This window comes from Paenibacillus sp. NRS-1760 (genome assembly GCF_050467785.1).
Taxonomy (GTDB): Bacteria; Bacillota; Bacilli; order Paenibacillales; family Paenibacillaceae; genus Pristimantibacillus.
Genome location: NZ_JBITPK010000014.1, coordinates 979,131 through 1,036,801, shown reverse-complemented (window position 1 = coordinate 1,036,801; position 57,671 = coordinate 979,131). Strand labels below are relative to the sequence as shown.

The following is a 57,671-nucleotide window of genomic DNA, read 5'->3' as shown; positions in this document are numbered from 1 at the left end:
AAAAGTTTGCAAGTTTGCCACTATCGTGTTCTAAAGAACATTTTCACAAAGGCAGTTGAATGGATAGTATTCACCACAATCCTATGATTGGCATCAGGTAACCTTAGACGATCTAATCTGAACGGTCCAGCGCCATCCAATGCAAATGTTTGTTTTATTTCATCACAAACATTACGTTCGTTTTCATACTTGATAGCTGAATAAGCTGCCGAATTATCGGCGGCAGCCTGTTATTATTGTACTGTCGTTATCTGTTAGATCAAGGGCATTGGTTGAATGAGAAAATTGTTCAGCGAATCATAAATCTCTTTCAGCTTGTGTTGCCAAGGTAGCCGATCTTTTTGTAAAAGATTGATCCTAAGAGAGTTGAATAGACACCTCATTACATACTACAAATCCATAAAAAAATCACAGTTCATACATAGGTTTAGCGAAATCGAGTGCGAAACATGTGTATTTTGAAAAAACTTATTATCTCTCAAGAACGAGAGAGATAATAAGCATATTCCAATGGTCTACTATAAATTAGATTTTTGTGTTTAAAACGCTTATGGTCTTTGTATATATTTTTTTGTGGTTTTCCGTTAAGTTCAATAATCCATAGCTTACTTTGTTCGTCTAATGCGAAATCCACACTCAATTCTCCCAATGAACCCATATGAGCTTCTGCTTCTTGCGCAGCCGTAATGCTTAACTCATGGAGAGATTGGAAAATCTCATCTATTTTGTCCTGACAAAATAAAAAGGGGAGAATTTCTCCAGCATTAAAGATGAATTCACACATACTCGTGTTGAAATAATGTTCATAGGCCACTCTGCATGCAATGTTGGAAACCGTCCACTCCCCCAATATATCTTTTTGAACAAGGACACGAATATCAAAATATCGGTGATTAAGCTGCTGAATACAAATCCCCTGCTGAACCATGTAGTTCTCTGAGCCGAGAAGCTCATCCAGTTTTTCCTGATAGCTTTCATTTTTTCTGCATATATACCTCGGAGCCAAACAATGCAAAGAAATATTGACATCCCCATGAGTCATTTGTTCAAGCCGGTATACAGACTTCCCCTTAAACCCATAAGTAGGCTTAATATATATGACATGATATTTCTCTAGTAGTTCTGATACATTTGCTTGTTCGTATAAAAATGTGTCTGGTACATAAGGTTTAAGCTCTGACTGTTTTAATAAGTTGTAAAGGCCCCATTTATTGAAAAAGTTGATATTATTGAAGCATTTGTTTTTGCCGATCACTTTTTCAAGACGTTGTATCGTTATTGTTTTTTTGTTAAAGCAGCGGTTATAGACGACATGAGGAAAAGCGAAAGAGCTTTGTTTCCATACGCCCTTATTCATGCTGAGTCCGTTAATGCGTTGTTTCTCCCAAATAATATCCGCCGGAGTAAAGACGAATAGCTTTAAGTTTAAATGATCATATCGCTGATAAAGCTTCAAAACACTCTTTCTATTGCTTCTTTTGGCTACTAAAATCCCTACTAATGGCCGTTTCTCCAATCTCTTCACTCCTTGGCCTTCGATCTCTTTTATTATCTAATGCCAGCACAGACTTAATGGTATGGGACAATAACACAGCAGAGCATTTATTCAGCGTATATACTGGCTCTATTAGCCTTTTTTTCAGTTTGATAGGTACCTGCTGTGATTCTCTTAATAGGCTTTTAATATGATGGATAAGTCTAATAAAAAGGAGATGAGATTATGGGTAGATGTAATTGTCCTCCTGGACCTCCCGGACCTGAAGGACCGCGCGGGCCCCAAGGACCTCCAGCAGAAGGACAACAATTACTTCAAGCACTTGCAGGAGCAATCGGGGCAGCTGGACCAGCGGGACTTGCAGGAACACTTGGACCAGCTGGATTAGCAGGACTTGCAGGAGCAATCGGAGCAGCGGGACCAGCGGGACTTGCGGGACTTGCAGGAGCACTTGGTGCAGCTGGACTTGCAGGACCAACTGGAGCGACAGGTGCGACAGGTGCAATAGGACCAGCTGGTTCATCAGGGTTGCCAGGACCTCAAGGTCAACCTGGTCAGATAGGGCCAACTGGATCAACTGGACCAGCCGGAGCTGGAGGATTAATTCCATTTTCAACTGGGATCATCCTTAGTGGTGCTACAGTAGTATCCGCTGCTCCAATTTTAATGGGTTTTGGTAATCACACGGTCGAAGTTATTGACGGTTCTGGGGAATCAACTATGCCACCCGAAGCAGGTGGTTTTGCTTTCCCAATTCCCTTTGCGGGTACCGTTCAAAATTTACAAATAAGTGTAGATCTATTGGTTGCTTCTGTCGTTTCTATAAATACTCTCGGTCTTCAATATGATTTCACAGTATTCCGCGCTTCGTCCGTTCCTAATAATGGGATTGATCATAGTACTTCAGCTTACTTGACAACTCCATTAACTAGTTCAGTTAGATTCGGATTTCCGAATAATATTATTACAGCTGGTACTTTCCGAACCGCAACGAATATTAATGTTGGGGGATCGTTAGTAGTTGCAGCAGGAGATCGAATTGGTATTCGTATAAGGACACTTATGTCGACGGATCCCTCAGCAGCAGATATCACCCAACTCTCATTTAGCGCTAGTCTATCTTATACTCCTTCTTAATAGCCACATAATTTACTGAATTAATCCGGTCGTTAGTTGAGTATAGGGCTGCCACACGGCAGCCCTTTGCATTGAACTATCGTTACCAATCCCTCGGTTTTAAGGGTTTATCTCACATATACTCACTCATTCGCAGGATTTCATCACCTTGAATTAGGTCAATTTTAAGAAACAGCTCAGGTGATACCCGTTGAGGTGGTGGGCTGGGCATGCGGAAATAGAGGAACTATTAGGAAATATTCCCCAGGTAGTTTCTACTGCACGCATACTCCACAATCCCTTGGAGGTTCACCCTCCCAAATCTCAACGGGTCACTGCCCTTACATTCCTTCGTTATACCTGTCCAAGGTGTGGAGACCGATAGCGTTTAGCGGATGGGTCTGAGCCCTTATGGGTAACGAACTCGGTCCTCCGTGCTTTCTTTTTGAAATCCTGCGAATGAGTCAATATACGTGATTTCTACTTAATTTAAGCTGCTTCTGCCCATGCAAGGACGGTTTTCTCTGGCGTGAACTTTTCTCCTCGTTGTATAATACCAACTAGAATTCGTGCCAGCTTTCCTATTAACTTAAATATGGATTGCTGCTTTTTCATCTTCTTTTCTTGCACATTATGCTCATGCAGATGGCGGAACACGGGGTTATTCCAAACGAGCTGAACCGTCGCGAGATAGAGATATTCTTCCCGAGACCTTTTATGGTGCGAAGCTGCTGTGCCATAGGAATCTCAGAAAGCAGAGCTTCGATGTCCTCTTCAATCTGTTCAAGCATGGTGGTAACTCGTTCATATTCTTCAATGAGCCGTATTAAATCTGCCTTCGATTCTTCTACAGCGGTTCGATCTCCGACACTGCGTTTAGCATGCGCGATGAGCTGTGCAGCCTTCTCAATCCCCGTAGAACCCCCCGCGCGCTGCATATGGGCTCTCCAAGCTTTGATTACATCCGGTACTGCATACGTCTCCAAATCCTGTGGGCAAGGGAATATCTTGAGGGTCGCCAATGACCGCTTACAGGTCCAGTCTTTGAATACCGATGGATATTCAGGAAAACGGATGTCGAGCCAACGCACAATGCGGTTCTGCAGTCGAACACTGTTCGCGACCCAGAATTCTCGGTCACTCATTATGGTCCGTAAGCGTTGAAACACAAGCGATTGTCGCGTGTACTCATAGTAGAAGCCCCGACTTACTGAATCTGCGATGACAAGTGCATCTTTGGGGTCGTTCTTTGATGGACTGTTATCTCGATTTTCTTTATTTCGCGTTATTTTGAACATTATTGCCGTTAGTTTAATGAAATTTGAAGGCCACCGCAGCGCCTGGTATTACGGATACAACATTACTCTAATAAGGATAACGGTTTGGAGAAATACTATAGGGATAACACAGGAGGTGAACTATAAAATGAGTACTAAATCCAAACCAGATAAAAACAACCCAAAGAATAGCCCGTCACGATCTAACGACCCGAACGATCAAGGAAAACCTAGAGTGCAAAATAATGCGAAGTAAAGCTGACATGCTCAGATAATTATTATGAAAGCATCAACAAACCTGGTCTACATGACCGGGTTCTTTATTCAGGGATTTTTTCCGCATATTGAAATGACCTCCTAAAGTAAGTATAGTTTTTCTTTAAGGAGTATATCTCCTAATGAACATTCCGTCCTGACACCGTATTTCTTCCATAGCCGGAGACTTCAGAGAATAAAATGTTCTCCGTGTCAAAAATCCAACAATACAATAAGGGCGGATACTGTCTAGGCAGATCACAAAGAAGTGCTCCTGATCGGCATCCTCAAGAAAGTGCCGTAGGATTTGGCTACATATACTGAGGTAAAGAGGATGGTGGACTCGCGGACCAACTTGAGGTTGAAAATACTAACCCGTTTCGCGGGAACTTTCTTTTCGTAGTGGTTTGCCGAGAAGAACACAAGTTGTTGATTAGCTTGTGTCATACGTTGTTCGCTCCTGGTTAGAATTAAAGATCCCCTACTCCATAAGCGGAATAGGGGATTTATTTTGGGATCAGCTCGGCCAGCCAAGAATCAATTTCAAGGTCTAACAACAGCCTCTTTATAATAGGGCAGTTGCGGAATCAATACAATTTTACAAAAATATAATATTAACTGACAAAATAGGCAGCTCCTGATGAGGGATATCTACCTTCGTTTATAATTATTATGAAAAGGTAGGAGCAGGGAATTCATCAATTCTCATACGAAGTAAACTATATGGTTTTTCCCGCAGGTCTCTTCCATAATGAAATCTCGCCTGCCGATGTAATTGATTCACAATGACATATAAGTATTGATCGGGGCCAATCGAAAAAGTATCAGGCCATAAAATTCTCGGGTCATGTGCGATGGTTTCCATTGTACCATTCGGCAATATCTTTCGGATACTGTTGTTTTCATAGTCTCCCGCATAAACGGTGCCGTTTGCGCCGGTGATCATTCCATCAGACGCACCTTTTTCCCCCCAATACTGAACATATTGGGATAAATTCATGTCCTGTATCCTTCTATCTCTTAGGGCTTCTGTTGAGATTGAGAACAGTTGACGGCTGGTTAGCGGAGCATAAAATAAAACCTTTCCATCAGGAGAAATCGCTAAACTATCGGAAGCCAATCTAAATGGGGAAGTCGAGCCGTCCGGGTTTCGATTCATCAAAATTTCACCTTCTACTTTCGGTAAAAAATAGGGATCAGGTGAAGTTGATATTGCCCCATTTAACCGTCTAAACGCGTTCCCATTTTCTAAATCTACGACGATAATAGCTCCTGGCCCTCTGGAAGAAGAATCCGTTATATATGCATAGCCTGCTCTTCCAACACGAAAATCCAAACGGACATCATTCAGATAAGTTGTTGGCAAGACAACATTTTCTGTAAAGGTATATACTCTTCTTATTGTATTCGTGCTTAAATCAACAGCAACTAATTTTGCTCCCCCTTGGATAGGTTCAGAAAAATTTGGTGCCCCTGTATCTAGTACCCAAAGTATTCCTCTCCCATCAGCAAAGATACTTTGGACACTAACGAAAGACATAATAATATTACCAGTATTAACCGAATTTACTTCTAAACTGGGATAAGGCTGCATTTCACCCTCAACAATTTCCGCCACAGTAAATTTAACGTCGTCTCCCCATTTCGGAAAGCAAACAAAAATACGGCCGGATTCGGAAACGCTGACACCTGTAGGCATAGCCCCATAAAAAGCATGCACCAGTTCAAACTGTCCAAAATATTTTTCCTTAGGTAACATAGGTTGCATGATATCCTCCTTATCAAATCCGAACGGATATCAACTATATATGATGAATTTTTTTTGTAATGCCTGGTTCTTGATAAATTTTTCTATCGTGATGAATGCTGTGGGTTTCAACTTCCCATTATTAATGCTAGGAAGATATTTTTCCTCGCCTTGCTTGTACCTTGCTGCTTTATTGTTAGGTCTACTACATAATATGGTGGAACAAATAACCAACCATGCCCAGCACGCATATTATCATGAACATCTACAGACCAAAAATGCTTTCGTTGAATTTTTGATTCTTCTGGAAATTCAATGCTCAATGAACCAAGTACCATATAATTACATATCCTTTCCTCCTCTAAAATGCGAGAAAGAGTCGATGAAATATCAATACAAGCCCCAAGACGACCGTCCCTAACTAACACTCTTTGTTCAATAGTTCTGCTATTATTGGTAATTTCACTCTGACATTCTGTAAATAGTTAGGGTCATCATAAAAACCAACCTTGTCGATTTTAATTCTATTTGCGAGGAAGTCCTTCTCAATTGTATTAAAAGCCTCGTTATTTTTAGTCATGTAAACCTCCGATTTTTTAGGAACATATTAAATCTCTTTTTCTCTGACCTTACTGAATAGCTCCGTTACTACCCTATGCTTATATCCTTCAGCCACCTCAAAATATTTACTAGTTCTAGTCACCTTATAAATTATGCTCATCCTTCTTCCAATTCTATAATGATTGAACGATCTGTTCCTCGTTAGGATTCCTTAGTTGATGAGAACTACATAGGCCACGCAGACCGGAAATAACCGCCCTCTTCATTCGCTTAGCATGTCGAGGGCGGTGAATGTATTATATGGTTTGTAGGGGCGGTCGGATAATTATTTCGTTTACACTGGCATCCTCTGGTTCGTTAATGGCGTATGAAATCCCTCTAACGACATTTTACGGGGATATCGACTCTGGTTAACATAGTTGTTGCACACCTTTGAACCACACAGATTTGATCGACAAGGTATCCGAGATGTTGGTTGTCGGATCACCGGTTACTAGTATAAGGTCAGCGCGCGCACCTTCGGCAATACGGCCGCGATCGATAAGGCCAAAGCAACGGGCCGGTTTCGCTGTTGCCGACTGAAGCGCTTCTATCGGTGTGAACCCTGCCTTCACCAGCAATTGCATTTCATGATGGACGCTGGCTCCATGAGCAAGGCCGCCAAGATTAGGAACGGGAACAGGCGCGACATCCGTCCCTACTAGAATATCAACTCCGGCATGGTGAAGGTCCATCACATTCTTAAAACTGTTCTCCATATTGCCTTGCGGAAACGTATTGAAGCTTGAGTTCAAAATATTGATCCAATCCGGACTTAATTTGGAATGAACACGCGGATCATTCGCCAATTCCGATGCCGGATTTCCAATAATAGATGAATTTAACACCAAGCACGGTGTAACAAAAGCGCCTGAATCCGCAATGGATTTGACTAACTCGGGCGTGTACTCGGGTCTGTCGATAAACAAGTGGCCCAAACCGTCGACTCCAAAATCGATGGCTTCTTGCGATGAATGAGCAGTCAAGACATGGGCGATGACCAGCTTATCGAACTTGTGGGCTTCTGTCACGGCTGTTTTTAGTATCTCTTCGCTCAATACAGGTAGGCCAGGTACACCCATGACCGTTCCTTCTTCAATCATGATCTTAATATAGTCGGCTCCATTCTCGACTTGGGTATTCACATGTTTAATCGCTTCTTCCACCGTCGTTACTTGCGGTATTTCTTCGTGATCGTGAGCGTATGCAGCTAACATCGCTTCCCGGTCTTCCTCCGATAACTTCTCTAGTTCCTTTAATACGAATTCCGGTATTTCATCTCCATCCGGCAGTAATTCATCTGGGTGTCCGCCCGGAGCGGTAATCGCTGTGCCAGCAGAACGGACATCTGCGATGTCATTCACATTTTTCAACTGAATCTCGCGCCCTCTTTTAGTAAAATCGCCGTTCATTTCGAGTTCTGTTGTCACGCCGAATTTTAAGGCATCTCGTAATCCGCCAATTGAGGTGTGGACATGTGAATCAATCAGACCAGGCATTAGAGTCGCATTTTCTCCATCGATAATCGTTGCATCGGCCGGAAGGTCTCCGCCCACTGAAATAATGGACTCCCCTTTAATGACAACATGTCTGGGCGCAATCATTTGATCTCCATCAAAAATTCGTATATTTGTAATCGCCGTAACTTGTTCTAATGCAGCATTTTGTGTTAGATTCTCCATTTGAATTCCTCCTAAGTGTTTTCTGTCTAACAATTCGGAGTATAACTGTTAGTTATCTAACTGTCAACAAACTAATGTTTGTTTGACAAGCCAATAGGATCGCTGTATAGTTTAGTTGCTTACAGTTAGGTTCCTAACAATCGCAGGGGGGACGATCATGCAATCCAAAAAGGATACGCCTTATCTGGATTTGTTTCAGATTATCGGTCTTAAGTTAAAGAAAAGAGCGGACGAGAGTATTAAAGAGCAGGGGTTAAACGCTCAACAAGGAAAATTAATCGATTACATTTACCAGAACCAAAATAATCATATTATTCAAAGGGACCTTGCCGATCGCTTTCATCTACGTGGTGCCAGCATTACAAGCATGCTTCAAGGTCTAGAGCAAAAAGGGTTCATCGAGCGCAAAATTCCGGCTAATAATGAACGACAAAAAAATATATATGTATTGCCAAAAGCGATTGAACTGATTGAAGACTTTCAAGACTCATTCCAAAAGGTGGAGGAAGAAATCGTTCAAGTCCTTACCGAGGAGGAAAAGCAAATCTTAAAGAAAATGTTGATTAAAATTAATGAACGCTTATAATAAAGGAAAAAACCTACTCGACGCCTACTTTCAAAGAAATACCGAAACGTCAGGGGATAAGTTATTACAGGAAATCAAAAGAATCATTGTTCCCAAGCGACACGATAGCTCAATTATGACAAAGAGGCAGCCGATCATAACGATCGGCTGCCTTTTCTATCAAAAGGAAAACGAACAATACAAAATGGTTTGGGTTAATTGAAAAAATGATTGTGGTTTTCCTCTTCATGAACAGCTAAGGTTCAATTTTTTTGACCAAAAGCTGTACTTCATGCTCTTGTACAGAAGAATAACTACTTCTGTTTTTTTCACACCTATCCCCTATTCAATAATTATGTCATTTAGCTTCCTTTTCCGCGCACGCTCGCCTTCCATTTGCTCGCTTAATTCTCGTATCTCGGTTCGAAAATAATTCAAGCCCTCAGCAGATAAAAAGGGAATTAAAGTCACGATTTTTTCATTGCAAAATTGGTTGTAATCGTTAAAATCTCTATGGGATTACTTAGAGATCGATGAGATGAAAATGATGCTGCGCAAAATAGTTAAAAAGATAATACTTAAAAAGAAGAATGTACAACCGGAAATTATCTGGAATCTTTAGTAAAGCTAGTTAATCAACTCGCGTTTTCTAAAGTAAAAGAAGGACTCCTAAGCAAGAAAGTCAAGAGAAGAGAATAGAATTTTAACCGAAGTTAGAAACTTCAAATATTGTGGCGATTATTGATGTATAGTTTTTTAACTTTTTCTAGATTGCAATTACTTCTAGGTTACAAAATAAATATGTCTCAATCCCCTAATATATCTATTTAAACATTATATTTACGAATCCTTTCAGACTAGTTAGGACATGTTATTCATTATGTTACGGTACATATGTAGCAGCTTTCATTAAAACGAAGGAGTGAAATTAGTTGACTAAAAGCTAAGAACTCAATCGAAATGATGATTTTGACCGAAATAATACCAATCAGGATGGTGCTGACATAGGAAAAGCTGTAGGAACCGCGGGTGGTGGTGCTTTAGGCGCTGTCGTAGGTTCTGCTTTTGGTCCTGTTGGAACTGTTGTTGGCGGTATCGTAGGCGCAGCGTTTGGCAATAAGACGGGGGAAGCTGCAGAAGATAACAAAGACGGATCACACCGAAAAGATTAACTCGTTAGTAGGTATTAGGTGCTATGCAATTTAGATTGTTTTTGATTTAATATTTCTTAGATAGTTACAATAAATAATACTTCACTCCCTAATGCTGCATTAAATTGTACCAGCGCTTCAGACAACTTACATGCAAAAGAATAAAATCCTGTATGCTCATATGCAGGGTTTTATTTTTATAATTGATAACTTTTCGTTATCTAATAGTTTTGAAAAACATTTTAACTATGTAAGCATTATATGGATTAACGAAAATGTCAAAATATCAATATCTCATCCTTGCCAAGATTATGGATTCTGACCAGGAAGGCGTCTACAAATATAATAATGATCGCATAATAGTGAGTGTAACAATAATGTAAACAGCCACACACTGGCAATACTGTGGTTGAAAGATCACGCTTCCACCGCGTATGGCGCCTTGCCATTTGAATGAATTGTAACTTGATTTCAATGACAATTAATATTGAGTATAAATTTAAGTTTTACTACAAAATATATAATTGTATTAAAATCAAAAACAGAGCGAGGTAATCAAATGAAAAGTCTTTTATTAATTGGCTTTATCAGCTGTTTAATGATGTTCAACTCAATTTCTGTATCAGCGGCAAATAACGTAAATACACCTGAACAGGAGCTTCATTACGATGTAAATCGCATAACTAATGACACTAAACATTTTATTGTTGATCATTGTCATATAACAGGGTTATGTGTACTCTTAAAACCGATTGAACTATTTTCAAAGCAAACTGCTCCTTATTTGTTGAACTATCGTACCCGTTAGTTCAAGAAAGGCAGCCTTTGTAATTAAATAGCACTAAGAAGATTACCGTCCTTATCATAATATTTATATTTAAATACAAGGGAACTATCCTTAGGTATATCAATCCATGTAACAGACTTTTGATTTACACTAAACTCTTGTTCAATTAACTGTTTATTTACTACCTCTAATTCCATTTTTGCAATATTATTATCCTGATTAGTCACAATCATAAATTTCAAATTGCTGGATTCATCTTTCGATTTGTGAATTAAGAATGTAGTAAATGATTGACCTGCTTGTTTTTCAATATTTCTCCATTCATAATTACCTTTTTGGTTTTTAGAAAATTGAATATATGCTGGATTATTATTTGATAAGAAGCCAACTATCCTTGCATCATTAATATCTTTAATCTCCAAAATCTCAACTGATTCATCTTCATAACCCTCAATAGACTTAATCACTTCTTGTATGGATTCTTTATCATTTCCATAAAGTACATTTGAACTGTTTGAAAAATAAATAACAATCATTGTAATCAAAATGACTGCGATTAAAACATATACTATTTTGTTTTTCTTTGATATATCCATATGCCGAATTCCCTCTTTCTAAGGAAACATTATAATATCTATTTTATTTCGCATAACTGCCCGTTAGTTGAATGAAGGCAGCCGTCATTTTGACCAGCTGCCTTTAGAAGTTGTTATTGAGCTAACGTGTCCCGTTAGCGTAACAACTGGGGTTTGATGAGATCTTTGCCAATAACATTTGCTGACACAGGCTTTTTGCCAACTTCTCTCGCCCAGACCGATAGTTGGCCAATATGGTGGATTTCATGTGCGATTATGTGACGCATTACTTCACCCCACGCATCGACGGCCATTTTCCCGTCCGGTTGGGAATCGTAAAATGGGCGAGTCTCCATACCTACGTCCCAGGAATGTACAAACGGTTGCACTTCACGCTGGAACGCTGCATCCAGGTTGCGGACTTTCTCCAAACTACTGTAACTTTCAAAACTTTCTTGAAAATCTGATTTTCCCTGCAGGGAACGAATCCAACTCCACTCCACATCGATAATGTGAAAAAGAGTATGCAAAATCCCTCCGACTCCACCTGTACGAATACGAAGCAGCTCCTCCTCCGGTACATCCTCACACCACCGGTACCATTCTTCCCTGACCAACCAATTGTAACGGAACATAATTTGCATGATATTCCTCCGCTTCTTTCACGATTTAATTTAAGCTTACTATTCTGTCGAACAAAGAACCTAATGTTGAATCGTCCTTCTCGTTATCTATATACTACCACTTATTGGAACTATTCTGACCGTTAACGTAATGAAGCAGCCGATCATTGTGGTCAACTGCTTCCGTGTTTTTATTGAACTATGTTTCCCGTTAGTTTTGTGAGATACGCTAATACTCTATGCAAAATTTGCACATTAGCGGTTCTGGTCGCCGGATAAATAAAGCTCCCTTGCGGTTTGCAGGAACAGCTTCACCCCGTGAGGAGCCTCCTTCAGAGACGGAACCGCCAATTGGATCTCTCTGAACGGCTGCGGTTTAATTGTCCGGACGCGGACATTAGGCGGTAGCACCGATAACGACAACGAAGTTGTCGATACGATCGCGACGCCCAGCCCTTCTTGAATCATGCTCAATGCCGTGGTTATGTTGTGGCCGTCATATTTGACGCGCAAAACGATTCCGAATTGCTGAAATAGCTCATAAATCGGCGTAACAAACCCGCCTTTGCATACAATCATAGGTTCATTGTCCAGATCGGTGATATGGATTTCTGGCCGACTTTGCAATGGATGATCGTCCCGAAGGAGCAGACACAACTCGTCTTTAAAGAACGGTATCCCTTCCAAATCACCGTTCGGTGGAATAATCCAGCCGACATCGATTATTCTAGAAGACAGCCATTCTTTAATCTCGTCAATAGTTCCTTCGTACAGTTCGAACGTCAGCCCGGGGTGCTTCTCCCCGATCACCTTTAATATTTTCGGCAAGAAGTGTGCGGACACAATCGGGAACGTCCCAATACGAACGGTGCCGACTTCAAACCCTTTCTCGGCCGTTACCTCCTGCTCCACCTTATTGTAGCCGTGCAAAATCTCTCTGAATATGACAATTAGGCGCTTCCCAATATCGGTGAGAATGATCCCTTTCTTTTTATCCCGAATCATGAGGATGACCCCCAATTCCGATTCAAGCGTGGAGATGGCTCGGCTTACCGCAGGCTGTGTCATATTCAATTGCTCCCCTGCTTTTGTGAAATTGCCGGTCTCTGCGATTTTCACGAATAACATCAGTTGAGAATGTGTCATAACAGTTTTGATATCACCTCTATAGAAAACACTCATTTCATTTATCTTAGGAGGAATTGTATCATGGTAAATACAAATCCACAACAGGAGCTGAAGAACATGATGCAACTTTCGCGAACACGTACTATTGTATATTTAACGTTTCTAGTTACAATGTGGGGGGTGAACTGGCCGCTTTCCAAATATGCGCTCGAATTCGCTCCGCCATTGCTTTTCGCCGGCTTGAGAATATTTATTGGGGGTCTCATATTACTTCCTTTCGCTTTACCCCGCTACAAGAAGCTTAATCTGAAGCATACTTGGCGCGTCTACCTAATCTCCGCATTGCTGAATATTATTCTCTTTTTCGTCTTTCAAACTTTCGGACTGAAAGCTATGCCAGCCGGACTGTTTTCGACGATCGTTTTCTTGCAGCCTGTTCTACTCGGCGTCGGCGCTTGGTTGTGGCTGGGCGAATCCATGACCAGTTTGAAAATGGTCGGTTTGATTCTCGGCTTTCTTGGAGTCGCTGTCGTCAGCGTAAGCGGAGGCTCCGGTAGTATTTCGACCGTCGGCATCCTGCTCGGTTTAGCCAGCACGATCACTTGGACGTTCGGTACCATCTATATAAAGAAAACCGCGACAAAGGTCGATGCCATTTGGTTGGTCACTGTTCAGATGATCTTTGGTGGAATCGTATTGTTGGTTGCGGGTTCTACCGTTGAAAGCTGGATGGATATCGTTTGGAATCTGTCATTCCTTTCGTCTTTGTCGATTATTTCGATTTTCTGTACAGCCTTGACCTGGCTCGTATTCTTTCTGCTTGTCGGATCGGGTGAAGCTGGCAAAGTCGGTTCATTTAATTTTCTAGTCCCTCTCATTGCGATCGTGACCAGTGTCCTTTTCTTGGGTGAAACGATCACTTCCAAACTGGTAGCGGGACTCGTTCTAATTATCGCAGGCATTGCACTGGTGAACCTCAAACTGAAATTTCTGCAAAAGGGGAACAAATGATACATGGGAAATTAGAAGGAGGGAAGAGAACGCGTATGACGGCCCGTTGTCGATAGAAAATAAAGTATTAGACTGGGTATCTTTATTCCACGCGGATTCACGATTGTAATAACGTCAGACATCATAAAGTAAGTTTTAGACTGGCCTCAGAAATTGAAACAGCGACAGCCAAGGATGAGAAAATAAAGTCCTAGACTGTCGCTGTTTCATTGAACTTACGTATCCCTTTAGCTTAACGATGTTTCAGCTAAGATTTTCTCAACTCCCTTACCGATCAGTAATTTTGCTACATCTTCATCTACTTGAATAGGGGATTCCCCAGTATAGATTTCACTAAGTATTATGGAACCGTCTGGTTTTCCTACCATTCCCGTTTAACAAGATCTGCTGTAGACTACGATCGATAATTTCCGACAAATGTTTTTGCTGTTCTCTACTTTATTAATCTTCTGCCATTGTGTCTGTAAGTCAACATGGGCGTTATATCGGTGAAAGTTCGGGAACAGGGGCTGATAAGCGTCTACCATAGCTAAGGGCAGCTGTATTCCTCTCAAATTCGTTCCTAACCTTAGAAAATGTAGACAATCTCATCATTCAAAATGAACCTTCACACAAACAGTTTCATAAGTTTAACGTATATTGGGTTCACCATATACCCAGTCGGGCTTACCGAATATCTTGACCCTGTTCCCAAACGATGAATTCTCTCCATTTCTTCATCGCTCAACTTGAAATCGAATATCTCACTATTATCCCTAATCCTTTTTGGATTAGAGGACTTAGGAATCACGATAACATCACGTTGTAGATGCCATCGCAGAATTATTTGGCCTACTGATTTTTTATGATTGTGAGCTATATCAATAAGCGTCGGATGCTTCAGGAGTTTCTTGTTTCCTTGTCCAAGGGGTCCCCAAGCCTCATGCAAGATTTGATGCTTAATCATATACTCGTGCAATTCGTTCTGCGGAAATTCAGGATGGGTCTCGATTTGATTGATCATCGGTGGAATTGTACTGTGCTTCATGAGGTTTTCTAGATGAAAAATTTCGAAATTCGCAACACCGATTACTTTAATCTTCTGATCTAAGTAAAGCTCCTCTATAGCCTTCCATGCTTCTGTATAATGAGGCCCGGCAAAATGAATTAAATACATGTCGAGATATGTAACGTTCAACTTCTTGCAAGTTTGTTCAAAAGCTTTTTTCGTTGCCCGATACCCAAGATCCGTTGTCCATACTTTAGAGGTTATGAAAAATTGTTCGCGAGGAATTCCGGATTTGAGTATTTCACGCCCCAAGGCTTCTTCGTTCCCATAGATTTTTGCGGTGTCAAAATGGCGATAACCGGCTTCGATCGCTTCGCCAATCGCGCTATCAAAGGGTTCTCCCTTAGCAATTTTATATACACCAAAACCTAATTGAGGAATTGGGACTCCATTAACTGCCTTAATAATCTTATTCAATTATTCCCCCCCTAATTAAGGATATTCTTTGCATTGTATAAGAGCGTTCTCGATTTCCTGTACCAATTTTTTTAATATTTTAAGCTTGCTTTGCATGTCTAGCCTATAGTAATTAATAGTACCTTCTTTAAGAACACTTATGATTTCAGCTTCCTTCAAAATCTTTAGATGATGAGATACAGCGGGGCGAGAAAGGTGTGTTTTTTCTCTAATCTCCCCTACACGCATTCCTGGGTGCTGCTGTCCTTGTATCAAGGTAATGAGAATGGCTTGCCGGGTTTCATCACCGATCGCAATCAAGACTTTTTGATTTTTTTTGAATTCACCGGCTAGATTTGACACAGTTCCTAACTGCATATTGTCACCCCTCACTTCCGTTCAAATGTTTAATTCTTTGGACAGTCAAAGCTTATCATTCTTTTATTGCAGCTGCCATATTGGGAAAGTTATTCGAGATCCTGATTTTTCCATATTCAAAATCTTACTGGTTAATGATGCACAACTTTTATAATTTCGCTATTTTACCTGTATCCGTTTTTAAGACTCATTCGCTTGCCATAGTTCACTTAAAATCATAATAAACATCTCACGTGAGCAGTCGAATGTATAGTTTGCTCTTATGGGAGGCTTTGAACCATCGTTCCCCATCCCCCGGTTTTAAGGGCTTATCACACACACACTCACCTATGCGCAGATTTACTTTGTAGCTCATTCATGCCCCCTTTCCAAGGGAGGGAGTCAATGTTCCATCTACGAAACTATTCCGTTAACCTGCCCGTTAGTTCAACAAAAATTTGCCTTAACAAAGATAAAAAATACAAAAACCCGACCTCACGAGGTCGGTTTTTCCTTGGTGGGTATGGAAGCGAGGGGCGCCACCCTTTATATAAAGACTTTTCTCACTATATGAGTGCTTCTCTGAAAATCTATCCCCCCCTTCCCTCAAGCGATATTTATCATTAGAAAGACATTGACATTATCCACGGTAATTGATTCTTGTAGGAGTGTACACTAAATTAACAATCAAAATAATAAAAGTAAAATTACATTAGTTAAAAAAGATTTACTATATGAAGTGAAAAATATATCGGAATAAAATATTCGCGTGGATGTTTGAAATAGAGGATAATACTATCGTGATGCTGGGCTATTCGATAAAATAGCGACTTTACACACTTCGCGTGGATAAATTTTAAATTAATCGAATAAAAAATTTAAGACAGATCGTTAAAACGACCTGTCTTTTTTTATATTGAAATAATTTCACATGATTATTAACGTCCTGGTGTTCGTTACTTTATTCGTTAAGTTATTCTCAATTACGTTATACCCCTAGTTAATAGGATGATACGCCCAACTCATGTTCACTCCGAATTACATCTCCATTTGATGTAAGAAAGATAAATAAAAAAAAAAGACTCAAGCATCAATCCCTCTTATAAAAAGCCACGTTCTTAAGCTCAGCATAATCCTATTATCATTGTTAATGTTCGATTCTTGTTCAGATGACCATGATCAAATTCTCGTTAGGGGTGAATACCATCACTTATTAATGATTATATTTTTTCATATTTATTGTTATTTGATAAAACGTTCAACAAAATGAAGCTCCAATACGACTTCGGCTTAAGCAAAATCTACGAGCTCGTCATTAACTCCAACCCCTGCTATGCGTTTCTTCTAGAGGGCAATTCTCTAATTCAAAACAAACTCATCGTCGCCCATGTGCTTGCTCACTGTGATTTTTTCAAAAACAACGCTCGCTTTGGTGTAACCAATCGCAATATGGTTGAGAGCATGTCTGCTACAGCAGATCGCATTCATCAATATGAAATGGATCATGGCACGGAGGCGGTCGAGAAGTTTATCGATGCAATACTTGCCATTCAAGAGCATGTCGATCCGACGCTAATAAAGCCCTATCAATTAGATAAGAAACGTTATATCGAAATGGTGCAAAAGGACAGCGAGCGCTCGGAGTGGAATATCCCTTCCTCCTCTTATGATGACTTGTGGAATCTAGATCCGGATCGAACCGCTGCCGCCGCATCAGCCGCTCAATCACAGGCCGCTGACGCCAAACGGTTTCCGCCACGGCCAGAAAAAGATCTCGTCTGGTTCATTGAGGAGTACTCCCCTACTCTTGAGGATTGGCAGCGCGACATTCTATCTATGCTTCGCGATGAGATGCTCTATTTCTGGCCGCAAATTGAGACCAAGATTATGAACGAAGGCTGGGCTTCCTACTGGCATCAGCGAATTATTCGCGAGCTTGATCTGACTAGCGATGAAACGATTGAGTTCGCTAAGCTAAACTCCTCTGTCGTGCAGCCATCCCGGCACACCTTGAATCCCTATTATTTAGGCTTAAAAATATTCGAGGATATCGAACGCCGTTTCGATAATCCAACGAAGGAAGAACAAGCACGCTTCGGACGCGTCCCCGGCAAGAGCAGAGAAAAAATGTTCGAGGTACGCGAGCTCGATTCAGATATTTCGTTCATCCGCAACTATCTAACGAAGGATCTGGTTAATGATCTAGATCTATACATTTTCGAGAAAAAAGGACCTGAATGGAAAATTACCGATAAGTCGTGGGAGAAAATTCGCGATCAGCTTGTTTATTCGAAAGTAAACGGCGGGTTTCCTAGTTTGATGGTTAAGGATGGAGATTTCAATCGTGTGGGTGAGCTTTATTTAATCCACGAGTATGAGGGTATGGAGTTGGATCTCAAATATGTAGAACGCACACTGCCTCATGTCGTTCAGCTTTGGGGCAAGAACGTTCATCTGGAGACGTTTGTTGAGGATAAGAAGATTGTGTTCAGCTGTGATGGGAAGAAGACGAGTCGGAAGTTTGTTTGAGTTACGAGGATAGTGCTTCTTAATTCTGTTTTGAATAGTTACATGTTTAAAAATGTTACTGAAAACCCGATCTCATTGGATCGGGTTTTCTCTTATTCGGCCAGAGGGGTCTCCCTTAATACAGAATATAAAAAAAAAATCTCAACGACCATTATGCTCTCGATACAGCGATGATTGGTATGTAGCAGTATTTTCCTAGTTAGAACGAGATATGATAATTGAACGGACTACTTCAGGAAGAAGAGTTCGTACTAAATCTGGTTTATGGCCTGGTGAGAGGATACCTTTTGGATACTCATGGGATAAACCAACGCAGCAACTAATAATAATTCCTGAAGAAGTTACTCTCATTCGTGAAATTTATAATAGTTATCTCGATGGTCATTCAAGGCTTGCTATTTCCGAATGGGCATCTCAAAGATCTAATGCTAGAGTTTTTGATCATACAATTGTACGGGATATACTTCATCGTGCTATTTATAACGGGTTCTCTCTTATTTCGGTACCAAAAGAATGGTCAACATTTCAATCCTCGGCTCATCAGCGAAAAGCCGAGAGCAATTACAGGGATTTTGAAAAATATAAATAGCCAACCCGCGGATGCTATTCGTTTGATTAACAACCGCCCCCGAAAATATCTCGGATGGATGTCGGCTCATGAAGCTTTCATGGAAGAGGTGTCGCACTTAGCTTGACAATCTGTCGTATAAAAACATTGACGTTAAATGATATAAAGGCAGCCGATCGATGATGGCTGCCTTCATGCCGTTATTGCACATATACTTTAAATTGTGCTATTTATTTATAAATTGCTCCATCCAATTCTTCATGGCATCAACAACCTTCTCCAACTGGTCATCTTCTCCGATTTGAGGATCACTATCTCCCTTTTGCAGGCCATAAGATCCGAATTGTCCGTGATTCCCCCCATTGATCGAAACATATTCCGTTAACTCGGGAAGATTGGCTTTTGAGCTTTCCCATACTTCAAGATTAAGAACCCCGTCAGACGTACCTGTAATTTGCAGCGCGGCAAGGTCGGTATCGGCAAGGTTTCCGCTCTCATCGGCATACGATGCTAAGAAGTAGATACCTGCCAGTTGATCGCTGTGCTCTGAAGCATATCTAGCCGCAAACGCGCCCCCTAGCGAGTGTCCTCCGATGACAAAGGATTCGCCCAAATGCTCCTTCACGAAGGAATCGGCTTTGTTTTGCCCAAAAATAGCCAGATTAAGCGGCATCTTTGCAATGTATACACGATGACCTAGCTTAGCAAGCTCGCTTGCAAACGGCGAATAGCTGCCCGGCTCAACTAATCCGCCAGGATAAAAAATAATGTTGGGCTGCATGATGCTTCCATCTGCAGGCTCGAATGTATACCCGTCTTTCCCCTCTGTTACATTTACCTCGCTGTTGCTTTGCAATGCCGACTCCGCTTTATTGCTTGGTGCGTATGTTTGAGATTTTAGATACAGAATTGATCCGGCAGCAACAAGCGCGATGATGACGAAGCCCGCGAGCAGGATGCGCAGCCATATGCGTTTTCGTTTTGTCTTTGTCACTGAGCAACTCTCCTTTGAATAACTTTCATTATTTTTCAATTGTTGCGGGCTTGGAAAGCCTCCATGTCAGATAGCTCATGTAGGCAAGCATGCCAAATAATACAGCAATAGTGGTCATATGGGCTAGAACAACGAACATGTACACTTCCGGGCGGCTAAGCGTATACAGCATGCCTACGCCAGTAAGAACTTGGAACAAAATGAGACCAAAAGCAAACTGGGCTTGCATCGTCAATTCCCAATTGCTCTTGTAATTTTTGCAAATCCAAAACCACAACATGACAACCAGCAAAACCAGCAGAATACCGGCGATCCGGTGAGTCAACTCGATTGTTATCCCTCCAGCCACTTCCGGCAGCCGACTGCCTTTGCAAAACAATCCGGTACAGGAACCTGCCGAATCGGTATGACTTACAAATGCGCCGGTATAGACCACCAAATAAGAATATACGGTCAAGCACCATACAAAATTGCGAAATGCCTTGCTTGTCCTTGGCATCTGCTCGAATTTTACAAGTCCGCGCGCCTTCTGTTCTTGCCTCGAGCCAAGACTTGTCATTAAAGAACTCGCTAAAGCGATAAAAGCGAATCCTAAATGGAGCGCCATCACGGGGGGCGATTGTGAAAATACGACTGCTAATGCACCCATTGCGCCTTGAATGATCACAAAAACCAGTGTTAACGCTGCAAAAAATTGCAAATCTTTTCGCTGCTTCAAATACACTAAAAAAGTTAGCAGTGTAGCCACTGCCAAAATGCCTGCAGTCGTACTCACCAGCCTATGTGTGTATTCGATGACGGAAGCAAGTGTATGAGCCGGAACAAATTCCCCGTGACACAGTGGCCATTCCGTGCCGCATCCCAGACCGGACTCTGTTCTGGTGACGATACCACCTCCAAACGTCGCGAAAAACATAAACAGCGTTGTTGCGTAACTAAGCCATTTCAACCGAGTAATCGTTGCCAGTATTTTTCACCTGCCTGTTCTTGATGCAACCATGACAATTTCCATGGAGGAGATACTTTGATCTCATTAAATTATATTTACCGGTAGGTAAATTATCAAGACGCTTTTGATTAAAATGATGAATTGTCATAAAATATTCATGGAGGTAGTTATGATAAAAAAACAATCGCAACGCGCGCCAGGTAGACCTAAGCATGCAAAAGATGATCCTTCCATACAAGAAATGATTATTAAGACTGCATCCAAACGTTTTATGGAGTACGGATACGAGTCTGTATCGCTGCTGCAAATCGCCGAAGAATGCCAAGTGTCCAAACCTGCTATTTATTATCATTTCATTAGCAAACCAGAATTATTTAAAGTGGCAGTTACGACCGTCTTAAATCAAGTACATAGGCATATATCTCGTATTCTACAGGAGGCCGATCACCTCGAAGAGGGATTGGTTACAGTAGCCGAAGCGCGGTTAACCAATCCCCATGCCGAAATCGAAACGATGCTGAGAGAGGCTGAGCCCTTTTTAAATGAGGAACAACTACAGGAAATAAGACAATCCGAGCATAGTATCTACCAGTTATTAGCAGATCATTTTCAAGCGGCAATGGACAACCATGTGCTTAGAGTCAACGATCCCATGCTTCTGGCACAAACCTTCTCCGCGATGATGCTGCTGGGAAACCGAAAAGACACCCTTCTAAAATACGCATCCAATAGGGAATTGGCAAAAGAATTGGTTGGAATCTTTCTGCGAGGCACATCCAATGCGGGTAAGAAAAAGTAAAAAAGTGAGCAAAATGACATTAATCGCATTTCTTTATGATAAATTTCTTCTAACAATCAAAGAAGGGTCACCTTTGTTTAAACTATGTTTATCTGCAGTTTGATTTGCTCAATAAATATATAGGTATTACCCCTTATGTCTCAATACACAATACTTTTAGCTTAAACTAAAATACGAAAACCCATAAAATCATGGGTTCGAGAAAATCAAAACTGGTGATCGCATCCAATTATGGAAGCTGTATTTGCAATCGGAGCCAAGATTAATGAAAATAAGCATTACTTCGCCCCTTTCCACATGAAGGGGCAACGTTTGCTGTTTTCTGCTGCAGCTTCCATCTCAAATGCTTCCCACTGTTGATAAGTCAGAAACAAAGAAAAAATAATAAATTCTTAAATAAAAGAATTGTGATCTATTAAGATTTTTCAGCTTTTTTTCAAGGAATCCACTACTTCATAAAGAGCTATATTTTCTCTAAATAATCTCATTCTCTCTTTACTCATGCTCTCATTGTAACTCCACATATCTGAAAACAACTTTATAATTAATGTTCCGTTTTCCATAATTTCTATCTCATGAGCATCTTTGAAATTATCGAAGATATCTTTTTGGAAAAGCTGCATATATGCTTTCCCAAACCACATCAGCCACGCTGCGCCAAACCAGATCCCATTTATATAATCAGAATGGCCTGGCAAATTATTTTCAATTCATTTGAATCAAATAGATTTTTTTGAATTTCTACATGAAGTGAACAAATTTTATTTTCATTACTAAATGAAAAAAAAATTATCCTCATCATCCATTAATGTAAAAGTATTCGAATCTCTATCAAGTAAATTCTCTTTTAAGATATACTCGATCAACGAAGAGTTCTTTGTAATTTTTTCATGTTTATAATTTGTAGTTTTTGACCCAGTGTAAGAAGTTGGATTAAAAAGTAATATATCATTCATCCAAATTCCAATGTTTTCTTTTGTATTTTCACCTTGAGGATAATAGACTTTGAACATTACTTTTTTGTCATTATTAATTTCCACTAGAATACCTCCACATTAAATTGAATTCCTTTAGCTCTGGACTCTAATGCATCTATTAAATTAATAAAAACTTCATCAGTCATGGAACCTTTAGCTATTCTAATGTCAAGAAACCTATTTTCATTTTTCATTAAAATATCCCTTAACTCATCTAAATATCCTCCTAAAGTTGATTTTAAGCTACTGAAAGAATATCCACTAGGATCAATAGTTTTCAAACTTACTACTCGGTTGTCTTTTTGAAAGTCAATTAGAGGGAATTAACCTCCGTTTTCTTCACATGTCGATCCGAGGCTAATAAAGCCCTATCAATTAGAAAAAAACGTTATATCGAAATGGTACAAAAGGACAGCGAGCGCTCAGAGTGGAACATCCCTTCCTCCTCTTATGATGACTTGTGGAATCTGGACCCGGATCGCACCGCTGCCGCCGCATCAGCCGCTCAATCGCAGGCCGCTGACACCAAACGTTTTCCGCCACGGCCAGAAAAAGATCTCATCTGGTTCATTGAGGAGTACTGCCCTAAGATAAATCGTGGGAGAAAATTCGCGATCAATCTTTTGTGTAAACTCATATAGTGCTTCCCCGGCAATTTTTGACTACTGTTATAGACTTCAGTAATCCAGTTATCATTAGAACCTTTTAACGAAAATAGCCCCTAGAACGATGTATAAGTTCTAAGAGCTATTCATTGTACACAAAATGGCTTACCTGATAGGCTGATTTAACCTACCAAAATCATTTACCCAATCAATCCGCTGCGCTCTACGCTTTCTACGAAATAGCGCTGTGCAAACATATACAAAAGTACGATCGGTGCAATAAACAGCAGCTCGCCCGCGTTTTTAACCATATAGGCATAGAGTGGGTCCGTCATAGAGAAGGAAGCCCACATGACAGGCAACTTGGTCGATAATACATCTGTTGATGTCAGGAATAGAGAGACGAAATAATTGTCATTCCACTGCCACACGAACGAGAATAGGACAACTGTAACGATCGATGGAATGGCATTAGGCAGCATGATGCGGTAAAACGATTGAAAAACGGTACATCCATCAATGTAAGAAACCTCCTCCAGCTCCATAGGAATGCCTCGGAAAAACTGGAGAAAAATGAAGATAAACAAACCGCTCTTTATTCCCATACCGGTAGCAGATTGAAGAATAAATGGCCAATAGCTGTCTAGAAGATTAATCCCCTTCTGTCCGGTGAACAACTGGATAAGACCGAATACATCGAAGTAACGATAATTGAGATAAGTTGTAATCATAATCGTTTGCACAGGCACGATAATAGTAAAGATAACGCCCCCGAATAAAATCTTACTCCCTTTAAAGCGCAATCGTGCAAATCCAAATGCCGCCAGAGAACAGGAAATCACTTGCAGGAGAGTCGAAACTCCCGCAATCGTAAATGAGCTCATGAATGTCTTCGGATAGCGGAGCGCCTCAAAGGCAATTTTTAGCGTATCCAATGTGAAGTTTTTCGGGATCCAAAGTACGGTCGTATCATACAAATCCACACGATCCTTAAACGACACCGATAGTTTGAAAAACAGCGGATATAAAATCACAAAGCAAAAACCGATCACGAGTATCGTTCGAACAGTCACCCAGCTCCAATGCTTACTCCAATTAAGCAGGCTGAATCGCCTTGCACGTTCTCTCCAAGCTGTTGCGCTTGAACGGATGGCCAGCTTCACTGTATTCCCCCCTTTGCCTGTTAATCGTAATAAAATACTTTGCGTGAAACGAGTGTCATGGTCACAAGTAGAATGACGGATACGATAAGAAAGTACACCCACGCCATCGCTGCGCTGAGGCTGAAATTAAGTGTTTGAAACGCCGTATCGGTTATCATCTGGCTTAATGCGTTTGTACTATAGGAGTCAATAACGGTATACACGATATTCGTCAGTAAAATAGGGCTAAGCATCGGGAAAGTAATTTTCCAGAACGCTTCGTAGCCGGTCGTCCCCTCAATTTTCGCTGCTTCATACAAAGATGGTGAGATCGATTGGAGCGCTGCAAGGAATATCAGTATCTGCACACCAGATGAGCTGATAATTTCATAAATCCGATCCACTGATCCTGTAATGTAGCTAATAATCCCATTACCTACACCCGCCTCAACCAGCATTCGCTGAAGCTCAAAGCTAGTAAAAGCAAAGCCTCCATCCTCACTTGAAGAACCCGTAATCGTTGAGGCAATGGATGCCATCTCTGAGCTGTTCTCCAGTGATAGCACGGGTGCTGCAAGAAGTACCGGAAGAAAGAATACGGCTCGCGCAAATATCCTTCCTCTAAATTTCTGATTAATCAAAGTTGCGACAAATAAACTAAATATCGTAATAGACGGCACATTAATCAAAATATCAGAAATTGCCTCAATCAGCGTTCGATTAAACGTTGGATGCGACATAAATAGCTGCTTATAAAATAAAAATCCTTCATATTTGGTATCGAAGCCGCCCTTACCAAGAGTTAGCGTATTTAAGCTATACAGAAAAGACTTATACAATGGAATGCTAAACAAGAAAACAAAGCCTAGAAACCAAGGAGTTACGAAAAGAATGCCTAGTCTAGACTTTTTCTGCTGCAGCGTCGGACTTTTACGCTTCATCATCATCCACCGCCGATCACGCGGTAGCCCTGAGCTTCAATAGAAATATCGTCTACTGTTACCGCTGATTTATTGTAGTTCACTATTATTTTTTTGCCTTGTTCAAACGTTGTTTCGAATACTTCATCAGCTAACTTGCGGTGGCCCTTAATCGTCTGATCCTGCACATCTCTTAAGATGGCATTGGATTCGTTATATAGTTGAACGGCCTCCTCAAACCAATCTCCATAATGCGGAGAATATAAGCTGTTCAGCTTCGTATCACGAATCATAGTAGGCTGTGCGTAAAACCATTGATAAAATACATTGGATCCTGTCTCCAGCGTTTTTAGCAAGGCGGTTCTCTGATCTTGATCACGGCCGAGGTTTATAGGCGTTCCGGCATAGTCCACATATCCGTGCAAAACCATAGAGTAGAATGGCACATCTTCGTCAGCAATATTAAATTCACTGCTCGTGAGCGGAGCATTTACGATCGTCTTCGCATACGGCAATGTGTAAGCATTCCCTCCGCTAAGCATGATTTTCCCGGTTTCTCCTTTAATCTTCTGCAGATTTTCACCTATAATCCCTATGGCTTCCTGTCGGTTAACGGTTTCATGAGAGGTAACATCACTGTTTAAATCCTCTCCCAAATCACGTAAGGAAACGCCATCGGAGTCAAATGATTCATAGTTCTTCAGAAACTTATCTACCACGCCCGTCAATTTACGAGGTGAGAGCAAATAGTAAAGCATATCTGAAGGATTGGTTGTTACAATATCATCATCAAAGCTTTTAGCAGATTTACGATTAAGGAAGCGCGTGGCATCTTTTGATGCTTGAAAGCCCTTGCCATTATCATAAACTCTCTGAAAAGCAACGTCCGGATATACCTCGATATTGTTTTCCTCTGCATAATTTAATAATTTTTCAAACATCTTTTTTCCACCAAGAATAGAATCCGGCTTGATCGATGATGGCAGCCTGTGCTGAACGCCCTTGTTAAACCAGCCTGAATATTTGAGCTGGATTTGGGATATGTCACGTTGCTGCAAAGACTCCAGTATTTCTATCGCCTGTGAATAGGTGGTTACCGCTTCGGTAGATGGATAAGGAATACCTAGAAAGTTTTTACGAACAGGAATCGAGCCGATTAACTCCAGAACGAATGGCGTGTCGCCCCCGCTTTTTTGCCGAGTCAAGCCATCGTGCTTAATCAGATAGTCCCTGTAGTAATTAGCCATTCCCGTATAATCAGCAGAAGAGTCTTCTAAAAAAGCATAGCGAATTTGAAGGCCACTATCATACATCTCCGAATATTTAGGGACCTGCTTGGTAACCGAGCCCGTTCTAAACACAACTGGTTCCATGTCTTTCATTTTGAAAGTGGCACCTACCCGGTTATAGCTATTCAGCTTGCCGCTCGTATCCGCCGTTATTGTTGCCTGGGCATCACCCTGTTCAATAATGGCAAACATCGCGTGATTCTCCTGTTTCATTCCAAAAACAGGAAATCTAGAAACCTGTGTATATTGAACCTCAGTTCTCGAATTTTGCAGCGGTGTCTGATCGATGCCATACAGCGGAACCTCATAGGCACGTGCTGCATGGTTGTTATTGTTCAAATAAATGAGTGCTCCTGATCCATCCGGCACAAACATATAACCTTCAGCCTCATGATCAGTAGCTCCGAAAAATGGAAGTAATTGCATCGTATGAAGGGGGAATGCGTCCGAATCCATTACCTCGTCCGTTGCAATTCGTGCAATGAGATTCTCACCCTCAAGCTGGTAGATAAGCGGGATAGTAAATCGAGGTGCTACATTTTCTGCCTGATCCCCACTCTCCACCATCTGGTTATCCTCTTGTGCATCTTCAGCCGTATAGCCGATGGACTCAAGAACCGCCACGACGTCCTTTACGACATAATCCTGCATTTTTTTGCGCTCATACTGCTGCTTCTCCTCGTTGTAGAAAAAACGAGTACGAAGCTTATTTCTAACTGCTTCATCCGCAATTTTATTCAAGATTCGTTCTTCAAACCGTTCTTTGCCAACAGCTTTCGGGATAGAACTTAGACCCTTCTCTGAGCTTCCGATTTCGTAAGTGATTTTGACGCCGTTATCAACGAGAGCAATCTCAAACTGATTTTTCTTAATGCTCTCTTCTTCATTATTCATAAAGGACTCATGCCCTTTGTCATTGAAATACGAAATAATCAGCTGTGAGGCTAGATTGGTTTTATTAATTGCCGTTGCAATCGTATCTTTGGCATGATCAATGGGATTGGTCGACCATACTTGCCCGTTGCGTTTCTCCCTCACACTGACCTCAGTCGTCTTCTTATCGATAAATAGCTGCAAATACTCATTCTCAGCAATCATACCCATTCCATCGGGAAGCGCGCTCATTTCGGAAGCGATAGTCACTTCGTGGTTATCTTTCTTCACTTTCTGACTCTCGTTCGCAGCCTCCATCTCGCTCCTGAATATGGTTTCGTATAGGCATGATGCTGCAATAAGACAGCATAGCATCATCAATATCGTCCGTTTCTTTCCCTTATTCATTTACGCACCTCCTCACGCTCTTGCCCTGATTTCTGAATAGATTGAAAGTATGAAAGTGGTCATCTGCTGCAGTAAGCTAAAACACAGGATGCATAGAAAAACAATAAAAACCATGACTACAACGGTGAGGAATAAAGTCAGTAGTGTTTTGAAAATAGAGTATTGGTGAATGGTCATCATACCCACGAACAACAACCACAAAAACCAGCAAATAGCTGCAGACTCAATCAAATAATAAAAAGGGGCTTCTTCATGCGTAATCATATTACTGAATACGACTTGCGGCAGGTACAAAATAATGAACGGCAGCAGCGAATAACCAACAGCCGTAATAATCTCAAGAAACTTTCCTTCACCGTCCATTAATGTTGTCAGTGACCAGTTAGCCACACAAAACAAAATAAATGGCAGCACAATATAGATGAGCTCATCCACGCTGTTAAGTGTACTTAGCTTATTGAAATTAACAACAAAGCCCGAGTATTGCCGCTTCAAAATCATCGTCACGACAAGTAACAACAGAATAATCAGCGCAATTTTCACTCGACCCTTCTGTTCATACTTCATCTCCCAGAATCCGTTAAAAGGTCTCATCATTGTATAGAAAGGCGCTTTTACAATATTGGTTTCAACAAAGTAGAGCTTCGGCTTTCTTTTGACCCAATAGATACGGATCGCAACGAAGAGCGCGGCAGCGGAGAGTAGAACCGTCATAATGGTACCGAAATGATCCCAAACATATTGCTTGCGGTATTGTTTGAAAGCTTCTGAATAATACTTCCTGTTATTTCCGTTTTTGAAATAATTCATGGCCATCTTGTTCTCGTTTTTCTTGAGAAACGCTTTGCCCATACTAATATAAGCGATATCGAAATTAGCGTTTAACTGAAGCACCTTATTCCATGAATCAGCAGCTTCATCCACCTTGCCCGCATAATGGGCTTTTACAGCTTGCCGGATTAGTTTGCCATAGCGAGTCGGCGCAAAAATCGTCATCCGGTTCATCTCATTATCCAGAACTGCTATTCGCTCTCCGAGCATTGAAAGGGCAACCGGTTTTTGAAAGTTATTAGCCTGTGTGCCTATTCCCCCAAATTGATAGAGCAGGTTGCCATCGCGGTCATAGGTAAAGATGCGGTTGCGAGTGGAGTCTAAGCCGCTATACATGCCGCTTTCATCGGATACTACATCAATGAATCTAGAGCTTCCTCTATTTTTTTGGTCACTCACTACACTCTTTGTGGTGTCAAGACGAATAACCGAAATGTCTCCCATCGGAGGGAAATAGCCTTCACGGCGCAATATGTCCTCCCCACTTGGATTAAACCTCTTAATTGGTGTATTGGAATTAGCCTCCGAAGATACGGCATAGATTAGGCCACGATCATCGACATCCAAATTACTGAATTCAATTGGCAGGAATAACTCCATTTTCCCTACTTGCTCCTTGGTCGATAAACGTTTCCATAGCAAGTCGGTTGGATTAAATCTCACCTTGTTCGTGCCGATATAACCTTTAAAACCACCTGAAGCGTCAAGCTCCATAATTCCCTCAAAGGCACCTTGCGCAATCACGTAAATCCGATCAAACTTATCAACGAACAGCTTGAAGGGGAAATATTGAAACCCTTCCGGAATTATGCTGGACTCAGGAGCTCCGAACAATTGAATGAGAGTTCCATCATTGCTGAGCTTAACGATCCGATTGTTGTACGTATCCGCAACGTAAATATTTTGTGAAGCATCGACAAATACGCCATAAGGCTTGTTGAAGGTTTCCTTCTTGCCGTTATTGTCAAAACCGTCTATCGTACGAATAAGTTTGCCATTCTCATCTAAGCTGACGATACGATTATTACCTGTGTCTGCGATATAAATCCGATGATCCTTGGCAACAAATAAATCCTGCGGAACATTAAAATGGCCGATACCAAGCTCCGATCCATCCACATGCTTCTCGGCCAGATAAGGATACGGCGCAGGCTCCGCCTCTTCCCAGTAGGAATAGTTGTATCCGTGATCAGGCAGAGCATAAGCCGGAACAGCGAAGCCGGTAATGAAGCACATAAGGATAAGAAATGATGCAATGCCCCTTATGGACGCCAATTGCGTTCCCCCTTTCTCTTTTATTCTTTCAGGCCTGATGTCGACATTGTCTGAATCACACTGCTTTGCGTCACGATAAAGATCGTGACCGGTACAAGCATCATAATAAGCGCAGCGGCAGCCATCGGTCCTGAACGAGCAAATCCTCCGGACAAAATTTGGCTAAAGGCATAATCCATCGTTTTTAACTGTTCACTAAACACATAGGAAGCGCCCTGGCCTCCGCTGCCTGTTCCCCATAAGCCTTTAAAGGAGAAAATAATAAGCGTTAGCCACGCTGGCTTAACCATTGGCATGACTATGGTCCAAAAGATCCGGTACTCGCTCGCACCATCAATTTTCGCGGCTTCGATTATAGCATCAGGGATTTGCTCCATAAATTGCTTCATCAGAAACAAACCCAGCGAAGTTGCTAGTGCCGGGAAAATCAGTGCCCAATAAGAGTCAAGCAAACCCAGCCACGTAATCGTTAAATAGTTGGGAATGGAAGTTACCTGTGAAGCAAACATCAGCGATAGAATAACAATCCCGAATAGGATATTGCCGCCTGGAAGCTTCAGCTTCGCTAACGGATACGCTGCCATGGAAGCTAAAATGACGTGCCCGACCGTACCGGTTAATGCAACAAAGACCGTATTAAACACATAACGAGAAAGCGGTACCCATGAATCAGAAAAAATAAGTAACAAATCATAAAAGTTATCTACTGTTGGAGAGCGTACAATAAATGTGGGAGGAAACAGGAACATCTCATCCAAAGGCTTTAACGCAGTGCTAATCATGAAAACGAAAGGCACTGCCATGAATGCTCCTGCTCCTAGCAATATTAGAAATAGAGCTATATCAACAGGAAGGGAACGATTGAGTTTCTTCTCTCGACGCAGACGAAAGCTTATATTCATGCTCTCTAGTCACCCACCTTCCGAAGCAATTTCTGCACGACCAAGTTTGAGCCTAGCATAATCGCGAATAATACGGTTGCAATCGCACTAGCATAGCCCATCTCGAAACGTATCGTCCCGAAATCATTCAGATGCGTTACTATTGTATGTCCCGCATACTGCGGGCTTGGGAAGCCGACTAGGCTTGTTGCCACATCTGCGACCGCGAACGAAGATGTAATCTGCATAACCGCGCCAAACATCAGCATCGGACGCAGTGAAGGCAATGTAATAAACCACAGCTCCTGCCAGCGATTTCTTATGCCATCGATCGCACCAGCTTCAATTAGCGTCATATCCATTCCTTGTAATCCAGCGATAAAAGCCAGAAAGGCTGTACCGAGGCTTAACCAGAGCTGAACCAGCATAATAATCGCCAGCATGTATTTGGGATCCTGCAGCCATTGAATCGGTTCAAGAATAAATCCCCATTTCATCAGGAATGCGTTGATATAGCCGAAAGAATCGCCAGAGAAGGCAACTTGCCATATCAAATATACATTTCCTGAAATCGAAGGCGCATAAAATAGAAGCGTAATAACAGACCTTATCTTAGGTGAAAGCTCGTTGATGAGCCATGCAAGAAAGAAGCAAACGATATAGCTGAGCGGACCGGTTATCGCCGCGAACAGCAGCGTATTTTTCAACGCAATTAAAAACACTTCATCCTTGACGAACAAGTTGGCATAATTTTCCCAACCCACCCACCCTGGCGCTTCAAGTACATTAAAATCCGTGAAGCTAAGTCCGAACGCCATAAGGACTGGGAAGGCGGTGAAAATAAAGAAGAGTATGAAATATGGAGCAAGGAGTACATAGCCATGCCGTTTCACACTAATCTCGCCCCGTAGATGAGCAAGCCTCTTCTGCCTCTCGCTAGGCTGCCTCTTCAATCTGCTTGGATCCTGCAATTCAACGCTTGCTTGATTTGGGCCTGACAATACAACCGCCCCCTCTCTCTAGTTTGGCAAGCCGAACTCTTTTCGTTTTTTCACAATTTCCTCATTAATAAATTTCGTATAATGGTCTATCGCTTCACGTGGATCCTCGTTAGAGATAACGACGCTGCGGAACGCATTGTCAAGATGACGGCCAGTGAAGTATCCCCCAGCAACCTCTGGCAATCCCTTTGCCCATTTCCACTGCTCCATTAATACGTTGTAATCCTTCACCTGCCAAGGAATCCGAGCCACTGCTTCCAGATTAGCTGTGGAAGTTCTTCCAGCCGGCCCGAAAATGGCTTCAATTTCAAGACTGTACTTCGCCTGCACATCCGTGCTGGTCCACCAGTCTAGGAAGGACCATGCTTCCTCCTTATGCTTACTATCCTTCAGCATAATAGCAGCGGTTCCAGTTGCAGGCACTTCCCGGCGAATAGTGCCGTCAGCCTGCTCAAGTCCTGGAACAAGAGTGAAATTCCATAGTCCTTTCAGCTCCGGTGCAACGACGTTGATGAGATTGAATCTCGTATAGTCAGCAATCGCGATTGGCATCTCTCCACTGCGGAAACGGTTGACGAAGTCGGTCGTTAACGGCAGCTTATAGGTCGTATATAATTCCGTCCAATCGATAAATGATTTTACGGACACCTCAGTATCTAGTGCGCTGGCTTTATCTCCATTGCGATAAATTTCCCCGCCGTTTTGGAACAGCATCGTACCAAAGGTAAAGTTAACCGGCAATGTAGCGTTATCTTGTACGTTCGCCCCCGTTTTCACCAAAACCTGAATAGGAAAACCGAATAGCAGGTTTTGCTTCTGCAGCTCAGGAATAATCTCAAAGACATCCTCCCATGTTTGCGGAATCTCCAGATTCATTTCCTCGAGAATATCCTTCCGATAAAATAAAACCGGAAATTGCTGCTCAATAGGCAGTGCGAATGTTCCCTTATTGAATTCATAAGGAACTAATGCGCTCTCATGGAAGCGCTGCTTCACCTTGTCGAACCCAGGATATTTAGATAAATCCTCCACTGCATTCCGCAAGGCATAATTGACTGGCTTATCTTCCGGCAGAGCGAAGGAAACATCAGGACCGCGTCCTGCCAGCATGGCTTGCATGAGCACGCCTTCACTGACCACTTTTATGTCGACGGCAACTCCGGTTTCAGGAGTAAATGACTCATCAATAAGCCGCTTTGCAATTTTTGCCTGATCAATACCCTGCGTCATCCACACCGTAATTTTTTTACTGCCTTTCTCCGTCGAACCGAGCACATTGTAGTCGGTGAAGAAAGAGAGCATGAACGTGCCCACTTGATGCTTCATTCTTTTGAAAAACTTCGCTTTGACAGCAGGCATTTTCTTATCAGGAGAGGCGATGACAAGATAATCAATCGATAAAGGCATATAATTGATGGAATAAATCCAATCTCCTAATGAACTCGTATTGGATTTGAATGTCTCTAACCGGCGTGCTATTGTCTCTGGAGCATCTACCATGTCTTGCAGCTGAAAAATGAGCCGATTCAATGTAGCTGTGCGATCACTGCTGCCGCCAGATATTTTCTCTACACGCTCAACTATAGATTTCAACACTTCAATTTGTTTGGTGAAAACTTCAATCATCTCTGGAATTTTTTTATCAAGCTGATAATCCCGATATTCATCCGGTACCGTGCCCGTCACCATAATAATGCGCCGGAAAATATAATTCAGATCCAGTACGCTGGACTCCACTGTTCGCAGAAGCAATGCCATTTCTCCGAGTGTCACTTCAAGCTTAATCTCATGCTTGCCTTTCGTTAAATAAAATTGATACGGGCTCTTCCCGTCTCCAAGCTCATTCATTTCCCAGTTCGTTGAGAAACCAAAGGCAATGCCATCAGCCTCCTGAAACGGAAGCTTGCCGTCAATATACATCTTGCGATAAGAAATCATACCTCGTTGAAAGCTTTGTTTATATTTAATGCCGATATGATAAAGTCCATCTTCCGGCACTTCTATATCCCAAGTCATCCACTGACCGGATTCCGCCCAGTTGAAGCCGCCAATCGTGTTGAGTCGGATTTGAGACATATGATAAGGCTCGGTAGACGGGCTACTGCGATCCATCATCGGATAAAGTACTTGACTTGACTTCAGATCCGCTAATTCCGCTTGAACCTTGATCATGACATCAGAAGCATCTTTATAACCATTCGACTCATATTCAGCGGCAACCGCTTCGTAATCCTTCGCTTGTTCAACTTGGTTCAGCTTGATAGAACGAATAAGCATCTTTTCCTTTGCGGAAACTAAAGTGATGCTGTGCTTCCCTTGTGTAAAGTAATATAAATAGGGTTCATTGTGGCGACCATCCGCACTTCGTGCGTACGTCTCCTGCCACATCGGCAGCTCTACCTGCTGGACATGGGTGTCATTCCCGCGCATATCACGTGCAATTTCCGCTTTGCTCGTCCACACTCTTCCGAACACTAAGTTTCTGCTCTCAGCAAACGGCGCTTCTCCATCAAGCAGCAGCTCGCGGTCAATATCCGCACCCTTACCCTCCATTGGGTAAAAAAGTATTGCAATATTATATAAGCCTTCATTCGTTACATCGAACTCCCATGAGATACTTCCCGTTTCATCCGATTCAACCGCATTGCCCGCCAATCCAGCCATGTCGTTAACGACGTTAGCCTTCATGTCTACCACTTTAGAGAAGGTATCTCCTGGGATGATAATCTCTTGCCCTGGCCTAGGCGCATTCTGATGCTTCACCAAATATTGGTCGTATCTGTTCTCACTCTTACTACCGAGCATCTGCTCCGAGATGGCTTCAGAAGTATCAGCAGCATTTGAGGCTGCCTTTACCGTGGACATCCCCTTTGATTGAAAGCTCTGGGGCAGGATACACACAGCAGATAGCGTCACTAAAAGTACTACCTTGACTATTCCATATTTATTGGCGTTGGCCATATGGAATCCCCCTTCCCGCTTATGAGCAGCACCCCAACCATAGAAAAGAATTGGGGTGCGCGCAGCGTTTTATGCAACCAAACCTTATTTCTTCACAGTCACATCAATTGCAGCCTGAGCAAGCGGTTTAATTCTCGCAAGCTCACTTGCAGGTGTCGCTTTTCCAGTCATGATATTATTAATCGCTTCATTGAAATAGCCCTGAAAGCCATCATAGGCAAAGAACTGCATCACCGTTCCGTTACCAAGCATTTTACGCAGCGTATTGAGGCCCTCTTCACTTCTAAAGTTAGCTTCTTCTCCACGAATTACGCCATCATAGCCTTTTTCAGGGTTTCTCTCATAAAGCTCCTGCCAAACTGTCATAACTGCTTTTGGGTTTTCTACATCCGCCATCAGATGCCACATGTTTACAGTTATTGGAACAACATATTCGGTTGCTTTAGGACCCTTAGGAAAGAATACATAACCCCAGTCATCAGCCAAGCTGCCATTGAAATCTGCTGAAACCCAACGAGCTCCAGGATAGAATAGCGCTTTACCTTCCACAAAAGATCCGCCTACAACTTTATGAACATTGTATAAATCGGAGACAAACTGAATAGCTTCTAATGCTTCCGGTTCCTCGAATGTAATTTGGTCATCTTTCGTTACAGATCCGTTATTGGAGTAAATGAAAGGAAGCGTTAGGCTCGAAGCTGTATCATAAGGAGTTACGCCGAATACGCCATCCTTCGTAGCGGCTTTGGTCATCGCTAGAAACTTATCCCAAGTCCATTCGCCCTTTTCCTGCAATTCATAAGGATCTTCTAAACCGAATTTCTGAATTAACGTTTTGTTATAGTAGAATCCATTGCCGTTATTGTCCTTGTCGGTGAAGCTGTACTGCTTCCCGCCGTAGCTACCATTCTTTAACATAACTTGATTCCAGTTAGGGTCTTTCATATCCACTAGGTCGTCAATATTGCGAAGATACCCCTCTTTAACCATCTTCGGAATAGCCCATTCCGTCGGAATCATAATAATGTCGGCAAAAGGCTGCCCTGCTACGGAAGTTGTTACTATTCTTGATTGAATCTCAGCGAAAGGTACGGTTACATACTCAATTTTCACATTGTATTTTTCCTCTGCTTTGCGTTGCATTTCCTTCTCTTCCTCATTCAAATAGTTTTCCATTCCCCACCATTGCCCGATGCGGATCGTTCCGCCTTTGAAGTCAATCTTCTCATCGACTGGCGCAGTTGAAGGTGGAGCTTCAGTTGCCGTTTCATCGACGGCCTCAGTTGTAGGAGCCAGTGTTGGTTCATCCTTAGGCGCATTAGATCCGGAATTTTGCGAGCACCCAGTAAATACCGCAAACATTGCAAAAACCAGCATCATCGTTAATAATTTTAGCTTCATTCTTCTTTCCCCCTTAATATCATTTTTTGGATACATTCCTTACTAAACCCAAATGAATGATCGCCTAATGTATAAGGATTGGAGTATATTTGAAAGCGGTTACATTTGGTTGTAATCCTAATTATAAGAGATTGGTTTAAAGCGAGGTATCTGTACAAATTCATACTTTTTCTACATAAAAAACCTAAACGATAAGGTCCATCAAATCTCATAATAAATAACGATAGATTATCTAAAAATTTTACATACTACTACACCGTGAACAGGTATACCCTCTAATAAAAGAAGCACCTACGCGAGCTTCATCTCCGCACGGAACCTTGATGGCGTGGTACCAACAACTTTTTTGAAAATTTTTGTGAAGTAGAAATAATCCTGATATCCCGCCTTTTCTGCAATTTCACCCACCATTAAATTAGTATTGCCAAGGAGTTTGCAGGCATAGGTAATGCGTAATTTGGCGATATATGCTGTAAACGTCTCGCCTACTTCCTTTTTGAATAATTGACTGATATAACTAGGGTTTGTATAAAACTTGATCGATAAGCTCTGTATCGATATATCTTGAATGTAATTTTGATTCACATAGTTCAGAATAGCTCTAAAGGTTTCATTGCTAATTTCTTGTGAGACGTTTTCGGTCGCTTCAAGAATATATCTGCTTACATATTGACGTAAACAATGAATCATTTCAGATAGGGAGCCAAAAGAAGCAAGCAGCAGTTCATTGCTATATAACATCTTATCGGACAACTCAATTCCAAATTGGTACATGAATGAAAGTACGATATTATAAAGCTGGAGTGCATGGCTCATAGTCAGACTGCCTTCTCTGAACAGGACGAGTACTTGGTCAAAAGCAACATTCGCAGCAGCTATATCACCTATTCGAATAGCATCATCAATTCTCTTCAGCATTTCGTTAAAAGGTTTGCGTAGCGGGTTTTTTTTGCGAAATATCGCTGCTTTACCAGCAATAAAATAATGATCAGCTAATGAATTCGCGATTTCAACCGATTCCTTTAGTTTCTCTATTTCTGTTATTTTTTCACTTACGCCAATTCCACGGATCCGATCAGGCATCCCTTTGCTTATTTCATTAATTGTCTTCTCCAATTGAGCCCATGCCACGAGATACAGAGACTTTGATCTTCCGATCTTAACCTGCAAATAGTTCTCTGAAGCCTGTACTGACTCATTACCGATAGTGGAACAGACGATTAGGCCAACTCCATCATTAAAGCCATCGATTAGGCCATATTGTTCGAGCTTGTGTGTAAGCCTATTGCGATTCGTTTCGTTTGGTTCTTCCAAAAATAATTGAAGTGGATTTTCAGCTGTCTCATGTTGTGCTTCATTATTTTTCTTAAATTTGCTTAGGATCGATATAATATCCTGTTCATCGAACGGCTTAAGGCAATACGCAAGCGCACCATAAGTGAGCGCCTTCTGCGCATAAGCAAATTCTGCATAGCCGCTTACGACAATAAATTGCGCTTTATGCGGAAGCTCACGTGCTTTTTTGATTAGCTCCAGACCATTCATACCTGGCATACGGATATCGGTGAATACGATATCGGGAAGTATAGCTTCAAACATGGTCAGTGCCTCTGTCCCGTTATGAGCCATTCCTACAACCTCAAACCCATTAGCATGCCAATTAACACTCGCCTTAAGACTCTCAGCAACCCATGCTTCATCATCAACTAGCAGAACCTTATAATACATTCGAAAATTCCCCCTTCGTCGACAGCTTCACCGTTACCCGAGTTCCTTCACCTTCCTTGCTAGCAATATCAAGTCCATACTCTGAACCACAAATCAGCTTGATCCTTACATTCACATTGGCAAAACCGATGCTGTTATCTCTCTCGCCTATCAGCAATCCACTCGGCTCCGAGTCCGACAATGTAGATTGGACCCGCTCCAGTTGAGCTTGATTCATCCCTACCCCATCGTCCTCAATGACGATAATCAAGTCTCTATACACATCCAGATAAGCACTTATCCTTAATAAACCTTGCTTTTCATTTAACTCTAGTCCGTGATAAACCGCATTTTCGACAATTGGCTGCAAGATCATCTTCGGCACATGGCAGTTGCGGGCAAGACCATCAATATCAAATTTCACATTAAAGCGGGTACCAAAACGCAGCTTTTGAATTTGTAAATATGACTCGATGATAGAAAGCTCCGTGTCCAGGGGAACATTTCCTCCCCCCTTAACGCTGTAATGAAATATACTTCCAAGCAAAGCGGCAGCCTCTCTAATTTCAAGAACCCCTTTTACTGCAGCCATTCCTTTGATCATTTCCAGCGTATTATAGAGAAAATGAGGATTAATTTGGCAGCGCAGGTATGCAAGCTCAGCTTTCTTCTTCTCTAGCTGCATGAAGGAAAGCACCGCATTTGTATCCAGAAGCTTTTTCGCTAAGGAATCGTTCTTGTTAAGCAAAATGTTGCTTGAAATAATAGTGAACATAACTGCTGCGAAAACAGCTCCAAATACAAATATCCAAATAAAAGAAAAACGAATCGCTTTCATGTCGCGCATCAGTGCGTCTTTAGGGATCATATCTACAATCTCGCTCGAATATTTTTCACTGTTTGAGCTAATGATCTTAGCCATTTGCAAATAACTGGTGCATAAGATGAAAAGTAAGACAAAGGTGATGGATAACGCGATTATGGATAACTGTGAACGAATCGAAAGCTTACGCAGCAAGGACACGTCTATCGCTCCATTCTCATGCGTAGGTTGATGAAAATGATGTGGGGACTCCCCACTAAGAAACTGATAAATAAAAATATCAAGCGCTTAGCAGGAAGTTATGGTGTTAGTAAGGTATGAATCAGATGGATGCGGCTTCTAGCAATCGTCGATGTACTTGCTGAAATGCTGCTGCATCGGTATTTGCTTCTGTAAAGCTTGTCATGCAGGAGTTTACTAGCTCATCCGCTATTTTACGGTCAGCTTGAGCTATCTGTTGAAGCAATTCATAATCCTCAATGCCCATCCTCATCGACTCCAGCCTCATGCTTAGCCAAGGTCCATCCGTACCCGGATAGACGATATGAGTATCGCCGGCAGGCACCCTTTTGGCGTGAACGCTTGGAGCAAGCATGGGATTTGTCAATTCAAATGGATCTTGGCCTTCCAGGTAATAATTCAATCCCCAGTGGAGATATCCATTCATTTTGTATAAGTAATTGCCCCAGTGCAGAAATCTTGTTTTGAGAAGCGGAATATCTAGAAAGCGATTCATATAATGACCGCCTGGGTTCCAACATGTATAAAACCATAGCGTATCGCCGCCAGCCTGGATTCTTTCGTAAGCTGATTTGTTACGATCATAGTCCCTATTCGTGGGCACCCAAATATCTAATGCCCCTTCCAGTTCCGTATGAATGATTGCGTCAATAAGTGGTACCCCCGGCATGAACTTTCTAACTATGCCTGCCAAGACCCGATAATCTTGAGCCGACTCTTCAAGCGGTTCATCAGCAATATGCTGTACGGTTAAGCTCAACCAGCCGTTAGTGGCAAGGAACTTGTTCCAGGAAGATAGGTATTGCGATATAAATGTATAGCCTTCCGGGCTTGTTGCTTTCATGTTGGTATCATAGTTTAAAACGAAAAAAGAATCGTCCCAGCCTCTTCGACCAGCTATATGCCCGCCTTCTATACGGGTGAAGCCCAGACCTAGAAACATTTTGATTAACGTTTCGACACGCGAGAAGTCAAATTCATAGCTTCCGCTTCCCGTTTCCTTGATATCAACCAATTCCATGCCAACTAAGAAATGAGTTTGACGAGTCCGGCGCATCGCTTCTCCGTATTGGTAAACCATGTTCCAGAAGGGCTCCGACCATTTTTCGAGGTTATGCCACTTTGCAATATTTCCAAATGAGAACCAATTCGTAATCGACAGCGTTTCCTCTTTGGCAACTTTAGCTTTAAAGACCTCTATTTCAACAGGAATGACATAGCTATTGCCATCAATATGAAAACGGAGCTCTCCGACATGCTGATGTGGATTTGCGGATTCGTCCACTTTCCAGCAAACATATAGGGCATCTTTTTCAGCACGCGCTTGGAATTCCTCACCGACCGGCTTTAGAGCATCGTACACACGGAACGGCGCAAGTCGTGTTACATAATCGGCTGGAGTACCTACAGGTACGGTGGAATAATCAGGCCCTGTATTCTCATTCACTTGAACATCAATTAGCTGATACATGGACGTATTCTTCACAAATTCAGACTCGGCCGAGACATATTCCCATGTTATTTTCACATTAGAAGGGAGCCCCTCCATCAATATTTGACAGCCAATATAGGTGCCTCGCGCCGTCTCTAGATTAATGCTTCTCGCCCCTGCATTTGATAATTCAGTATCCGGATAAACCCACTCATTCACATCGAATATTTGCCAATTCATCAACAAGCCTCCTCGCACAAGCTTTTATAATTAGTCGGACTGGTTCGGATAATGCTCAGGCAAAACCGCAATCGTTCCGTCATTTTGGCGAATCCATGTATCGAAATTCCGCTCGCCTGCCTTTAATCGGATAACTCTTGCTCCCGTTTGAAAATGATCCTTGCGGACATTATCAACATAACTCACATATCGCGTAGATCGGCCATAACAAAGGCGGATACCATGCAGCGTTCCGCTAAAGTCATTCGCATGATCATGACCAACAAATGTCCCCATTACATCTCCCATCTCCACCATCGCCGAGAAGAAACCGGAATTTATAACCGGTGCGCTTACTCCATCAAAGCAGTGTCCCAGACAAGTCTGATTATTCCATACCTCTTGATACTCCGGCAGAGGAATATGAAAGAACGCCAGTGCTGGTAAGGGCGAATCATTGTTAATGGACGACAATTTCTGCGATTCGGAGACATACCATTCAATTTGATCTCTTTGAATCCAGTCATAGCCGCCAACCGACGGGTTAGAAGAATAATCACCGCTGTCCAGGAAATACAAAGCAGCGGCCGTTTCATCATTTTGGTCAAGAAGAGTAATGATATAATTACCAGACCCGCTTACATTCGGTGGATCGGCTTCAGCGACACAGTAGCTGTGGGCTAGCTGTTCTTCATGCATTTGATCACGAGAAACGGCTCCTTCTGAATCATGATTGCCGAATACAGCTGCCCATGGTATGCCGCTCTCCTCCGCTACCGCGACAGCATCGCGTAAGGATTGAATCGGATCATTTCCTCTGGCGCTAGCTGTAACATCACCGGCAAATACGATTAGATCCGGCTTCTCTTGTTTGATAACGCTTTCCATTGTCGCCCTTGTCATGCGATTAAATTCCGGTGTATCCGGGTCATAATCTCCCGCGTCTATAAACTCCACATCGGAGAATTGGACAATGACGAAGGTACCATCCTCACGAAATTTCATTTTATTGCTCATCCGGCTGCTCTCCTTTCACTGTAAAGAATGCTGTACTTGAATTGTATGAACACAGCCCATTTCACTCTACCAGAATAATGACTATCTACTAACAGACTGGTGACTTCATTGCTTTCTATAAACTGCGGCAAAAAAAAAGCCGCCCAATTAATCGGGCGGTGATGAAAAACAACGAACAATTCAGCTATTCGAGCTGCTTGAAAGCTTCCTAAACTGCTGGGGGTTCGCTTGATAGACACGCTTGAACATTTTAGAGAAGTAGGAAAAGTTACTATATCCAATCGATTGAGCGATCTCTGAAATCGGCATTGTCGAGCTGGCAATCAACGCTTTGGCAATCCGCATCCTCTCGTTAAGCAAATAATCTGTAATACTCATCCCTACCTCCTTTTTAAACAAACGGGAGAGATAAGCAGGATTGAGATGAACGTATTCTGCGAGCATTTCCCGGGTGATATTCTCCCTGAGATGATCAGCAATAAATGCTTTAAGACGCGGAATGACTGACTCTTCCTGAAAGAGATAGCAATATACCTTTTGAATCAGATTTATCCCCCACTCTTCCATCTGCTCTAGCGTACGCGGAGGCGCTTTAATTTGAGGGACTTTAGTGTCTTGAAGCAGTTGATGGGCAGAGAGACCTTTCTTCTGCAGCAGGTAGTGAATCATCTGCAGAAATCCCTGATAATAGGCTTGCAGCGCGTTTGCACCAAATCGTCGATCCGAAGCCAGCTCCTGAAGACTATTCCTCAGCTGCTGAACCAGTTCTTTTTCTTTGCCGTTTTCGAGCAGCAGCGCCCAAGCCGTAAAGTCAGGCAAGCAAGGATCTGGAAAAGGATCTGGACTCTGCTTGCTAAGCCAGTTCAGCTGATTGGACTCACTGAGATTATTGTATTCCATGGACAACAACGTCTTATACATCACCGTTAGCTCATGCAGTTTCACAGGCTCACCGATGTAGCAGGATACCGTACAGTTTAAGTATTGACTGCAAGCATCAATATACATGTTGCATCTATCACCAATACGATCACGAAGCGTGAACTCCTCTTCCGGTGAGAAGTAGAGGATAGCCAACGTGACACCGTTCTTGGTCTGAACGACCTCTCCTCGTGAGTCGGCAATCAACAGCTCGGAGGAGGATTGACGAATGGCGTACTCCATCACTTCCTCATCCCGCGTGCTGAGTTCCCGCTTCCAATTTTCTACGCTGACTATGACTGGAAGCAGTCGATCATCCAGCTTCAATGTTATGCCGTACTCAGCTGGCAGGCTGCAGTTGTCATTCTCTCTAGCCACAATACGTTCTGAAAGCAGATCGTACCAGAAGCGTTCGCTAAGCAGCGTCTTTTTTTTGTTCCACAACTCATAATATGGTTTGTATTGTTCGCTCTGTACCAGTTCTGCACTCTTCTTATTCACACTAAGGATAGCTTTCCGGATCGCTTCTTCCAAGACTTCATATTCCACAGGCTTCATCATATAGTCAAAGCTGCTGAGCTGGACGGCCCGCTGCATAAACCTAAAATCGTCGTGAGCCGTCAAGAAGATCGTCTCCGTATTCGGGGAATTCTCGTTTACCCACTCTAGCAATTCGATTCCTGTGTTTTTCGGCATTTCGATATCACTAATCATGATTTGAATTTCTTGCTCCTCAAAGATCTTAACAGCCTCTCTCATGTTATAGGCATCGAATACCGCAGAGACACCTAGTGCATCCCAGTTGATTGCATCCTTTATCCCCATGACGGAGTACATCTCATCATCAACAATCAGAACCTGCAAGCTCTTCGCCTCCTGCTATCATGATAAATCTATTGGAATCAAAAACCTATCTATTATAATCCGAGTCAACGCTATACCCTAATCTACTGGAGCCTCGACAGGAATCTCCAACTCTATTAGAGCGCCAGAGCCAGCGCAATTATCGAATTCCAAGCGAAAGGTGTTACCGTAAAGAAGCTGCAAGCGATGATAGCTATTCCAGATGCCCAAATGCTGGTCATTTGTTTGATGGAAATAGTGACCACTCCGTAAGGAGTCCAGCAGCTCTTGCGAGAATCCACTGCCGTTGTCAACAATCCGAATGCGGCAACGTTTTTGATCGGTATCTATTATGGAATGAATCTCAATATGAAAAGGATCATCCATGAAGTCGAAACCGTATTTGATTGCATTCTCGATAAAAGGCTGCACGATCAGGGGAGGAATCTGTACCTTCTTCGAGTCCTCATCCATCACAAACCGATAGGTTATCCTTTCGGGAAAGCGGAGCTGCTGAATACGCAAATAACTGTCCATATGTTCCATCTCTTCGGAGAGAGTAACAAACTGCTTGCTCGTTTTGGTCGTAAAGCGAAAGTATTTCACTAGATTAAGGCACATCGCTTGAATTACGGAATAATTTTTGAGCTGAGCAAGGTTATAGACCACATTAATGCTGTTGAGCAGGAAATGCGGATTAATTTGCAGCTGTAAATGCTTAAGCTCCGCCTTATGAGCTCGAATATGTTCTTCATAAACGTTAATTTTCAGTTTTTGAATTTGATGCGCCATGTCATTGAAGGTTTCATTGACCATATAAAACTCCCTAGAAGGCGAATTGTTCAGCCTATATGCCCAGTCCCCTCTTTTGAGAGTGCGCATGCCTTTTATTAATTCATTCATCGGCCTGAGAATAATACCGTTAAGATAAATCAAATAGAGAGAGAGCATCACAACGGCAAATACCGGAATCCAAGCAATAATCATACGAAAACGAGCAAGATTATGAAGCATTCGCTTTTCCGGAATGAATGCAGCCAGCGTAACATCTGTTGAGATAATTGGATTACTGACGACAATGTAGGTATCTTTCTCTCCCATAATCCTCTGGTATTTCTCGTAGAAGTCAATAAGAGGAGGATCGGCGAAACCGCCAACATCGAAGCTTCCGGTGATCAGTTTCCCCTCACTATCCGCAAGAGCAGCAAAGCCTTCTCTTCCCAGCTGAATTAGATCCAGAGGAATCATCAGCTTTTCAAGGCGAACCCATGCTCCCAAGTATACACCAGCGCCCGAATCCACAATGCGTACCAAGCCATGTATGTTACCAGAGCTAACTACCCTCCACCCTGAAAATAATGGGCTGCCAGGCTTTACTGTGTCAAGCAAGTCCTGAAGGCCTTGCTTGATGGCCAGATTTTCATCGTAAGAGGCTGTTTTGATATTGGTATGAATCAGATCAAGATATGCGTTAGAATAGGCGAACTGAATATCTACAGTGCTGTCAAACCGATTATATCGGCTTAAGCTGTTCAGGATCCGCATCTTGGTCAATGTATATTCGTTAGAGTTGTAGACCATCTTGTTCAATGACAGAATATCCACATCCGCGGTTGCTAAATCGTATAGAAAATTAGTTTCTATGCCAAGCGCAGTCTGGATCTGGTTAGAATATAGTGTGATCATACTTTTGCTCGACTCCGCCGCTTGTTCTCGTACGGAATTGGAGGCCGTGTAATTACTGTAAAGCAGCAGACAGACTAGAGGCAACGTAATGGTAATAAAGCCGACCGTTAACTTGAAACGCAAAGAGCCTTTAGGATTCATCACAGTTCTTCCCCTATTCCTTCATGTCGGTATACCTTTTGCATTTTATTATGGCATATCTCATCAGGTTGGAAAAGAAGGAGGAGTTGGAGGTTTACTCTCCAACTCCTGCATATAACTTATTTCGTATTCGCTTTGGCCCACTCGTCTAGCTGGCGCTGCTGTTCTTCCAAAATTTTCTGGTATCCCGCAGCATTACGCTTAGCTTTATACTTGGCAATTGTTCCTTCCACATCATCGACAGCACCTGAGTTCAGAACCATCTGGAACTCTTTATCTACGTTACCGACTGCAGCCTTCTCAGCCTTAACTGGTGCCTCATCGAAGGTAAAGCCAAGAGCGATAGAGCGTTCGGAACTTTCGTTGAACTTCTCGAATTGTTCCCACTTGTCAGCGTCTTCGTTTGCCCACAGGTATGAGATGAACTGATTTCCGAACATCCAACCGCCTGGGCTCGGGTAGCCTTGTGTCTCAGCTGTTACGCCTTCTGGATAATCAATGACGTTGTCTGCTTTTTTAACATAGTGCGTACCTTCAATTCCCCAATCCAGCATATTAAGAAGCTTAGCATCCGTATACAACATATTAAGAAACATCATTGCTCTCTCAGGATCCTTGGAAGTACGGGAAATCGATAGCAATGCTCCATTTGCTTCACCTGTTGTTGTATAAGGTAGAGCTGTCTCAACTTGTACGAGCGGAAGTCCCATTGTTACAGACATTTCTTTATCTTTACCAGGCTTCAATGATGAACCGATTGCAAAGGCTTTGCCGGCTTTCATCATGTTCTCTGCTTGACCGCTAGAATCTGAAGTCATAACATCCTTATCGAACCAACCATTAAGATTCCATTGTCTCATACGCTTAAGAAAATCAATAAATTTAGGGTCTTCTAGGGTATCAATAGCTTTCAACTCTTTGCTGTCACGTGAAATTATACCGCTATCGTAATTAGCTGCTCCCCAAGTGTTTGCAAATTTATTACTAACAACGGGTACTATACCTTGTTCTTTTTCTTTAATTACTTTAAACATTTCTTCCATTTCCTCCAGAGTTTTAACTCCTTCAGTATTGAATTTATATTTATCAACCAATTCTTTGTTTAGAAGGAAACCAAAACCTTGTGCGAATTCCTTTTTGGTAGGAACGCCATAAGTCTTGTTGCTAATTTGTGCGCCTTTCATAAAATCATCGCCCAAAATGGCAGGGATATCTTTACCGTGTTTTGCAATGAGATCTGTCAGTTCTACAAATTGTCCTTTGGATACGTCTAATCCATAACCAAACCATCCGGCAGTAAAGATGAGATCAAAGGATTCGCCGGAAATTTTCATCAGGTTAGTCTTGTCTGTCCAAGAGCCCCAATCAATCGGTTTTAATTCGATAGTTGCGTTGATTTTTTCTGTTAAGTATTTGCTCATTTCATCCTGAACAAGCTTTAGATCCTTAGGCACAGCACCAGGATAAATCAATGTAATTTTGTAAGGCTTGAGACTTGCAGCATTACCAGTCTCATTGGATGGTGTGTTATTAGTATCCTCTTTTGGAGTGTTGGAACCTCCTGTTTTGTTCTGTGCGCATCCGGACAGAACTAGCATAACAATGATGATCAGGGTTAATCCGATTTGCAGCTTTTTCTTCAACGTAACCAATCCCTTCTTCTCTTTGTTTTTATCGGAAACCTAGATGCGTATTCTTAACCTTTAACCGCACCGCTGGTGATACCGCTGATGTAGAATTTTTGAAAGAATGGATAAGCGACCAGGAGCGGCGCGACGCCGATAATGGCGAGTGCCATTCGAACACCTTCAGTTGGCATTTTGGAAAGAAGTTCGCCTACCTGACTGGATGTATCCGCCTTCATAATTAGAAACTGTACATTATTTAGCGTCTTGGTCATAAGGTACTGGATATTCATCAAATCTGGTTTATCGATAAACAGCATACAGTTGTACCAGTCATTCCAATAAGCTAACAAATTGAAGAGAGCGACTGTCGCCATAATTGGCGCTGAAAGCGGCACCACTAGCTTCATGAAGATAGTCAGCTCGCTCGCCCCGTCGATCGTGCCTGACTCAACGATAGATTCTGGTATCGTGTTGGCAAAAAAACTACGCATCAACAAAACGTTAAAGGCACTCAGTAATAGATTGGGTATAATCATGCCGAACAGTGTGTTTTTGAGCCCAATCATTGTCACATAGGTGATATACCAGGGCACCATGCCTCCACTAAACAACATCGTGAAAAATAGAAGAAATGACATCGTGCGGCGCAGCGGCAAGTCTTTGCGTGATAACGGATAAGCGAAGAGCGCCGTTATAAACAAGCTGACCGTTGTTCCAATAAGAGTTACGAGAATGGTTACTCCATAAGATCTCGCAATCTGACCAAAGTCATTAAATAAGAACTGATAAGAGGCGAAATTAATTTTGCTTGGAATTAAGCTGTATCCGTTCTGGGCAATCGAACTCTCATCTGAAATGGAGACCATGAATACTAAAATGAACGGGAATAGTGACGCTATGCTGAAGAGCACAAAGAACAGATGAATAAGTGGAGATCGTAAACGTGATGTAACTGGCATCTGCTTGATGCCTCCTCTCTTTATGAATTTTTATCGATTAGAATAACGCGTCATCCTTGCTGATTCGGCGAACTGCGAAGTTTGCCCCTAAGATCAAGAAGAAGCAGACAACAGATTGATAAATACCAGCGGCAGTCGACATTCCAATGTCTCCACGCTCAATCATTGCCCGGTAGACAAATGTATCGATCGTATTAGTTGTAGGCATTAACGGACCTGAGTTCATCGGTACTTGATAGAATAGACCGAAGTCTGAACGCATAATCGAACTGATCGCTAGCAGCGTCATGATGATAATCATTGGCGAGATGAGTGGAATCGTAATTCGAGTCATCTGTTTCCATTTGTTAGCGCCATCGATGGTTGCCGCTTCGTAAAATTCCTTATCAATACCGATAATGGCCGCAAAATAAATAATTGCCAAATAGCCGACATTTTTCCACGCATTCACAATAACCAAAATATATGGCCAGTAATCCGGCTCATTGTACCAAGAGATTGACTCGGCGCTAAACCATTTGTCTAACTGCCTATTGATAAGCCCGCTATCGGTATTTAGAAAACTGTATACCAGATAAGCTACAACTACCATTGAAATGATATGTGGCAGCAAAAACGTGCTCTGGTAAAAACGGGTGATGACTTTATCTTTGATCTCGTTGACCAACAGTGCGGCAAGAAGCGCAAAAGTGGTATTCACAACGATGAAAAACACGTTATACATAATCGTATTTCTCGTTATCAGAAAAGCATCGGGAGAACTGAACAAAAACTTAAAGTTGTACATTCCAGCCCAAGGACTGCCCCAAATGCCATCTACATAGTTCAGTTCCTTGAAAGCTAAGATGACTCCGTACATAGGAATATAATTGTTTAAAATCAAGTACGCTAGCCCGGGGACCATCATAATGAGTAAAGCCCTGTATTTCTTTATATTTTTTTTGAATGTTCGCATTCGGCTACTCATAGTTGTGGATGTATCGTTTGATGCAAACGCCGTCATAAGGCTCACCCTTTCATGTTGTCGTTCTCTGTCTCTCATTATAGTGGGCTGTTAATCATGTGAACTACTATAATAATGACATATCTTTATCACGCTAATGACTAGTTTTCTCAGAGCATGAATTAGGATATTGACGGTTATAACGGGTGCTCTTATGCTAAAAGCGTGAACTGGTCGTGCCGTTTCCTATTAATGGAAGACACGTCCTTCACGAGAGATTTAATATGAGGGAGTGAAATATGATGAAGCAAACTAAGGCTGTACAGCGGGTATTTATTCTTGGAATGGATGGTGCGGGTAATTTCGTACAGCAAGCAGACACACCGAATCTAGATGCTTGGCTTCCACGTGGAGCCTACACCTTTGATGCGAAGGCGGAAATGCCGACGATCAGTGCAGAATGTTGGGGATCTGTGCTTCATGGGGTACAGCCTGACAAGCATAAATTAAATAATGAGAAGGCAGCAACGCTATCCTATCCGAGTGATTCTCCCTTTCCTTCCCTCTTTCGACTAGTAAGAGAACAACAGCCAGAGGCTAAACTTGCTTCCTTTAGCAGCTGGAGTCCGATTAACTCCGGTATTATTGAAGATAATCTCGGCGTACATAAAGTTTCTTTGCCGGATGCGGAGCTTGTCTCTTCTCTTCTCGTATACATGGAAGAGAATCAGGATGTTCGTCTGTTATTTCTACAACTGGATGAACCGGATGGCTCTGGACACCGTTACGGCTACGGAGATGATTGTCCGGAGTATTTAGCTGCGATAACGACTTGTGACGAACTAATCGGCAGTGTGTTGAAGCGATTAGAGAAGTTAGGTCTTATGGAAGACAGCTTAGTTGTACTTCTCACTGACCATGGCGGAGGCGGTGATAACAAATACAGCCATGGCAGCGCCCATCCAATGGACCGTGACGTATTCTGGGGCTGTATCGGACCTGGGATTAATAGCGGTCTTCTAAAAGGACCTGTATCCATTACAGATACAGCTGCAATTGCTGCACTTGCGCTAGGTTTAACCTTGACTCAGCAATGGGATGCTCGCTTACCAGATGGATTGCTTGATGACACATGGGCATTCAAGAGCATTACTATCGTCGATAGCAAAGCAGCTGCCGCTGAGGAGTCCCACAATGGCTAAGTCGCTGCGGTTTCGAGAAGATGGGAGCTTCAAAATTGTGCAGTTCACAGATCCCGAATTTTCTTCATACGAAGCGGAAGAACAAAGGATGGAAGCTATGATGCTAGATATCCTGAAAGACGAGCAGCCTGATCTGGTCGTCTACACAGGAGATGTTATCGCTTCAGCTGGTCACCCTAACCCGGTAGTCGCATTTCGACGCGCTTGCTCAGTGCCTGAGAGCTTGAACATCCCTTGGGCTGCTGTGTTCGGCAACCACGATACGGAAGGAACCGTCACGCGGGAGCAGCTTCATGCGCTGCAGCTGACCTACCCACATAATTATGCTAAGCCTGACCCACCTGGCATTCATGGCTCCGGTAATTATGTCCTTACCGTAGAAGGTAAAGAACGCGAAACGGCCGCAGCCCTTTATTTTCTGGATTCAGGCAGCTACTCTCCGCTGGAATATAGCAGAATGGGCTATTATGATTGGATTCGCCGCGATCAGATTGATTGGTACACACGTGAGTCCTATCGACTTACCGGAAGCAATGGCGGAACGCCGCTGCCCTCCCTCGCCTTTTTTCACATACCGCTTCCTGAATATAACGATGTATGGGACTTCGGTGTCTGCTATGGAGAGCGTAATGCTCCCTTCTGCTGCGCGCCTTGGGTGAATTCCGGCTTCTTCGCAGCTATGATCGAGATGGGCGATGTCATGGGCACCTTCGCTGGCCATGACCACGGTCACGATTTCTGGGGCGATTGGCATGGCATCCGTCTTTGCTATGGCCGCACGACCCGAAACGCATACCTGGATCGGCCCTTTTTAACAGGAGCAAGGGTCATTTCCTTGAAAGAAGGAGAACGAAGCTTCGATACTTGGCTGCACTTAGAGGATGGAACGGTGCTGTCAGAGCAGCCTAAGCATGAGCCTGAGGGACGTACACCGGAGAATGTTGCTATTTACTTAACATAAGCAGCACCGATTCGAAAAGAAGCTACTTTATGAATTTATAATCATTAACGATAGTTGCAATTCATATAAAGAGTGGCCGATTCAACTGTTCAAACCAATCGCTGCAGGAATTCCAAAGAAATACCTTCAGCATCCGACTGAACGGATATCGCTTACGTTTGGATTGATAGCAAACATAATTGTTATGGTTAACACAATCAAGTGGTTCTCTACCGAGTTCTTCGAAACTGTCAGTTTATAATGAAAGTACTGTAAAAAAAGGTTTAATAGAGCATCTGGAATTTAGTTGAGGCACCTTCAGATTAGTAGTTAAAAACACTTTCCGTAATATATACAAATTGATTGTATCTTCATTCAAGCTTCATAACTTGCCCAAAACCTGATGTTTCTTATAATAAGGTTTGGTGGATGAGAGGGGCGGTACCCTTTATAGTCAATTATTCGTTATTGACATCTATACTTTATAACTCGCAAAGTTGTTTTCTATCATCTTGAACCGGAGGATCTGAAGAAAACTCCATTCCTTGTTTCGCTTATTAGTGTCCTTCTGTATGCCTCGCCAAGAACCCATCCAGGATCTCTGCCATTGGTCCGTTTTCTAACGGTCCTTTTAGTTCGTTCCTAACCAACAGCAAAGCGGCTGCAGGAGGCATATGGATTGTCCGTAGCGCTTCGACCAGAGTATTCTCTTCGTCACTTAATCTTTTTATGTACTGTAACTCTATCGGTTCAGGTGTTATCACCAGTGTTTCACTCTCTTTCAGGGGTGGTTTGTCCTACCTAATCATGGCATCATTAATTACCAAATTATTCTGTTTGACCATGTTTTTGTCATTCGTCCTGGCAAATTACAAGGAAGTGCTGTCACATTCACCTTTATCCAATAAAATGTAGCCCGTAGCTTTAGTATTAGCGATTGTAATCGCTATTAACCAAGAAGTACGTTAAAGAATTGTTTACCCACGTTCAATTAGGCATCAACATGGAGAGAAATAACTCGTCTTAAAAACAGTAACAGATGTTATTTTACACTTCTTATTTTGAGTAAGTCCTCTACAATTTCCGTTTGATGAAAAAGGCAGTATGCCAGAACCTTTTGGTGGACTGCCTTTTTGCTGTCAAATATGTCGCCCTGGCTTGAGCACAGGTTAATCATCTTAATCTAGAGTAGTACTGACACTGATTGATCTGGCTATCCGTCGTCGCACTCCCGCTCTGGACTGACGGACAGATATATGACTCAACCTTGGGAATCGAGTTCGAATGCTTGATCGTAGCGGTTTTCCGTTCGGAACGTTGGGTTGGTGGGAAGTCCGAAATTTCCGGATGAATGGTGATAATATGTACAATAGGGTTTTGTCACTTGGTATCATAGACTGAGTATGGATCAACGATCTTTTGGCAGACTGTTCTACTTGCTATGCGATGGCGTTAGCGCTATTGACTGGCAATTTCCTTGAAACACTTGGTTGGATAAATCAAATCTTATTGGTCAATTTAAACAAGGTTTCCGTCATGGATTAGCTATGCTTGATAATTTTGGAAGGCGTAAAACTTTTCGAGTCTACAATTTTATTTTCTCAACCTTATTGTGCTGTATGGTTTCTGGGAGCTAATTAAATTTAGAAGAAATTGAATATTCCATCTTAGTTTGAGTCATTCTAATCAGGTCAGAAAATCCAAAATATCCAACAGGAGGAATTCATTTGTACCAGTTTCAGTCCAACAATCAGATTTCGCAACAACTTGCTCATGCCGAACAACTTATCCAACAATTGGTGAACCAAACTCAGCAAGCATCAGGGCAATATCAACAATTGTTAAACCAAGAACTCAATAATGCAAAAGCACTGGAACAAATAGCACAACGTGAACAGCAAGCCGCTCAAATTATACAAACCGCTCTGCAAGGCCATCAAACAGCACTTCAACAATTACACCAAATCTCAACCATCTGCAACCAAGTGGCTCAGTCATCACAAACACAAATGACTGCATATTCAGCTATGAACAACCATCAACAACAACAAGGCTTTAACAACTATTCTCATTAATGAAATAGGAATAAGGGATAAATTTCATTTCTAAAAGAGGGTTTAATTAATGAAATCGCTGTAGTTAGACCCTATCTAGCCGTTGCTAATGTTCTTCAGAATACGCTCGGCAGTCAGTTTCGTGAACTGCGCACCATGATGCAGTATTCCTTCCAAAGCAACAATACTCGCGGAAAACTATACTTCCGAGTGAACATAGTCTAGTTTTTTACGATTTGAATGCTAGGATTTTTGAATATAAGCTGCTTCCTGATAGGAAAAACCCTGTTGAAAAGCAGGGTTTTTTCCTGTTTTGTATAACCATTTACCAATGATGCGGAGGTTTGTTGGAGATGAATAATAAAGAGTTGAATAAACTATCTATTTTTGCCCTTGGCGGTGTATTCGAAATCGGAAAGAATATGTATGTCATCCAATACGCTGATGACATCATTGTCATTGACTGTGGCTCTAAATTTCCAGACGAGAGTCTGCCCGGCATAGATCTAATCGTCCCTGACATTTCCTATTTGCTGGAGAATCAAGAAAAAGTACGCGCATTAGTGATCACGCACGGACATGAAGATCATATCGGCGGAATTCCTTATATATTGAAACAGCTAAATATTCCTGTATATGGAACTCGTCTAACACTCGGTTTAATCAAGGGAAAGCTAAACGAACATCGTCTCAAAGGAGCCTTATTTCATGAAATTAAAACAGACTCATTTATTGAATTAGGAAGAAGCTTTCAGCTTTCTTTTTTTCGTACAAACCATAGCATTCCAGACTGTGTTGGTATCGTATTAAAGACGCCAGAAGGTACGGTCGTTCATACGGGTGACTTCAAATTTGATCTCTCTCCTTCCAATAAACAATTCCCAGACATTCATAGGATGGCGAAAATTGGTGAAGAAGGGGTGCTTGCTTTATTATCCGAGAGCACGAACGCTGAGCGACCAGGTTTTACTCCTTCTGAACGATTGGTAGGGGAAAAAATCGCAGATGCTTTTCAGAAAGCAACAAATAAAATATTTTTGTCCACCTTTGCTTCCAACATTAATCGCTTACAGCAGGTTGTGGATGCTTCTATTCTAACAAACCGCAAGCTCCTGCTGCTTGGTCGCAGCATGATCAACGTCGTAACGATTGCTCAGGAGCTCGGTTATATCCACATTCCCGAAGGCATGATCATTGAAGCAAAAGAAGCCAATCACCTCCCGAGAGAAAGAGTTGCGGTATTGTGTACGGGAAGTCAGGGTGAACCGATGGCTGCACTCTCGCGTCTCGCTAGCTCCACCTATCCACATACAGAAATATCTTCTGGTGATACGGTTATCCTCGCGTCATCACCAATTCCAGGGAATGAAAAGAACGTTGCTAGCATGATAGACCATCTGTATATGCTTGGGGCTCATGTTATTCATGGATCAGGTGTAGCGACAGGAATGCATGTGTCTGGTCACGGCAGCCAAGAAGAGCTTAAACTTATGCTTACGCTAATGAAACCAACCTATTTCATCCCTATCCACGGAGAATATCGCATGTTATACCAGCATCGCTTACTTGCTGAGTCTGTTGGAGTAGAGAAGGATAATATATATATAATGAATAACGGAGATGTTCTTGACCTATCAGGAAATCAAGTACAACAAACACGTAAAGTTACCGCAGGTAATACACTTATCGATGGTTTAGGCATTGGCGACATCGGAAACATTGTATTACGCGATCGAAAACATCTTGCCGAGGATGGCATCCTTGTTGTTGTTGTCACTCTTAGTCGTATAGAAGGCTCCGTACTATCCGGGCCTGATATTATTAGCAGAGGTTTCGTATACGTTAGAGAATCCGAAGCTTTATTAGGCGAAGTAGGTCGACTTGTGACGAAAACCATTGCTGACTTACAGGAAAATGGAAACGACGGTAAATGGTCTATATTAAAACATCGTATTAAAGAATCTACAAGTAAGCTGCTTTATGCAAAAACAAAAAGACGGCCAATGGTTTTACCAATCATCATTGAAGTGTAATGAATCCACATAATTACAAATCCCCCTTGCTTCAATTTAAGGTATGGTATTATCCCCTTTAAGTAGACACTCAAAAAACTTCGTGTTGTTACATGAAGATTGAGTGAACCTTGGTGGGGATATTTTCATTGCAAAAAAGAGACGTGTTTTTGTATCCATACTAAAAATCGTTTCCGAATTCGTGAGTCATCCTTCCAGTAAACGTCTCTGAATCTGTTGGGGCATCATATTTCATTTTTGTATCAAATCTTCCCCATATTACAGAATCCAATTCTGCATCCAAAATGGTTGCAGCATGTAATATACTCTCCGATTTTAATTCATCCAAGCATTGAAGCAGCGAATTCAGCATGCGAGACATCCTTACACATCCCTTTGTCCGGATCGATTACCGCGCAATAGCTTCAAGCTCATCAAGAAATGAATCCTTTCATACTATTTAGGACATGATATTCATTGTGACTACGGTAAATATAGCAGCTGTCTTTAAAACGAAGGAGTGAAATTAAATGACTAAAAATGAAGAACTCAATCGAAATCTTGATTCTGACCAAAATAGTAACAATACGGATGAAGCTGACATCGGAAAAGCTGTAGGAACGGCGGGTGGTATTGCTGCAGGTGCAGTCGTAGGCTCTGCTTTGGGTCCTGTTGGAACTGTTGTTGGCGGTATCGTAGGCGCAGCATTGGGAAATAAGGTTGGAGAAGCTGCTGACGATAACAACGACGAAGCTCACCGAAAGGATTAAAATGGTTAGTCACCAGATTCAGTTAGGTAATAGATGTGTGAATGCAATTAAAATTGTTTTGAGATGGTTAAAATAAATAAATCTTCACTTCCTAATGCTGCATTTCGAATTAAATCGAATATGCAGCATTATTTGTTTTTAAATTAGGTGAAAATCTAAATATCAATGGCAAAATAAGCTAGTCAAAAAAACAAATTACAAAAACTTGGAGGAACAACAATAAGCAAACATTCAAAATTCACAATTCACAACAACTCGCTCATGCTGAACAACTTATTCAACTTATCTAAGTCCGTCTAGCCCTCCCAAACATCTGGAGGGTATTTTTTATGTAAGGTAGGACCGTTAGCTTCATACATTCGGCTGCTCGGGTACTTCTTCCGTTAAGCATCCCATTAAGTCCTTCCATGTATTTCTGTATTCAACGAATTTTGTTGCTCTATCGCACTCACAGCAAGTCATCTATATAACCCTTTAGATACAACACTTTTGGCGAATGCACAGGCGATCTGCCTTCCTTAGACATAAAATAATCCATTATCATAAATTTCAGGAGGTCTTAGTGATTAGCATGAAGAAGAAATCAAAAAAACTAAAACCGTACATTCGATTAAAAGGCCGCCACATTGTAAGTACATTTAATGAGCTTGATCTTCTGGAACCTCGTCCAAATAAGCAATTAAAGTCTTTACTCCACCAGATCTATAATTACTTACCGTCTGGATCATCTAAATGACTTCTATTCCAATTGGGTTGTCTGGGATTAATACTATCCCAGCATCCCGTTTAGAAAGCACCACGTTACTTCTCTTGCATCTAGCACCTCCCACGGTCTTAGGTATTCACTCTTTTTTTGCTCCGATAATTTTGGCTTCCACTAAAATTTGATTTGCTGATTCATTTCTTGCCAGCGTTCTGTATTTATTTTCCTATAACCGGGAATCATACGATCACCAATGTAAGGAGTGAAATTCCCATGACTAAAGAACGAATGGACTGGACAAGTACAAGCATTCCTTTTGCTCGAAATAAACCTTTAAAATTCATGATCTTCATCTTCATTCTATTTTTTGGTCTTATGGCCATATCACCCACTGAGCGTTCTCAATGGCTAGCTGATAGCTTACCGCTAATCTTGGTTATCCTTATCCTTATTTTTACTTATAAATGGTTTCGTTTTTCAAATCTGTCCTATCTTCAGATGCTTGTTTTCTTTTGTCTTCATACTTATGCGGCACATTATACATATGAAGGCACACCATTTGACCATTGGCTAAAAACATTATTTCATACAAGAAGAAGCTATTACGATCGAGTCGTTCATTTCTTCTTTGGATTGTTCTTTGCTTTTCCATTCTATGAGATTTTAAAATCCAAAGTTAAGTTACACGGAATTTGGTCAATAGCTCTGCCAGTTGCCGTTGTGCTCAGTTTTAGCGCACTATTCGAGATCTTAGAAATGTCTGCGGCCTTAGTAGCCGGATCTGGTGGCGAAGCCAAATTTGTTGGAATGCAAGGTGATATCTTTGATACGCAAAAAGATATGGCATTAGGATTACTTGGTGGAGTCGTATCGATGGGTATTCTGGTATGGATAATTTGGAAAGGTGATAATGCTGCTTCAGTTTCAGACTAATCTATATTTCGCCCAAATTCAAGGCAATTGCGTACATCTATGCATTATCCACTAATGGATATAATATCTCAGGAGGAGATATCAAAGACTTAAAAAAATACTGGATGCTCTCATTGATCAAGCAAAGATGGAGATTGAAGAATGTGATACATTGCTTACTGATAACGGAATTGCTTTCTACACCCCAATTCTTAGATACAAACTAACAAGGAATACAAAGTCGTATACAAGGGAGAAAACTGGGGTCCCTCTTTTGGTCCACGATGGCTAGGATTAAACGTC

47 protein-coding genes and 5 pseudogenes (1 of these 52 only partly in view) are annotated in these 57,671 nt (G+C 42.0%); 18 read left to right on the top strand and 34 right to left on the bottom strand.

The features are described from left to right. Positions 1-478: 478 nt before the first annotated feature. Complete coding sequence (locus tag ACIFSR_RS23850; protein ID WP_339204122.1) at positions 479-1,525, bottom strand: YheC/YheD family protein; 1,047 nt, start codon at positions 1,523-1,525, stop codon at positions 479-481. Between the two features lie 195 nt (positions 1,526-1,720). Between ACIFSR_RS23850 and ACIFSR_RS23845 the strand changes: the two genes are divergently transcribed. Next, positions 1,721-2,632: a collagen-like triple helix repeat-containing protein gene (locus ACIFSR_RS23845; RefSeq protein ID WP_430060378.1), complete on the top strand. Its 912-nt coding sequence runs from the start codon at positions 1,721-1,723 to the stop codon at positions 2,630-2,632. Positions 2,633-3,222: 590 nt separating this feature from the next. Here ACIFSR_RS23845 and ACIFSR_RS23840 read toward each other — a convergent pair. From ACIFSR_RS23840 to ACIFSR_RS23820, 5 genes and pseudogenes are all read right to left on the bottom strand, one after another. Continuing rightward, the gene (locus ACIFSR_RS23840) at positions 3,223-3,549 is read right to left on the bottom strand and encodes a hypothetical protein (RefSeq protein WP_430060475.1); all 327 of its coding nucleotides are present in this window, start codon (positions 3,547-3,549) and stop codon (positions 3,223-3,225) included. Positions 3,550-3,735: 186 nt separating this feature from the next. After that, positions 3,736-3,909, bottom strand: a pseudogene (locus ACIFSR_RS23835) (IS110 family transposase); the annotation flags it as partial. A gap of 904 nt (positions 3,910-4,813) precedes the next feature. Further along, positions 4,814-5,911: an L-dopachrome tautomerase-related protein gene (locus ACIFSR_RS23830; protein WP_430060376.1), complete on the bottom strand. Its 1,098-nt coding sequence runs from the start codon at positions 5,909-5,911 to the stop codon at positions 4,814-4,816. A gap of 107 nt (positions 5,912-6,018) precedes the next feature. Then, the gene (locus tag ACIFSR_RS23825; RefSeq protein ID WP_430060373.1) at positions 6,019-6,228 is read right to left on the bottom strand and encodes a hypothetical protein; all 210 of its coding nucleotides are present in this window, start codon (positions 6,226-6,228) and stop codon (positions 6,019-6,021) included. Between the two features lie 633 nt (positions 6,229-6,861). Next, positions 6,862-8,172, bottom strand: a complete 1,311-nt coding sequence (locus tag ACIFSR_RS23820; RefSeq protein WP_339204150.1) for an amidohydrolase family protein — start codon at positions 8,170-8,172, stop codon at positions 6,862-6,864. A gap of 157 nt (positions 8,173-8,329) precedes the next feature. Between ACIFSR_RS23820 and ACIFSR_RS23815 the strand changes: the two genes are divergently transcribed. After that, the gene (locus tag ACIFSR_RS23815; RefSeq protein ID WP_339204151.1) at positions 8,330-8,758 is read left to right on the top strand and encodes a MarR family winged helix-turn-helix transcriptional regulator; all 429 of its coding nucleotides are present in this window, start codon (positions 8,330-8,332) and stop codon (positions 8,756-8,758) included. A 983-nt stretch (positions 8,759-9,741) separates the two neighbouring features. Next, positions 9,742-9,909 (top strand): glycine zipper domain-containing protein, encoded by a 168-nt coding sequence (locus ACIFSR_RS23810; RefSeq protein ID WP_430060472.1) that lies wholly within the window; start codon positions 9,742-9,744, stop codon positions 9,907-9,909. An 810-nt stretch (positions 9,910-10,719) separates the two neighbouring features. Here ACIFSR_RS23810 and ACIFSR_RS23805 read toward each other — a convergent pair. The 3 genes from ACIFSR_RS23805 to ACIFSR_RS23795 all read right to left on the bottom strand — a co-directional run bounded on the left by ACIFSR_RS23805 (position 10,720) and on the right by ACIFSR_RS23795 (position 13,019). Further along, positions 10,720-11,271 (bottom strand): hypothetical protein, encoded by a 552-nt coding sequence (locus tag ACIFSR_RS23805; RefSeq protein WP_430060369.1) that lies wholly within the window; start codon positions 11,269-11,271, stop codon positions 10,720-10,722. 134 nt (positions 11,272-11,405) lie between these two features. Next, on the bottom strand, positions 11,406-11,894 hold the full coding sequence (locus tag ACIFSR_RS23800; protein ID WP_430060366.1) for a DinB family protein: 489 nt from the start codon (positions 11,892-11,894) through the stop codon (positions 11,406-11,408). Between the two features lie 234 nt (positions 11,895-12,128). Next, positions 12,129-13,019, bottom strand: coding sequence for a LysR family transcriptional regulator (locus ACIFSR_RS23795; RefSeq protein WP_339204154.1), 891 nt, complete (start codon positions 13,017-13,019; stop codon positions 12,129-12,131). Between the two features lie 99 nt (positions 13,020-13,118). On the opposite strand from ACIFSR_RS23795, the gene ACIFSR_RS23790 reads away from it, so the two are divergent. After that, a complete protein-coding gene (locus ACIFSR_RS23790; RefSeq protein ID WP_339209714.1) occupies positions 13,119-14,012 on the top strand; it encodes a DMT family transporter in 894 nt (297 codons plus the stop codon). Between the two features lie 607 nt (positions 14,013-14,619). On the opposite strand, the gene ACIFSR_RS23785 is transcribed toward ACIFSR_RS23790, so the two are convergent. After that, positions 14,620-15,477 carry an aldo/keto reductase gene (locus tag ACIFSR_RS23785; protein ID WP_339204155.1) on the bottom strand — a complete coding sequence of 286 codons (858 nt, stop codon included), beginning with the start codon at positions 15,475-15,477 and terminating at the stop codon, positions 14,620-14,622. Between the two features lie 15 nt (positions 15,478-15,492). Further along, complete coding sequence (locus tag ACIFSR_RS23780) at positions 15,493-15,834, bottom strand: ArsR/SmtB family transcription factor (RefSeq protein ID WP_339204157.1); 342 nt, start codon at positions 15,832-15,834, stop codon at positions 15,493-15,495. Positions 15,835-17,058: 1,224 nt separating this feature from the next. Between ACIFSR_RS23780 and ACIFSR_RS23775 the strand changes: the two are divergent. The 3 genes and pseudogenes from ACIFSR_RS23775 to ACIFSR_RS23765 form a co-directional block, all read left to right on the top strand. Beyond that, a pseudogene (locus ACIFSR_RS23775) lies at positions 17,059-18,342 on the top strand (SpoVR family protein); the annotation flags it as partial. A 211-nt stretch (positions 18,343-18,553) separates the two neighbouring features. Next, positions 18,554-18,931, top strand: a complete 378-nt coding sequence (locus ACIFSR_RS23770; RefSeq protein ID WP_430060362.1) for a recombinase family protein — start codon at positions 18,554-18,556, stop codon at positions 18,929-18,931. Between the two features lie 7 nt (positions 18,932-18,938). Continuing rightward, positions 18,939-19,037: pseudogene (locus ACIFSR_RS23765) on the top strand (IS30 family transposase); the annotation flags it as partial. A gap of 99 nt (positions 19,038-19,136) precedes the next feature. Here ACIFSR_RS23765 and ACIFSR_RS23760 read toward each other — a convergent pair. Both ACIFSR_RS23760 and ACIFSR_RS23755 read right to left on the bottom strand, forming a co-directional pair. Next, on the bottom strand, positions 19,137-19,904 hold the full coding sequence (locus ACIFSR_RS23760) for an alpha/beta hydrolase (RefSeq protein ID WP_430060359.1): 768 nt from the start codon (positions 19,902-19,904) through the stop codon (positions 19,137-19,139). Positions 19,905-19,932: 28 nt separating this feature from the next. Continuing rightward, entirely contained in the window at positions 19,933-20,853 is a 921-nt protein-coding gene (locus ACIFSR_RS23755) for a COX15/CtaA family protein (RefSeq protein WP_430060356.1), read from the bottom strand. Between the two features lie 169 nt (positions 20,854-21,022). On the opposite strand from ACIFSR_RS23755, the gene ACIFSR_RS23750 reads away from it, so the two are divergent. Next, positions 21,023-21,652 (top strand): TetR/AcrR family transcriptional regulator, encoded by a 630-nt coding sequence (locus ACIFSR_RS23750; protein WP_339204161.1) that lies wholly within the window; start codon positions 21,023-21,025, stop codon positions 21,650-21,652. A gap of 425 nt (positions 21,653-22,077) precedes the next feature. On the opposite strand, the gene ACIFSR_RS23745 is transcribed toward ACIFSR_RS23750, so the two are convergent. The 3 genes from ACIFSR_RS23745 to ACIFSR_RS23735 form a co-directional block, all read right to left on the bottom strand. Continuing rightward, positions 22,078-22,296, bottom strand: a complete 219-nt coding sequence (locus ACIFSR_RS23745; RefSeq protein ID WP_430060353.1) for a hypothetical protein — start codon at positions 22,294-22,296, stop codon at positions 22,078-22,080. A 129-nt stretch (positions 22,297-22,425) separates the two neighbouring features. Then, a complete protein-coding gene (locus tag ACIFSR_RS23740) occupies positions 22,426-22,692 on the bottom strand; it encodes a hypothetical protein (RefSeq protein ID WP_430060350.1) in 267 nt (88 codons plus the stop codon). After that, the gene (locus ACIFSR_RS23735; RefSeq protein WP_430060347.1) at positions 22,692-22,910 is read right to left on the bottom strand and encodes a hypothetical protein; all 219 of its coding nucleotides are present in this window, start codon (positions 22,908-22,910) and stop codon (positions 22,692-22,694) included. Before ACIFSR_RS23735 ends, ACIFSR_RS23740 begins: the two co-directional genes overlap by 1 nt. 117 nt (positions 22,911-23,027) lie before the next feature. Between ACIFSR_RS23735 and ACIFSR_RS23730 the strand changes: the two genes are divergently transcribed. Continuing rightward, a complete protein-coding gene (locus ACIFSR_RS23730; protein ID WP_430060344.1) occupies positions 23,028-23,270 on the top strand; it encodes a SpoVR family protein in 243 nt (80 codons plus the stop codon). A gap of 164 nt (positions 23,271-23,434) precedes the next feature. On the opposite strand, the gene ACIFSR_RS23725 is transcribed toward ACIFSR_RS23730, so the two are convergent. The 17 genes from ACIFSR_RS23725 to ACIFSR_RS23645 form a co-directional block, all read right to left on the bottom strand. Further along, positions 23,435-24,397: a carbohydrate ABC transporter permease gene (locus ACIFSR_RS23725; protein ID WP_339204175.1), complete on the bottom strand. Its 963-nt coding sequence runs from the start codon at positions 24,395-24,397 to the stop codon at positions 23,435-23,437. Between the two features lie 20 nt (positions 24,398-24,417). Then, on the bottom strand, positions 24,418-25,317 hold the full coding sequence (locus ACIFSR_RS23720; protein ID WP_430060341.1) for a carbohydrate ABC transporter permease: 900 nt from the start codon (positions 25,315-25,317) through the stop codon (positions 24,418-24,420). 2 nt (positions 25,318-25,319) lie between these two features. Beyond that, positions 25,320-27,866: a DUF5696 domain-containing protein gene (locus tag ACIFSR_RS23715; RefSeq protein ID WP_339204177.1), complete on the bottom strand. Its 2,547-nt coding sequence runs from the start codon at positions 27,864-27,866 to the stop codon at positions 25,320-25,322. 12 nt (positions 27,867-27,878) lie between these two features. After that, positions 27,879-29,972 (bottom strand): YIP1 family protein, encoded by a 2,094-nt coding sequence (locus tag ACIFSR_RS23710; RefSeq protein WP_339204178.1) that lies wholly within the window; start codon positions 29,970-29,972, stop codon positions 27,879-27,881. Positions 29,973-29,992: 20 nt separating this feature from the next. Then, on the bottom strand, positions 29,993-30,874 hold the full coding sequence (locus ACIFSR_RS23705; RefSeq protein ID WP_076271716.1) for a carbohydrate ABC transporter permease: 882 nt from the start codon (positions 30,872-30,874) through the stop codon (positions 29,993-29,995). A 5-nt stretch (positions 30,875-30,879) separates the two neighbouring features. Then, the gene (locus ACIFSR_RS23700) at positions 30,880-31,824 is read right to left on the bottom strand and encodes a carbohydrate ABC transporter permease (RefSeq protein WP_430060470.1); all 945 of its coding nucleotides are present in this window, start codon (positions 31,822-31,824) and stop codon (positions 30,880-30,882) included. Between the two features lie 48 nt (positions 31,825-31,872). Continuing rightward, positions 31,873-34,815 (bottom strand): extracellular solute-binding protein, encoded by a 2,943-nt coding sequence (locus ACIFSR_RS23695; protein WP_430060337.1) that lies wholly within the window; start codon positions 34,813-34,815, stop codon positions 31,873-31,875. Positions 34,816-34,899: 84 nt separating this feature from the next. Further along, the gene (locus ACIFSR_RS23690) at positions 34,900-36,216 is read right to left on the bottom strand and encodes an ABC transporter substrate-binding protein (protein WP_430060334.1); all 1,317 of its coding nucleotides are present in this window, start codon (positions 36,214-36,216) and stop codon (positions 34,900-34,902) included. A 291-nt stretch (positions 36,217-36,507) separates the two neighbouring features. Then, positions 36,508-37,944 (bottom strand): response regulator transcription factor, encoded by a 1,437-nt coding sequence (locus tag ACIFSR_RS23685; protein ID WP_430060331.1) that lies wholly within the window; start codon positions 37,942-37,944, stop codon positions 36,508-36,510. Next, entirely contained in the window at positions 37,934-38,947 is a 1,014-nt protein-coding gene (locus ACIFSR_RS23680) for a sensor histidine kinase (RefSeq protein WP_430060328.1), read from the bottom strand. Before ACIFSR_RS23680 ends, ACIFSR_RS23685 begins: the two co-directional genes overlap by 11 nt. Positions 38,948-39,068: 121 nt before the next feature. Then, positions 39,069-40,658: a DUF4091 domain-containing protein gene (locus tag ACIFSR_RS23675; protein WP_430060325.1), complete on the bottom strand. Its 1,590-nt coding sequence runs from the start codon at positions 40,656-40,658 to the stop codon at positions 39,069-39,071. A gap of 30 nt (positions 40,659-40,688) precedes the next feature. After that, the gene (locus ACIFSR_RS23670; protein ID WP_339204185.1) at positions 40,689-41,654 is read right to left on the bottom strand and encodes a metallophosphoesterase family protein; all 966 of its coding nucleotides are present in this window, start codon (positions 41,652-41,654) and stop codon (positions 40,689-40,691) included. A gap of 180 nt (positions 41,655-41,834) precedes the next feature. Next, complete coding sequence (locus tag ACIFSR_RS23665; protein ID WP_339204186.1) at positions 41,835-43,439, bottom strand: helix-turn-helix domain-containing protein; 1,605 nt, start codon at positions 43,437-43,439, stop codon at positions 41,835-41,837. A 78-nt stretch (positions 43,440-43,517) separates the two neighbouring features. Further along, complete coding sequence (locus ACIFSR_RS23660) at positions 43,518-45,245, bottom strand: sensor histidine kinase (protein ID WP_339209715.1); 1,728 nt, start codon at positions 45,243-45,245, stop codon at positions 43,518-43,520. A gap of 119 nt (positions 45,246-45,364) precedes the next feature. Continuing rightward, the gene (locus ACIFSR_RS23655; protein WP_339204187.1) at positions 45,365-46,888 is read right to left on the bottom strand and encodes an ABC transporter substrate-binding protein; all 1,524 of its coding nucleotides are present in this window, start codon (positions 46,886-46,888) and stop codon (positions 45,365-45,367) included. Between the two features lie 53 nt (positions 46,889-46,941). Then, complete coding sequence (locus ACIFSR_RS23650) at positions 46,942-47,832, bottom strand: carbohydrate ABC transporter permease (RefSeq protein WP_076267726.1); 891 nt, start codon at positions 47,830-47,832, stop codon at positions 46,942-46,944. Between the two features lie 37 nt (positions 47,833-47,869). After that, positions 47,870-48,739: an ABC transporter permease gene (locus ACIFSR_RS23645; RefSeq protein ID WP_430060320.1), complete on the bottom strand. Its 870-nt coding sequence runs from the start codon at positions 48,737-48,739 to the stop codon at positions 47,870-47,872. Positions 48,740-49,074: 335 nt separating this feature from the next. Here ACIFSR_RS23645 and ACIFSR_RS23640 point away from each other — a divergent pair, with 335 nt between their 5' ends. From ACIFSR_RS23640 to ACIFSR_RS23620, 5 genes are all read left to right on the top strand, one after another. Next, on the top strand, positions 49,075-49,977 hold the full coding sequence (locus ACIFSR_RS23640) for an alkaline phosphatase family protein (RefSeq protein WP_339204189.1): 903 nt from the start codon (positions 49,075-49,077) through the stop codon (positions 49,975-49,977). Further along, positions 49,970-50,938, top strand: a complete 969-nt coding sequence (locus tag ACIFSR_RS23635) for a metallophosphoesterase family protein (protein ID WP_339204190.1) — start codon at positions 49,970-49,972, stop codon at positions 50,936-50,938. Before ACIFSR_RS23640 ends, ACIFSR_RS23635 begins: the two co-directional genes overlap by 8 nt. 1,706 nt (positions 50,939-52,644) lie before the next feature. Next, positions 52,645-52,992, top strand: a complete 348-nt coding sequence (locus ACIFSR_RS23630; protein WP_339204191.1) for an AMP-dependent synthetase and ligase — start codon at positions 52,645-52,647, stop codon at positions 52,990-52,992. 21 nt (positions 52,993-53,013) lie between these two features. Further along, positions 53,014-53,196: a manganese catalase family protein gene (locus ACIFSR_RS23625; RefSeq protein ID WP_430060466.1), complete on the top strand. Its 183-nt coding sequence runs from the start codon at positions 53,014-53,016 to the stop codon at positions 53,194-53,196. A 128-nt stretch (positions 53,197-53,324) separates the two neighbouring features. Continuing rightward, positions 53,325-55,004, top strand: a complete 1,680-nt coding sequence (locus ACIFSR_RS23620) for a ribonuclease J (RefSeq protein ID WP_339204192.1) — start codon at positions 53,325-53,327, stop codon at positions 55,002-55,004. A gap of 160 nt (positions 55,005-55,164) precedes the next feature. Here ACIFSR_RS23620 and ACIFSR_RS23615 read toward each other — a convergent pair whose 3' ends face one another. Beyond that, the gene (locus tag ACIFSR_RS23615; RefSeq protein WP_339204193.1) at positions 55,165-55,365 is read right to left on the bottom strand and encodes a hypothetical protein; all 201 of its coding nucleotides are present in this window, start codon (positions 55,363-55,365) and stop codon (positions 55,165-55,167) included. A gap of 148 nt (positions 55,366-55,513) precedes the next feature. On the opposite strand from ACIFSR_RS23615, the gene ACIFSR_RS23610 reads away from it, so the two are divergent. The 4 genes and pseudogenes from ACIFSR_RS23610 to ACIFSR_RS23595 form a co-directional block, all read left to right on the top strand. After that, on the top strand, positions 55,514-55,753 hold the full coding sequence (locus tag ACIFSR_RS23610; protein ID WP_339204194.1) for a glycine zipper domain-containing protein: 240 nt from the start codon (positions 55,514-55,516) through the stop codon (positions 55,751-55,753). A 976-nt stretch (positions 55,754-56,729) separates the two neighbouring features. Then, on the top strand, positions 56,730-57,389 hold the full coding sequence (locus ACIFSR_RS23605) for a DUF2238 domain-containing protein (RefSeq protein WP_430060314.1): 660 nt from the start codon (positions 56,730-56,732) through the stop codon (positions 57,387-57,389). Between the two features lie 88 nt (positions 57,390-57,477). Continuing rightward, positions 57,478-57,564 (top strand): annotated as a pseudogene (locus tag ACIFSR_RS23600) (DUF3231 family protein); the annotation flags it as partial. 35 nt (positions 57,565-57,599) lie between these two features. After that, positions 57,600-57,671: pseudogene (locus ACIFSR_RS23595) on the top strand (L,D-transpeptidase family protein) (its annotated part continues 384 nt past the right edge of the window); the annotation flags it as partial.

Excerpts from the sequence above, each read along its gene's own strand:
- ACIFSR_RS23720 (WP_430060341.1), bottom strand. The coding sequence starts at position 25,317 with ATGAAGCGTAAAAGTCCGACGCTGCAGCAGAAAAAGTCTAGACTAGGC.
- ACIFSR_RS23815 (WP_339204151.1), top strand. The coding sequence starts at position 8,330 with ATGCAATCCAAAAAGGATACGCCTTATCTGGATTTGTTTCAGATTATC.
- ACIFSR_RS23805 (WP_430060369.1), bottom strand. The coding sequence starts at position 11,271 with ATGGATATATCAAAGAAAAACAAAATAGTATATGTTTTAATCGCAGTC.
- ACIFSR_RS23660 (WP_339209715.1), bottom strand. The coding sequence starts at position 45,245 with ATGAATCCTAAAGGCTCTTTGCGTTTCAAGTTAACGGTCGGCTTTATT.
- ACIFSR_RS23605 (WP_430060314.1), top strand. The coding sequence starts at position 56,730 with ATGACTAAAGAACGAATGGACTGGACAAGTACAAGCATTCCTTTTGCT.
- ACIFSR_RS23645 (WP_430060320.1), bottom strand. The coding sequence starts at position 48,739 with ATGATGGTCCCCGGGCTAGCGTACTTGATTTTAAACAATTATATTCCT.
- ACIFSR_RS23610 (WP_339204194.1), top strand. The coding sequence starts at position 55,514 with ATGACTAAAAATGAAGAACTCAATCGAAATCTTGATTCTGACCAAAAT.
- ACIFSR_RS23685 (WP_430060331.1), bottom strand. The coding sequence starts at position 37,944 with ATGTATTATAAGGTTCTGCTAGTTGATGATGAAGCATGGGTTGCTGAG.
- ACIFSR_RS23780 (WP_339204157.1), bottom strand. The coding sequence starts at position 15,834 with ATGCAGTTAGGAACTGTGTCAAATCTAGCCGGTGAATTCAAAAAAAAT.
- ACIFSR_RS23745 (WP_430060353.1), bottom strand. The coding sequence starts at position 22,296 with ATGTGGTTTGGGAAAGCATATATGCAGCTTTTCCAAAAAGATATCTTC.
- ACIFSR_RS23705 (WP_076271716.1), bottom strand. The coding sequence starts at position 30,874 with ATGAATATAAGCTTTCGTCTGCGTCGAGAGAAGAAACTCAATCGTTCC.
- ACIFSR_RS23640 (WP_339204189.1), top strand. The coding sequence starts at position 49,075 with ATGATGAAGCAAACTAAGGCTGTACAGCGGGTATTTATTCTTGGAATG.
- ACIFSR_RS23790 (WP_339209714.1), top strand. The coding sequence starts at position 13,119 with ATGATGCAACTTTCGCGAACACGTACTATTGTATATTTAACGTTTCTA.
- ACIFSR_RS23670 (WP_339204185.1), bottom strand. The coding sequence starts at position 41,654 with ATGAGCAATAAAATGAAATTTCGTGAGGATGGTACCTTCGTCATTGTC.
- ACIFSR_RS23730 (WP_430060344.1), top strand. The coding sequence starts at position 23,028 with ATGGTACAAAAGGACAGCGAGCGCTCAGAGTGGAACATCCCTTCCTCC.
- ACIFSR_RS23650 (WP_076267726.1), bottom strand. The coding sequence starts at position 47,832 with ATGCCAGTTACATCACGTTTACGATCTCCACTTATTCATCTGTTCTTT.
- ACIFSR_RS23675 (WP_430060325.1), bottom strand. The coding sequence starts at position 40,658 with ATGAATTGGCAAATATTCGATGTGAATGAGTGGGTTTATCCGGATACT.
- ACIFSR_RS23620 (WP_339204192.1), top strand. The coding sequence starts at position 53,325 with ATGAATAATAAAGAGTTGAATAAACTATCTATTTTTGCCCTTGGCGGT.
- ACIFSR_RS23690 (WP_430060334.1), bottom strand. The coding sequence starts at position 36,216 with ATGAAGCTAAAATTATTAACGATGATGCTGGTTTTTGCAATGTTTGCG.
- ACIFSR_RS23770 (WP_430060362.1), top strand. The coding sequence starts at position 18,554 with ATGATAATTGAACGGACTACTTCAGGAAGAAGAGTTCGTACTAAATCT.
- ACIFSR_RS23715 (WP_339204177.1), bottom strand. The coding sequence starts at position 27,866 with ATGAATAAGGGAAAGAAACGGACGATATTGATGATGCTATGCTGTCTT.
- ACIFSR_RS23795 (WP_339204154.1), bottom strand. The coding sequence starts at position 13,019 with ATGACACATTCTCAACTGATGTTATTCGTGAAAATCGCAGAGACCGGC.
- ACIFSR_RS23820 (WP_339204150.1), bottom strand. The coding sequence starts at position 8,172 with ATGGAGAATCTAACACAAAATGCTGCATTAGAACAAGTTACGGCGATT.
- ACIFSR_RS23825 (WP_430060373.1), bottom strand. The coding sequence starts at position 6,228 with ATGGTACTTGGTTCATTGAGCATTGAATTTCCAGAAGAATCAAAAATT.
- ACIFSR_RS23840 (WP_430060475.1), bottom strand. The coding sequence starts at position 3,549 with ATGCAGCGCGCGGGGGGTTCTACGGGGATTGAGAAGGCTGCACAGCTC.
- ACIFSR_RS23635 (WP_339204190.1), top strand. The coding sequence starts at position 49,970 with ATGGCTAAGTCGCTGCGGTTTCGAGAAGATGGGAGCTTCAAAATTGTG.
- ACIFSR_RS23695 (WP_430060337.1), bottom strand. The coding sequence starts at position 34,815 with ATGGCCAACGCCAATAAATATGGAATAGTCAAGGTAGTACTTTTAGTG.
- ACIFSR_RS23615 (WP_339204193.1), bottom strand. The coding sequence starts at position 55,365 with ATGTCTCGCATGCTGAATTCGCTGCTTCAATGCTTGGATGAATTAAAA.
- ACIFSR_RS23830 (WP_430060376.1), bottom strand. The coding sequence starts at position 5,911 with ATGCAACCTATGTTACCTAAGGAAAAATATTTTGGACAGTTTGAACTG.
- ACIFSR_RS23750 (WP_339204161.1), top strand. The coding sequence starts at position 21,023 with ATGATAAAAAAACAATCGCAACGCGCGCCAGGTAGACCTAAGCATGCA.
- ACIFSR_RS23800 (WP_430060366.1), bottom strand. The coding sequence starts at position 11,894 with ATGCAAATTATGTTCCGTTACAATTGGTTGGTCAGGGAAGAATGGTAC.
- ACIFSR_RS23845 (WP_430060378.1), top strand. The coding sequence starts at position 1,721 with ATGGGTAGATGTAATTGTCCTCCTGGACCTCCCGGACCTGAAGGACCG.